Annotated in this window: 58 protein-coding genes, 1 tRNA gene and 1 pseudogene (1 of these 60 running past the window's edge); 32 read left to right on the plus strand and 28 right to left on the minus strand. The window is 63.3% G+C overall.

Annotated elements, in window-relative coordinates:
• Positions 1–248: 248 nt before the first annotated feature.
• A complete protein-coding gene (locus ACO6VM_RS17775; RefSeq protein ID WP_401060049.1) occupies positions 249–833 on the minus strand; it encodes a TetR/AcrR family transcriptional regulator in 585 nt (194 codons plus the stop codon).
• Between the two features lie 109 nt (positions 834–942).
• Between ACO6VM_RS17775 and ACO6VM_RS17780 the strand changes: the two genes are divergently transcribed.
• Positions 943–2,028 (plus strand): sugar phosphate isomerase/epimerase family protein, encoded by a 1,086-nt coding sequence (locus ACO6VM_RS17780; RefSeq protein WP_401060051.1) that lies wholly within the window; start codon positions 943–945, stop codon positions 2,026–2,028.
• Positions 2,025–2,909 (plus strand): alpha/beta fold hydrolase, encoded by an 885-nt coding sequence (locus ACO6VM_RS17785; RefSeq protein WP_401060052.1) that lies wholly within the window; start codon positions 2,025–2,027, stop codon positions 2,907–2,909. Before ACO6VM_RS17780 ends, ACO6VM_RS17785 begins: the two co-directional genes overlap by 4 nt.
• A 21-nt stretch (positions 2,910–2,930) precedes the next feature.
• On the opposite strand, the gene ACO6VM_RS17790 is transcribed toward ACO6VM_RS17785, so the two are convergent.
• Positions 2,931–3,551 carry a TetR/AcrR family transcriptional regulator gene (locus ACO6VM_RS17790; RefSeq protein WP_401060053.1) on the minus strand — a complete coding sequence of 207 codons (621 nt, stop codon included), beginning with the start codon at positions 3,549–3,551 and terminating at the stop codon, positions 2,931–2,933.
• A 113-nt stretch (positions 3,552–3,664) separates the two neighbouring features.
• Here ACO6VM_RS17790 and ACO6VM_RS17795 point away from each other — a divergent pair, with 113 nt between their 5' ends.
• Entirely contained in the window at positions 3,665–4,285 is a 621-nt protein-coding gene (locus ACO6VM_RS17795; RefSeq protein ID WP_401060054.1) for a LysE family translocator, read from the plus strand.
• Between the two features lie 30 nt (positions 4,286–4,315).
• Here the strand turns inward: ACO6VM_RS17795 and ACO6VM_RS17800 are convergent, their stop codons facing one another.
• Both ACO6VM_RS17800 and ACO6VM_RS17805 read right to left on the minus strand, forming a co-directional pair.
• Positions 4,316–4,975, minus strand: a complete 660-nt coding sequence (locus ACO6VM_RS17800) for an RraA family protein (protein WP_401060056.1) — start codon at positions 4,973–4,975, stop codon at positions 4,316–4,318.
• Positions 4,972–5,640 carry an RraA family protein gene (locus ACO6VM_RS17805; RefSeq protein ID WP_401060058.1) on the minus strand — a complete coding sequence of 223 codons (669 nt, stop codon included), beginning with the start codon at positions 5,638–5,640 and terminating at the stop codon, positions 4,972–4,974. The genes ACO6VM_RS17800 and ACO6VM_RS17805 overlap by 4 nt, the downstream gene beginning before the upstream one ends.
• 104 nt (positions 5,641–5,744) lie before the next feature.
• Here ACO6VM_RS17805 and ACO6VM_RS17810 point away from each other — a divergent pair, with 104 nt between their 5' ends.
• From ACO6VM_RS17810 to ACO6VM_RS17830, 5 genes are all read left to right on the plus strand, one after another.
• Entirely contained in the window at positions 5,745–6,641 is an 897-nt protein-coding gene (locus ACO6VM_RS17810) for a LysR family transcriptional regulator (protein ID WP_401060060.1), read from the plus strand.
• A gap of 91 nt (positions 6,642–6,732) precedes the next feature.
• On the plus strand, positions 6,733–7,548 hold the full coding sequence (locus ACO6VM_RS17815; protein WP_401060062.1) for an alpha/beta fold hydrolase: 816 nt from the start codon (positions 6,733–6,735) through the stop codon (positions 7,546–7,548).
• Between the two features lie 103 nt (positions 7,549–7,651).
• Positions 7,652–9,007, plus strand: coding sequence for a DUF3300 domain-containing protein (locus tag ACO6VM_RS17820; RefSeq protein ID WP_401060064.1), 1,356 nt, complete (start codon positions 7,652–7,654; stop codon positions 9,005–9,007).
• A complete protein-coding gene (locus ACO6VM_RS17825) occupies positions 9,004–9,894 on the plus strand; it encodes a DUF2950 domain-containing protein (RefSeq protein WP_401060065.1) in 891 nt (296 codons plus the stop codon). The genes ACO6VM_RS17820 and ACO6VM_RS17825 overlap by 4 nt, the downstream gene beginning before the upstream one ends.
• A 145-nt stretch (positions 9,895–10,039) precedes the next feature.
• Positions 10,040–10,666, plus strand: a complete 627-nt coding sequence (locus tag ACO6VM_RS17830) for a glutathione S-transferase family protein (RefSeq protein WP_401060067.1) — start codon at positions 10,040–10,042, stop codon at positions 10,664–10,666.
• Between the two features lie 141 nt (positions 10,667–10,807).
• On the opposite strand, the gene ACO6VM_RS17835 is transcribed toward ACO6VM_RS17830, so the two are convergent.
• The 3 genes from ACO6VM_RS17835 to ACO6VM_RS17845 form a co-directional block, all read right to left on the minus strand.
• A complete protein-coding gene (locus ACO6VM_RS17835) occupies positions 10,808–11,047 on the minus strand; it encodes a hypothetical protein (protein ID WP_401060069.1) in 240 nt (79 codons plus the stop codon).
• A gap of 107 nt (positions 11,048–11,154) precedes the next feature.
• A complete protein-coding gene (locus ACO6VM_RS17840) occupies positions 11,155–13,275 on the minus strand; it encodes a TonB-dependent receptor (protein ID WP_422403579.1) in 2,121 nt (706 codons plus the stop codon).
• 585 nt (positions 13,276–13,860) lie between these two features.
• Positions 13,861–14,562 (minus strand): YoaK family protein, encoded by a 702-nt coding sequence (locus ACO6VM_RS17845; RefSeq protein WP_401060073.1) that lies wholly within the window; start codon positions 14,560–14,562, stop codon positions 13,861–13,863.
• Positions 14,563–15,253: 691 nt separating this feature from the next.
• On the opposite strand from ACO6VM_RS17845, the gene ACO6VM_RS17850 reads away from it, so the two are divergent.
• A complete protein-coding gene (locus ACO6VM_RS17850; RefSeq protein ID WP_401060074.1) occupies positions 15,254–15,991 on the plus strand; it encodes an alpha/beta fold hydrolase in 738 nt (245 codons plus the stop codon).
• Positions 15,992–16,000: 9 nt separating this feature from the next.
• Here the strand turns inward: ACO6VM_RS17850 and ACO6VM_RS17855 are convergent, their stop codons facing one another.
• Together ACO6VM_RS17855 and nhaB are read right to left on the minus strand one after the other, a co-directional pair.
• Positions 16,001–16,615: a dihydrofolate reductase family protein gene (locus tag ACO6VM_RS17855; protein ID WP_401060076.1), complete on the minus strand. Its 615-nt coding sequence runs from the start codon at positions 16,613–16,615 to the stop codon at positions 16,001–16,003.
• Positions 16,616–16,758: 143 nt separating this feature from the next.
• Positions 16,759–18,261 (minus strand): sodium/proton antiporter NhaB, encoded by a 1,503-nt coding sequence (gene nhaB / locus ACO6VM_RS17860; RefSeq protein ID WP_401060078.1) that lies wholly within the window; start codon positions 18,259–18,261, stop codon positions 16,759–16,761.
• A 150-nt stretch (positions 18,262–18,411) separates the two neighbouring features.
• On the opposite strand from nhaB, the gene ACO6VM_RS17865 reads away from it, so the two are divergent.
• Both ACO6VM_RS17865 and nudC read left to right on the plus strand, forming a co-directional pair.
• Positions 18,412–19,224 carry a crotonase/enoyl-CoA hydratase family protein gene (locus ACO6VM_RS17865; protein ID WP_110994728.1) on the plus strand — a complete coding sequence of 271 codons (813 nt, stop codon included), beginning with the start codon at positions 18,412–18,414 and terminating at the stop codon, positions 19,222–19,224.
• A gap of 34 nt (positions 19,225–19,258) precedes the next feature.
• The gene (gene nudC / locus ACO6VM_RS17870) at positions 19,259–20,089 is read left to right on the plus strand and encodes an NAD(+) diphosphatase (protein WP_401060080.1); all 831 of its coding nucleotides are present in this window, start codon (positions 19,259–19,261) and stop codon (positions 20,087–20,089) included.
• Here nudC and ACO6VM_RS17875 read toward each other — a convergent pair.
• The 4 genes from ACO6VM_RS17875 to ACO6VM_RS17890 all read right to left on the minus strand — a co-directional run bounded on the left by ACO6VM_RS17875 (position 20,057) and on the right by ACO6VM_RS17890 (position 24,346).
• Positions 20,057–20,836, minus strand: a complete 780-nt coding sequence (locus ACO6VM_RS17875) for a TSUP family transporter (RefSeq protein WP_401060082.1) — start codon at positions 20,834–20,836, stop codon at positions 20,057–20,059. The genes nudC and ACO6VM_RS17875 overlap by 33 nt on opposite strands.
• A 304-nt stretch (positions 20,837–21,140) precedes the next feature.
• Positions 21,141–22,493: a glutamine synthetase family protein gene (locus ACO6VM_RS17880; protein ID WP_401060084.1), complete on the minus strand. Its 1,353-nt coding sequence runs from the start codon at positions 22,491–22,493 to the stop codon at positions 21,141–21,143.
• 10 nt (positions 22,494–22,503) lie between these two features.
• On the minus strand, positions 22,504–23,064 hold the full coding sequence (locus ACO6VM_RS17885; RefSeq protein WP_401060086.1) for a helix-turn-helix domain-containing protein: 561 nt from the start codon (positions 23,062–23,064) through the stop codon (positions 22,504–22,506).
• A complete protein-coding gene (locus ACO6VM_RS17890) occupies positions 23,057–24,346 on the minus strand; it encodes an NAD(P)/FAD-dependent oxidoreductase (protein WP_401060088.1) in 1,290 nt (429 codons plus the stop codon). Before ACO6VM_RS17890 ends, ACO6VM_RS17885 begins: the two co-directional genes overlap by 8 nt.
• A 207-nt stretch (positions 24,347–24,553) precedes the next feature.
• Between ACO6VM_RS17890 and ACO6VM_RS17895 the strand changes: the two genes are divergently transcribed.
• The 3 genes from ACO6VM_RS17895 to ACO6VM_RS17905 all read left to right on the plus strand — a co-directional run bounded on the left by ACO6VM_RS17895 (position 24,554) and on the right by ACO6VM_RS17905 (position 27,736).
• Positions 24,554–25,441 carry a LysR substrate-binding domain-containing protein gene (locus tag ACO6VM_RS17895; protein WP_110994733.1) on the plus strand — a complete coding sequence of 296 codons (888 nt, stop codon included), beginning with the start codon at positions 24,554–24,556 and terminating at the stop codon, positions 25,439–25,441.
• Between the two features lie 94 nt (positions 25,442–25,535).
• Positions 25,536–26,645, plus strand: coding sequence for an agmatine deiminase (aguA, locus tag ACO6VM_RS17900; protein ID WP_401060090.1), 1,110 nt, complete (start codon positions 25,536–25,538; stop codon positions 26,643–26,645).
• Complete coding sequence (locus tag ACO6VM_RS17905; protein WP_125464490.1) at positions 26,645–27,736, plus strand: extracellular solute-binding protein; 1,092 nt, start codon at positions 26,645–26,647, stop codon at positions 27,734–27,736. Before aguA ends, ACO6VM_RS17905 begins: the two co-directional genes overlap by 1 nt.
• A 3-nt stretch (positions 27,737–27,739) precedes the next feature.
• On the opposite strand, the gene ACO6VM_RS17910 is transcribed toward ACO6VM_RS17905, so the two are convergent.
• Positions 27,740–27,919 (minus strand): hypothetical protein, encoded by a 180-nt coding sequence (locus ACO6VM_RS17910; protein WP_258642165.1) that lies wholly within the window; start codon positions 27,917–27,919, stop codon positions 27,740–27,742.
• Between the two features lie 154 nt (positions 27,920–28,073).
• Between ACO6VM_RS17910 and ACO6VM_RS17915 the strand changes: the two genes are divergently transcribed.
• A complete protein-coding gene (locus tag ACO6VM_RS17915) occupies positions 28,074–28,817 on the plus strand; it encodes a peptidase C39 family protein (RefSeq protein ID WP_401060092.1) in 744 nt (247 codons plus the stop codon).
• Between the two features lie 93 nt (positions 28,818–28,910).
• On the opposite strand, the gene ACO6VM_RS17920 is transcribed toward ACO6VM_RS17915, so the two are convergent.
• Positions 28,911–30,194 (minus strand): NAD(P)/FAD-dependent oxidoreductase, encoded by a 1,284-nt coding sequence (locus tag ACO6VM_RS17920; RefSeq protein WP_110994738.1) that lies wholly within the window; start codon positions 30,192–30,194, stop codon positions 28,911–28,913.
• A 202-nt stretch (positions 30,195–30,396) separates the two neighbouring features.
• On the opposite strand from ACO6VM_RS17920, the gene ACO6VM_RS17925 reads away from it, so the two are divergent.
• Positions 30,397–30,473: transfer RNA gene (locus ACO6VM_RS17925), tRNA-Val, on the plus strand.
• Between the two features lie 131 nt (positions 30,474–30,604).
• Here ACO6VM_RS17925 and ACO6VM_RS17930 read toward each other — a convergent pair.
• From ACO6VM_RS17930 to ACO6VM_RS17965, 8 genes are all read right to left on the minus strand, one after another.
• Positions 30,605–31,741, minus strand: a complete 1,137-nt coding sequence (locus ACO6VM_RS17930; protein WP_422403580.1) for a tyrosine-type recombinase/integrase — start codon at positions 31,739–31,741, stop codon at positions 30,605–30,607.
• Position 31,742: 1 nt separating this feature from the next.
• Positions 31,743–31,973: a hypothetical protein gene (locus ACO6VM_RS17935; protein ID WP_125859073.1), complete on the minus strand. Its 231-nt coding sequence runs from the start codon at positions 31,971–31,973 to the stop codon at positions 31,743–31,745.
• Positions 31,974–31,982: 9 nt separating this feature from the next.
• On the minus strand, positions 31,983–32,777 hold the full coding sequence (locus tag ACO6VM_RS17940) for a hypothetical protein (RefSeq protein WP_422403581.1): 795 nt from the start codon (positions 32,775–32,777) through the stop codon (positions 31,983–31,985).
• Complete coding sequence (locus ACO6VM_RS17945) at positions 32,774–33,103, minus strand: hypothetical protein (RefSeq protein ID WP_422403582.1); 330 nt, start codon at positions 33,101–33,103, stop codon at positions 32,774–32,776. The genes ACO6VM_RS17940 and ACO6VM_RS17945 overlap by 4 nt, the downstream gene beginning before the upstream one ends.
• The gene (locus tag ACO6VM_RS17950) at positions 33,087–33,281 is read right to left on the minus strand and encodes a hypothetical protein (RefSeq protein ID WP_422403583.1); all 195 of its coding nucleotides are present in this window, start codon (positions 33,279–33,281) and stop codon (positions 33,087–33,089) included. The genes ACO6VM_RS17945 and ACO6VM_RS17950 overlap by 17 nt, the downstream gene beginning before the upstream one ends.
• Entirely contained in the window at positions 33,278–33,631 is a 354-nt protein-coding gene (gene csrA, locus ACO6VM_RS17955; protein WP_422403584.1) for a carbon storage regulator CsrA, read from the minus strand. Before csrA ends, ACO6VM_RS17950 begins: the two co-directional genes overlap by 4 nt.
• 90 nt (positions 33,632–33,721) lie before the next feature.
• Positions 33,722–34,105 (minus strand): response regulator transcription factor, encoded by a 384-nt coding sequence (locus tag ACO6VM_RS17960; protein ID WP_422403585.1) that lies wholly within the window; start codon positions 34,103–34,105, stop codon positions 33,722–33,724.
• Positions 34,106–34,241: 136 nt separating this feature from the next.
• Positions 34,242–34,976, minus strand: coding sequence for a LexA family protein (locus ACO6VM_RS17965; RefSeq protein ID WP_422403586.1), 735 nt, complete (start codon positions 34,974–34,976; stop codon positions 34,242–34,244).
• A gap of 106 nt (positions 34,977–35,082) precedes the next feature.
• On the opposite strand from ACO6VM_RS17965, the gene ACO6VM_RS17970 reads away from it, so the two are divergent.
• From ACO6VM_RS17970 to ACO6VM_RS18040, 15 genes and pseudogenes are all read left to right on the plus strand, one after another.
• Positions 35,083–35,379 carry a Cro/CI family transcriptional regulator gene (locus ACO6VM_RS17970; RefSeq protein WP_422403587.1) on the plus strand — a complete coding sequence of 99 codons (297 nt, stop codon included), beginning with the start codon at positions 35,083–35,085 and terminating at the stop codon, positions 35,377–35,379.
• A gap of 544 nt (positions 35,380–35,923) precedes the next feature.
• A complete protein-coding gene (locus ACO6VM_RS17975) occupies positions 35,924–36,322 on the plus strand; it encodes a hypothetical protein (protein ID WP_422403588.1) in 399 nt (132 codons plus the stop codon).
• Positions 36,319–36,591: a hypothetical protein gene (locus ACO6VM_RS17980; RefSeq protein WP_422403589.1), complete on the plus strand. Its 273-nt coding sequence runs from the start codon at positions 36,319–36,321 to the stop codon at positions 36,589–36,591. Before ACO6VM_RS17975 ends, ACO6VM_RS17980 begins: the two co-directional genes overlap by 4 nt.
• Entirely contained in the window at positions 36,588–37,358 is a 771-nt protein-coding gene (locus ACO6VM_RS17985; RefSeq protein ID WP_422403590.1) for a Bro-N domain-containing protein, read from the plus strand. The genes ACO6VM_RS17980 and ACO6VM_RS17985 overlap by 4 nt, the downstream gene beginning before the upstream one ends.
• Positions 37,355–37,633 (plus strand): hypothetical protein, encoded by a 279-nt coding sequence (locus tag ACO6VM_RS17990; RefSeq protein ID WP_422403591.1) that lies wholly within the window; start codon positions 37,355–37,357, stop codon positions 37,631–37,633. Before ACO6VM_RS17985 ends, ACO6VM_RS17990 begins: the two co-directional genes overlap by 4 nt.
• Before the next feature lie 4 nt (positions 37,634–37,637).
• A complete protein-coding gene (locus ACO6VM_RS17995; protein ID WP_422403592.1) occupies positions 37,638–38,369 on the plus strand; it encodes a helix-turn-helix domain-containing protein in 732 nt (243 codons plus the stop codon).
• Complete coding sequence (locus ACO6VM_RS18000; RefSeq protein ID WP_422403593.1) at positions 38,350–39,150, plus strand: ATP-binding protein; 801 nt, start codon at positions 38,350–38,352, stop codon at positions 39,148–39,150. The genes ACO6VM_RS17995 and ACO6VM_RS18000 overlap by 20 nt, the downstream gene beginning before the upstream one ends.
• A complete protein-coding gene (locus tag ACO6VM_RS18005; protein WP_422403594.1) occupies positions 39,147–40,538 on the plus strand; it encodes a replicative DNA helicase in 1,392 nt (463 codons plus the stop codon). Before ACO6VM_RS18000 ends, ACO6VM_RS18005 begins: the two co-directional genes overlap by 4 nt.
• Positions 40,525–41,733 carry a tyrosine-type recombinase/integrase gene (locus tag ACO6VM_RS18010; protein ID WP_422403595.1) on the plus strand — a complete coding sequence of 403 codons (1,209 nt, stop codon included), beginning with the start codon at positions 40,525–40,527 and terminating at the stop codon, positions 41,731–41,733. Before ACO6VM_RS18005 ends, ACO6VM_RS18010 begins: the two co-directional genes overlap by 14 nt.
• Positions 41,734–41,851: 118 nt before the next feature.
• Positions 41,852–42,145: a hypothetical protein gene (locus tag ACO6VM_RS18015; protein WP_422403596.1), complete on the plus strand. Its 294-nt coding sequence runs from the start codon at positions 41,852–41,854 to the stop codon at positions 42,143–42,145.
• Between the two features lie 121 nt (positions 42,146–42,266).
• Entirely contained in the window at positions 42,267–42,404 is a 138-nt protein-coding gene (locus ACO6VM_RS18020; protein WP_422403597.1) for a hypothetical protein, read from the plus strand.
• Between the two features lie 139 nt (positions 42,405–42,543).
• Complete coding sequence (locus ACO6VM_RS18025) at positions 42,544–42,777, plus strand: hypothetical protein (RefSeq protein ID WP_346647877.1); 234 nt, start codon at positions 42,544–42,546, stop codon at positions 42,775–42,777.
• Positions 42,778–42,917: 140 nt separating this feature from the next.
• Positions 42,918–43,244 (plus strand): HNH endonuclease, encoded by a 327-nt coding sequence (locus ACO6VM_RS18030; protein WP_422403598.1) that lies wholly within the window; start codon positions 42,918–42,920, stop codon positions 43,242–43,244.
• Positions 43,245–43,579: 335 nt separating this feature from the next.
• Positions 43,580–43,942: pseudogene (locus ACO6VM_RS18035) on the plus strand (cytochrome b); the annotation flags it as partial.
• A gap of 205 nt (positions 43,943–44,147) precedes the next feature.
• The gene (locus ACO6VM_RS18040; protein WP_422403612.1) at positions 44,148–44,696 is read left to right on the plus strand and encodes a 3'-5' exoribonuclease domain-containing protein; all 549 of its coding nucleotides are present in this window, start codon (positions 44,148–44,150) and stop codon (positions 44,694–44,696) included.
• Here ACO6VM_RS18040 and ACO6VM_RS18045 read toward each other — a convergent pair.
• Genes ACO6VM_RS18045 through ACO6VM_RS18060 form a run of 4 tightly spaced genes read right to left on the minus strand, consistent with a single transcriptional unit; the run spans position 44,693 to position 49,371 of the window.
• On the minus strand, positions 44,693–45,184 hold the full coding sequence (locus ACO6VM_RS18045; RefSeq protein ID WP_422403599.1) for a Mov34/MPN/PAD-1 family protein: 492 nt from the start codon (positions 45,182–45,184) through the stop codon (positions 44,693–44,695). The genes ACO6VM_RS18040 and ACO6VM_RS18045 overlap by 4 nt on opposite strands.
• Complete coding sequence (locus tag ACO6VM_RS18050; RefSeq protein WP_422403600.1) at positions 45,181–46,965, minus strand: HesA/MoeB/ThiF family protein; 1,785 nt, start codon at positions 46,963–46,965, stop codon at positions 45,181–45,183. Before ACO6VM_RS18050 ends, ACO6VM_RS18045 begins: the two co-directional genes overlap by 4 nt.
• Positions 46,949–48,196: a nucleotidyltransferase domain-containing protein gene (locus ACO6VM_RS18055; RefSeq protein ID WP_422403601.1), complete on the minus strand. Its 1,248-nt coding sequence runs from the start codon at positions 48,194–48,196 to the stop codon at positions 46,949–46,951. Before ACO6VM_RS18055 ends, ACO6VM_RS18050 begins: the two co-directional genes overlap by 17 nt.
• Positions 48,196–49,371, minus strand: a complete 1,176-nt coding sequence (locus ACO6VM_RS18060) for an SAVED domain-containing protein (protein ID WP_422403602.1) — start codon at positions 49,369–49,371, stop codon at positions 48,196–48,198. The genes ACO6VM_RS18055 and ACO6VM_RS18060 overlap by 1 nt, the downstream gene beginning before the upstream one ends.
• 658 nt (positions 49,372–50,029) lie before the next feature.
• On the opposite strand from ACO6VM_RS18060, the gene ACO6VM_RS18065 reads away from it, so the two are divergent.
• Positions 50,030–51,640 (plus strand): response regulator, encoded by a 1,611-nt coding sequence (locus ACO6VM_RS18065; RefSeq protein ID WP_422403603.1) that lies wholly within the window; start codon positions 50,030–50,032, stop codon positions 51,638–51,640.
• A 90-nt stretch (positions 51,641–51,730) separates the two neighbouring features.
• On the opposite strand, the gene ACO6VM_RS18070 is transcribed toward ACO6VM_RS18065, so the two are convergent.
• Positions 51,731–54,578, minus strand: the 3' portion of a protein-coding gene (locus ACO6VM_RS18070; protein WP_422403604.1) for an autotransporter outer membrane beta-barrel domain-containing protein. 932 nt of this gene lie beyond the right edge of the window; only the last 2,848 of its 3,780 coding nucleotides appear in the window; its start codon lies beyond the right edge, outside the window; it ends in the stop codon at positions 51,731–51,733.

A 54,578-nucleotide genomic window follows, 5' to 3' on the forward strand; every position in this document is an offset into this window, starting at 1 on the left:
TTGTTGGTACGACGCGGTTTTGGCGTGGTCGCTAACGCTGCATCACATGACTCAAGACATGCGCCAAGGCGGGCAGCGGTACTTTCACAGGACTCATTGGCCCGAAACAGATGTGGGAGCGGGCTTGCCCCGCGATGCGCCGCGCGGGCGGCGCTCGATCTTGAGAGCGCTGCACCTCTATCGCCCTGCACCTGTTGGCCCACATACGATCCCAAGGCAGGCGCCGGGTGCCACTGCTCGAAGCTGGCCTATCGCGGCAACAATGCCAGGGCGCAGTGGCAGGCACTGCGCAGGGCCGCCTCGGGCACGCCATCGCGTGCCTGCACCGAGATGCCATGGAGAAAGATGGCGTAGAAATGCCCCAGGGCCTGCACATCGGTATCGGCCGGCAACTGGCCCTGCTCGCGTGCAAGGCTTAGCCGGGCAATGATCGATTCGCCGCGCTGGCGACGGTGATCCGCCAACCACTGCTGCACCGCGACGTTGTCCGGTGCAACGCCGCTGGCCGCGCTTACCACCAGGCATCCCTTGGGCTCGTCGGCACGGGTATAGGTAGCGATGGCGTCCTCGAGCATCTGCTCCAGCGCCTGGTGGATACCCGGCAGGGCCAGGGCACGGTCGGCAAAACCGCCTTCGGCCGATTCGTACAGTGCCACGGCCTCTTCGAACAGTTGCTGCTTGCTGCCGAAGGCCGCGTAGATCCGCGCCGAGGCGATCCCCAGCTCGGCGACCAGCGCCGCCATCGAGGTGCCTTCGTAACCGTGTTCCCAGAACAGCCGCAGCGCTTTGCGCAGTGCCTGTTGCTTGTCGAATTCCCGAGGTCGTCCTGCCATAGCCTGTCTGTCCGAATGCGCCAAACGGGCATTCTAGCCAATTCGCGGTTGACGGGCAGCGTCGTTCGCGCCTATTGTTTGTCGATCGACAAACAATAGGATGGAATCGATGAAGACGCTCAAAGGCCCAAGCCTGCACCTGGCGCAGTTCAGCAGTGACAACCCGCCGTTCGACTCGTTGGACAGCATCGCCGGCTGGGCCGCGCAGTTGGGTTTCAAGGCCCTGCAGGTCCCGGCCTGGGATGCTCGCCTGTTCGATGTGGCACTGGCCGCGCAGAGCACGGGTTACTGCGACGAGATCAAGGGGCAGTTGGCAGGGCACGGCCTGCAGATCAGCGAACTGACCACCCATATGTTCGGCCAGTTGGTCGCGGTACACCCGGCCTATGACCCCCTGTGCGACGCCTTCGCGCCTGCTTCGCTGGCGGGGCGGCCGGCGGCCCGCACCGACTGGGCCATCGAACGGATGAAGCTGGCAGCGCGCGCCAGCCGCAATCTGGGCCTGGGCGACATGGGTACGTTTTCCGGTGCCTTGGCCTGGCCTTATCTGTTCCCCTTCCCGCAGCGCCCGCAAGGCCTGGTGGAGGCGGCCTTCGAAGAGCTGGCGCGGCGCTGGCGGCCGATTCTCGATGTCTGCGACGAGCAGGGCGTGAACCTGTGCTTCGAGATCCACCCGGCCGAGGACCTGCACGACGGCACCAGCTTCGAGCGCTTCCATGCCTTGGTGGGCGAGCACGAGCGCTGCCGTATCCTTTTCGACCCCAGCCATTTCGTGCTCCAGCAGCTCGACTACCTGGCCTATCTGGACCTGTACCACCCGTTCATCCGCATGTTTCACGTCAAGGATGCCGAGTTCAATCCGAGCGGCCGGCAGGGTGTCTATGGCGGCTACAGCGACTGGGCCGAGCGCGCCGGGCGCTTCCGCTCGCTGGGCGATGGGCAGGTCGACTTCAAGGCGATCTTCTCCAAGCTGGCGCAGTACGACTTCGATGGCTGGGCCACCCTTGAGTGGGAGTGCTGCCTCAAGGACCAGGAGGTCGGGGCCCGGGAGGGCGTCGAGTTCATCGACCGACACATCATCCAGGTCACCGGGCAGGTCTTCGACGACTTTGCCGGTGCACCGCTCGACCCTGGGCAGATCCAGCGCATGCTGGGGCTTGCGGCGGCTGGCAACGCAGTGGGAGCACGGGCATGAACGCAGTCAGCGCAACCCGGGACGACGCGTTCGCCCATGTCTATGTGCAGGTGGAGGGGCTGCGCATCCATTGCGCCGTGGCCGGGGAGGGCGAGCCCGTGCTGCTGGTGCCTGGCTGGCCACAGACCTGGTATGCCTGGCGCCATGTACTGCCAGCGCTGGCCGCGCAAGGCTTCAAGGCCATTGCCGTCGACCCGCCCGGCCTGGGTGACTCGGACCGGCCCGAGCAGGGCTACGACACGGGCAACGTCGCTCGCCTGTTGCATGCGCTCATGGCGCAACTGGGGCATGAGCGCTATCACCTGGTCGGTCATGATGTGGGCATGTGGGTGGCCTACGCCTTGGCCAGCGATCAGCCGCAAGCGGTGCGCTCGCTGGCGGTGGCCGAGGCGGTGATACCAGGCTTGGCTGCGGCGCCGCCGATCTTCGTCGATCCGCAGGAGAACATCTTCCTCTGGCATTTCCTGTTCAACCAGGTCCGCGACCTGCCGGAGTTCCTGATTGCCGGGCGTGAGGAGGGTTACTTGAATTTCATGTTCGATCGCTGGGCGATCCAGCGCCATGCCGTGGCATCCGATGTCTACATTCGCGCCTATTCGTCACCCGGTGGCATGCGGGGCGGGTTTGCCTACTATCGGGCGATTCCTGAAACCATCCGGCAGAACCGCGAGCGTGCTGCCCGCCCGTTGCGCATGCCGGTGTTGGCGATCGGTGCCGAGCACGCCACCGGTGATGCGCCGTTGCAGACCTTGCAGGGGCATGCGCAGGCGGTGCGTGGCGTGATCCTGCCAGGCTGCGGGCATTTCGTGATGGAGGAGGCGCCAGACTTGTTCAACGAACACCTGCTGGCATTCCTGCAAGGCCCGGCGGCCAGTCGCTGAGCAAGGCCCCTGGCGCTGTGCTCAGGGCTCCAGCCCGATACCGCGCAGGATGACGCTGGTCACGGTCTGTACCGCGCTTTCGAAGGCCAGGTCAGACAGCGGCTCGCCGCGGTTGAGCAGCGTCACCTGATAGCCGAAATCCGCATAGTGCTGGGTCGCTGCCCAGATCATGTACAGCAGCGCCGAGGGCTCCACCGGCAGGATCCGTCGATCTTCCACCCACCCACGGATCTTGGCTTGCTTGAGCTGCGCCCAGGGCACCAGGGTCTCGTCCAGGGTCGGGCCGAGCACCGGCGCGCCGTGCAGGATCTCTTCGGCCCAGATCTTCGAGCCCAGTGGCCGCGAACGTGAATGGCCCATCTTGGCGCGGATGTAGCTGGTCAGCACCACGCGCGGGTCGTCGAAGCGCTCGAAACACAGCGCGTCCTGCTTCCATACATCCAGCAGGTCCTGCAGTACCGCGCGGTACAGTTCGTCCTTGGTGCTGAAGTAATAGTGCAGGTTGGAGCGCGGCAGCTGTGCCTGCTCGGCGATGTCGCCCATCGAGGTGGCGCCGTAGCCTTTGGCGGCGAACACCTGCTCGGCGGCCTGGAGGATCTTGTCGATGTTGCGCCGACGGATCTCGATCTTGTGGTTGGCCATGGGCTGTCCGTGGTGACCTGAACAGGGCAAGGCTAACAGCTTTGCAAGGCGTGTGGTGAAGGCTTCGCGGCCATCTGTTAACGTGCCCGCATTACCCCGCCGAGTCCTGCGCCATGCCCTTCGCCGACAACCTGATCGCCTTCACCCTGGCCGCCACCTTGCTGACCCTGACGCCCGGCCTGGACACCGCGCTGATCCTGCGCACTGCCGCCGTGGAAAGCCGCCAGCAGGCACTGCGCGCCGCGCTGGGCATCAATGCCGGCTGCCTGCTGTGGGGCGCGGCGGTGGCCTTCGGCCTGGGCGCGCTGATTGCGGTGTCCGAGCTGGCCTACAACCTGCTCAAGTACTGCGGCGCCGCCTACCTGGCCTGGCTGGGGGTGAACATGCTGCTGCGCCCGCGCCAGTCGATGGCCCCGGCTGGCGAGCAGGCGTCGCCCACCGGCAACTGGTTCGTCAAGGGCATGCTGGGTAACCTGCTCAACCCCAAGGTCGGCATCTTTTATGTGTCCTTCCTGCCCCAGTTCATCCCCCAGGGCCAGCCGCTGGTGGCCTGGACTTTCGGCCTGGTGGGCATCCATGTGCTGCTGGGGCTGCTGTGGGCGACCGGCCTGATCGCTGCCACCCGGCCACTGGCCGAGGTGCTGCGCCGTGAACGGGTGATCCGCTGGATGGACCGCTGCACCGGCCTGGTGTTCGTGCTGTTCGCGGCGCGGCTGGCGTTTAGCCGGCGCTGACAGCCGGCGAGGCTGCCACCGGCACGCCGCTTATCGGGCTTTCTTTTGCAAGTCGTGATAACCCAGTGCTTCGCGCGCCTGGCGCAGGCTATCGCCCTGGCTGATGCGGGTGCGGATCTGGGCCTCCACCGCTTCGATGGCACGGGCCGTTTCGGCGACCTCGCGGGCGCGTTCGCGGGGCACCACCACCACGCCATTGGCGTCGGCCACCACGATGTCCCGCGGGCACACCCGGGCGCCACCGATGCTCACCGGCTGGTTGAGTGCCTGCACCTGCACCCGGTCCTTGCCGGTGCGCATGTAGCGGCCCTTGCTGAAGATCGGGTAACCGTCACCGAGCGCTTTGCTGACGTCACGGCACACGCCGTCGATCACCGTGGCGGCGATGCCCTGCTGGCCGGCGTACTGGGTCATGATGTCGCCCCACACGGTGCAGTCGGTGCGCCCGTCGTTGGCGATCACCAGCACATCGCCGGGGGCTACGTCGTCGATGAAGTCGCCCACCGTACCCGGCGGGGTGCTGGCGCTGACGTACTGCACGGTGAAGGCCGGGCCGACCACCACCTGGCTGTAGTTGGCCAGTGGCATCACGCCCAGGCACTGGCCGGGCAGGCCGAGCTTGTCCATGGCATCGGACACGCCGGGGGTATCCAGGCCGTGGAACAGGGCAATCAGTTCGTCGTTGCTCATGGGCGGGCCTCCTGGTTGATCGCGTCGAATTGGCTGTCGTGCATCACCTCGGCGACCGAGCGGCCGGCGCGCACGGCTTCGACCATGCCGGCCTGGCGCCGGGCGATGCGCTCGGCCAGGTCGAGCACCTGGCCGATATGGACCTGGGGCACGAACACCGTGCCGCAGGTGTCGGCGAGCACGTAGTCGCCCTCGGCCACGCTGACCCCAGCCACCTGAATCGGGCAGGCGGCATCCACCTGTACCACGCGGTTGCGTGCGCTGATCATGGTCACGCCACGGCCATACACTGGGTAGCCGAGCGCGGCACTGCCGTCGATGTCGCGGCTGCAACCGTCGATCACCGTGCCGCGCACGCCTTTGGCCACGGCGGCATTGGCGAGGATATCGCCCCAGCAGGAGATGCCTTCCAGGCCGCCGGCGATGACCAGCACACGGTCTGGCGTATCGATACCCTCGACCACTTCGGTTATCAGGTGCACCGTGGGCGCACTGTCGGTCTTGGCCGCCAGCAGCACGGTGCTGGCCCGGCCGACCAGTTGCGGGCATTGCCACAGCGGGCGCAAGCCATAGGTGGCGCCAGGCAGGCCGAGAAAGTCGAGGGCGTCGGACAGGGTGTTGCTGTCCAGCGCCGCCAGGCGTTCGAGGGGGGTGGCGTGGCTCATGGAGAACCTCTCTGGTAGTGGAGGCCTCGAGTCTCGGGTAGGCTGATCGATAGGTATATTCCGTATTGCGGATGCTTAGTATCTGCCCAACCTATGGAACCGTGATGATCAATTTCCGCCTGATTCGCCACCTCTGGCTGTTCCTCGCCGTCGCCGAGGAGCAGCATTTCGGCCGCGCCGCCAAGCGCCTGGGCATGACCCAGCCACCCTTGACCGAGCAGATCCAGATCCTCGAACAGGCCTTGAAGGTGAAGCTGTTCGAGCGCGGGCGCCGGGGCGCGCGGCTGACGCCGGTGGGGGCGGCCATCCTGCCGGCGGTGCGCAAGTTCGCCGACCAGCTCGAGCGCCTGGAACTGGCGGTGGAGGAGGCGGTGGCCGGGCAGCAGGGCATGCTTACCATCGGCGCGATCTCCTCGGCGATGTTCGATGTGCTGCCCAGGGCGCTGGAGCGCTTCAAGCAAGAGCATCCGCAGGTGAGCGTGTCGGTGCGCGAAATCGACAGCGTCGAGGCGGTGCCGGCGCTGGAGGCAGGCGATATCGACGTGGCCTTCGCCCGCCTGGACGGTGACCTGGGCAAGGCCATCGAATGGCTGCCGCTGACCGAGGAGCGCCTGATGGTGGCGCTGCCGGCCGAGCACCCACTGGCGGCGCGCAGCCGCATCGGCCTGGCGAGCCTGGCCAGTGAGCCGCTGGTGATGTTTGCGCGCAAAGTCAGCCCGCTGTATTTCGACAAACTGATCGCCACCTGCCGCGCCCACGGTTTTTCGCCGCGGGTGCTGCACGAGGTGCGCTCGGTGGCCTCGCAGATTGCCTTCGTCAGTTGCGGGCAGGGCATCGCGCTGGTGCCCGCAGCCATGAAGAAGCTGGCGCCGGCCAACGTGGTGCTGCGCCCCTTGACCCAGAAACTCAGCGTGGTCACCACCACCGTGGCCTGGAACCGCGAGCGTGATAACCCGCTGGCCGAGGCGCTGGTGGCGCAGCTGCGCGCCGGCAATCCATAGCTTTGCCGTATCGAAACCATCCTCGAAGCGGAATTTACAGAACCACCGGCAGCCCCGAGAGTGGCGGCCCGAACCCACGAGGAGGCTGCCCGTGCCTGTACCGCAAACATTTCGTCAATGCCTGCTGCCGCTGCGGGTCGAGGGTGTCGAACTGCGCATCGCCACCGCCTGGCGCGAGGGTGAAGGGGCACCGATCCTGTTCCTGCATGGCTTTGGTTCAAGCAAGGAGGACTACCTCGGCCTGACCCGCCAGCCGGCGTTCGCAGGCCGGCCGTTCCTGGCCTACGACGCACCGGGTTGTGGCCAGAGCCAGTGCGCGGACCTTGGCAAGGTGTCGATCCCCTTGCTGCTGGGCACGGCCTTGCAGGTACTCGAGCATTTCGACGTCGAGCGGTTTCACCTGGTCGGCCACTCCATGGGCGGCCTGACCGCCTTGCTGCTGGCCCAGTATTGCCCGCAGCGGGTGATCAGCTTTGTCGACATCGAAGGCAATATCGCCCCGGAAGACTGCTTTCTCAGCCGGCAGATCGTCGACTACCCGGCCGATGACCCCGAGGCGTTCTTCGCTGACTTCATCGAACGCACCCGCCATGGCAGCGACCCGGCCAGTGCGCTGTATGCCGCCAGCCTGCCGTACAAGGTGCGGGCCGGGGCGGTGCGGGGGATCTTCAGCTCGATGGTCGAGTTGTCCGACCATGGCCAGTTGATGGACAGGTTCCTGGGCCTGCGCTGCCCACGGATGTTCATGTACGGCGAGCAGAACAGCCACCTGAGCTACCTGGCCGAGATCCAGCGCCAAGGCGTCGAGCTCGCCAGCATCCCAGGCTGCGGCCACTTCCCGATGTATTCCAACCCCATTGAAATGTGGCGGCGCATCGCCGACTTCCAGGCGCGCTGCTACCCTTGACCATCAGCCCCGAGGCTGAAATCAGTCGCTCGCCTTTCCAGCGTTCACCTCCCAGGCCCAGACCCATCCCGCTCGAGCGTCAAGACCCACCTGGGAGGTGTGTATGCGCACTCGATTTTGCTGTGTGCTGGCCATGATGCTGCTGGCGCAGGGCGTGCCTTCCCCCGCGCAGGCAGAAGACCCGGTGCCGCCCGCACCTGCAGCTGCCAGCAGCAAGGACGCGGTGTTCACTCAAGAGCAGTTGGACCAGATGTTGGCCCCCATTGCCCTGTACCCCGACCCGCTGCTGGCGCAGGTGCTGATGGCCAGCACCTACCCGGGCGAGGTGGCCGAAGCGGTCACCTGGTCGAAGGCTCACCCGGACGCCAAGGGCGATGACGCGGTCAAGCAGGTGGCCAGCCAGCCCTGGGACCCCAGCGTGCAGGCGCTGGTGGCCTTCCCCCAGGTGCTCGCCACGTTGGGTCAGGACCCGGTCTGGGTGCAGCGCCTGGGCGATGCGTTCCTGGCCCAGCCGGACGACCTGATGAACGGCGTACAGCGCCTGCGCCAGCAGGCCAAGGCCGCCGGCAACCTGCAGAGCAACCAGTACCAGAACGTCACCGTGCAGGCCGCGCCGGCCAGCCAGAGCGCCCCGGCCAGCAACCAGACCATCATCATCCAGCCCGCCGACCCGCAGACGGTCTACGTGCCCACCTACAACCCCACGACCACCTACGGCACCTGGGCTTACCCGGCCTCGCCGCCGGCCTACTATCCGCCGCCGCCGGCCTACTACCCGGGCCAGGCGCTGGTTGCCGGGCTGGCCTTCGGCACCGGGGTGGCGATCGTCGCCTCGCTGTGGGGCGACTGCGACTGGAACAACCATGACGTAGACATCGACGTGAATCGCTACAACAACATCAACCGCAATAACCAGATCAACAACATCAGCAACAACAAGTGGCAGCACAACCCCGTGCACCGCGACGGCGTGCCGTACCGCGATGCCCGCAACCGCGAGCAATACGGCCGCCAGCTGGACGGCGCGCGCGACCGCGCCGCCTACCGTGGCGACGATGCGCAGCGCGCCCGGGAACGGCAGAACGCGCTGAATTCGCTGGACCGCCACGGCATCGAGCGGCCCGCCACCAGTAACGTGCAGGCCCGCGACCGGGTGCGCGAAGCCCAAGCCCAGCGCAATGACAGCCGCCTTGCCGAGCGGCGCAACAACCCGGTTGCCCAGCAGCGTCAAGGGCAAGGCCAGGCCCGCCAGCAACTGGCGCAACGCCAAGGCGCCGGTGCTGCCCGCAACAATGCCTTCGACGGTGTACGTTCACCGTCGCGCAGCAGCCAGCAGGCTGATCGGGGGCGTACCAGCCAGGCTTTCGCTCAGCGTGGCGGCGGCCAGCGGGCAGCAGGCCAACAGGTATCTCGGCCCAGCGGCGGGGGCGGGCGTTTTCATGGAGGGGGCCGCCGATGAACAGGCCCAGCACAAGGTTGTTATGGCTCGCGGCCTGCCTGGCCTGGCCAAGCCTTACGACAGCGCAGGAACACTTTGCCACCCCGGAGCAGGCTGTCGAAGCCTTCGTCAGTGCACTGGGCACCCAGCCACCGGACGAAGCGCGCTTCGGCCAACTGCTGGGCGAGGACTGGCGCACCTACATACCCCGTGGCGGTGTGCAGCACCGCGATGTCGACACCTTCCTGACGCAATACGGTAAAGCGCACCGCATAGAACGGACCGCCGAGCACCGCGCGCTGCTGGCGGTGGGTGAGGCGCACTGGACCTTGCCCATCCCCCTGGTCCAAGGTGCCAACGGCTGGCATTTCGACCTCAAGGCCGGCAGTGCCGAGATCCGCGCCCGGCGTATCGGCCGCAACGAACTGGCGGTGCAGCAGTCGATGCTGGCCTACCACGACGCGCAGATGGAGTACGCAAGCCAGGACCGCAACGGCAACGGCGCGCTGGAGTACGCCCGGCACATCTTCAGCACCCCGGGCCAGCACGATGGCCTGTACTGGGCTGATGACGGTGATGGCCAGATCAGCCCGTTGGGCCCGTTGTTCGGCCAGCAGCAGGCGGGTGAGGACTGGTACGGCTATCACTTTCGCATCCTCGAAGCCCAGGGCCCCTCGGCGCCGGGCGGCGCTTATGACTACCTGATAGGCGACCGCATGAGCCGTGGTTTCGCCCTGGTCGCCTGGCCGGCCCGTTACGACGACAGCGGGGTGATGAGCTTCATGATCAGCCACGACGGCGAGGTGTTCGAAAAGGACCTGGGGCCGGAAGGCGAGCAAGTGGCCAAGGCGATGAAACGCTTTGATCCGGACAGCAGCTGGAAGCCGGTGGCGGTGGCTGGCGAGTAGCTGCTCGGCCCACGGTGCCTGAGCCATGGGGTCCAGATGGCGTGAGGTTTGAATTGACCCTGTCACAGCGGGCGTGATCTGCTCGGGGGCTTCGCGGGTAAACCCGCGAATGGCCCTCCGATCCTTCAAAGGAAGCTGAAGATCCATGTCCGACTACAAGCTCCACTGCTTCGCCGAGTCCGGCAACGCCTACAAGGCCGCACTGATGCTCGAACTCACCGGCCAGCCCTGGCAGGCGGTGTTCGTCGATTTCTTCAACGGCCAGACCCGCGACCAGGCCTGGCGCGACCAGGTCAACGAACAGGGCGAAGTCCCGGTGCTCGAGTACGCGGGTGAAACGCTCACCCAGTCGGCGCTGATCCTCGAATACCTGGCCGAACGCACCGGCCAATTCGGCCCGCGCGATGACGCCGAAAGGCGCGAGATCTGGCGCTGGATGCTGTTCGACAACCACAAGTTCACCGCTTACTACGCGGCGCTGCGGTTCATCTTCTGTCTGAAGAATTCCGGTGAAACCGATGTCACGCGGTTTCTGCGCGAGCGGGCCACGGCGGCGTACCGCATCGTCGATGCGCACTTGGCGCAGACGCCGTTCATGGTCGGTGGCCGGTTGACCATCGCCGACCTGTCGCTGGCGGGGTATGTATTCATGCCCGAGGATACCGGGATCAACCTGCAGCAGTTCGCGCATATCGAGGCGTGGAAGGCGCGGATCATGGCGATGCCGGGGTGGAAGCATCCGTATGAGCTGATGCCGCGTGCGGCGGGGTGAGGGCTGACAGGCGCTCGAGCAGAATACGGTTGATCGGGTTTTCCAGCGCCAGCGCGATCACGCGCTCGGGGGTGAGTGGCGGCATCGTCCAGTCCTTGGCAATGGCAGGGGCTGCGAGAATAACCGGTTCGGTTGGCGGTGTTAACCGCGTGCCGAGGTGGAGCGGGTGGCCGTTTCGGTCACCGCTTGCTGCTGGTCCGCACGCAGCACGGCAAGCCTGCGTTGTTCGTATTGTTCCTGACTGAGCCCTTGGCGTTGCAACGCTTCGAGCTGCAGCTGGCGCGCTTCTCCGGCGGTGTAGGGGCGCAGTTCGGGGTGGTTGGCGCAACCGCTCAATAGGGCGATGGCCAAGGCGGCGAGCAACAGGCGGGGGGTGTTCATCGGGCGCTTTCCATGATCGGCGGATCGATGGAGCGAGCATAGGGTGCACGCCCGATGAGGAGAAATTGCCGCGCTCGATAGTGACTATCGAGCGCGGCAACAGGGGGTCAGAACTTGTAGTTGACGCTGGCTTCGAGGGTACGCGGCGCGCCCCGGGTGGCCAGGTCGACAGAACCGTGGGCCGAGGCATAGTAGTCGCGGTCGAAGGCGTTCTTCAGGCGCAAGGCCGCATCCCAGTGCTGCACGCTGTACAGCAAGGCAGCGTCGAAGGTGGTGTAGGCCGGCATCACCACCTTGTTGTCCAGCGCGGTGTAGCGGTCGTCGACGTAGTTGGCGCCGGCGGCCACGCGCCACTCGGGGGTGAGGGTACGCACCAGCCAGACGTTGGCGCTGTTGCGTGGCGTCAGGGTGGGCACCTGGCCTTCGTTGGCCACGCCGTTGGTCTTGCTGTTGGACTTGGTGATCTCGGCGTCCAGGTAGGCGTAGCCGGCATACACCTGCCATTTGTCGCTGAGCTGGCCGCTGAGGGTCGCCTCGAAGCCATCGGTGCGCTGTTCGCCGGCCAGGATGGTCAGGTTGGGGTTGGCCGGGTCGGCGGTCTTCATGTTGGTGCGCTCGAGGCGGAACACCGCTGCGGTCAGCGACAGGCGGCTGTCGAGCAGGTCCCACTTGGCGCCCACTTCATAGTTGGTGGTCTCTTCCGGCTCCAGGCCCGCGTTGGTCGGCGAGACCGCGAACACTTCGCCCGAAGGCTGGTAGCTGCGGCTGACCGACACGTAATAGGACTGGATCTGGTCAGGCTGGAACACCAGGCCTGCACGTGGGCTCCAGGTCTTGTCGGTGCGGTCGAGGTCGACGTTCTGCTTGCGTGCGTCGTTGTACTCCTGGCCGAAGATGTCGTAGCGCACGCCCAGCAGGGCTTTCCACTGCGAGGTCAGCTCGATCAGGTCCTGCACGTAGAAACCGCTGGTCTGCTGGTAGTTGGTGCCGTTGGACGACAGGTTGGCGGCGTGGTCCGGCACGCCCACCAGAGCGTCGCGGTACACCGGCACGCGGGCCACGTTGTTCTGGCTGTAGACGCGCTGGTACTTATCCTGGAAGCCGACCTCCACGCCGTACAGCAGGTTGTGCTGCATGCCGGCCAGTTGCGCCTGCTGCTTGAGCTCGGTCTGGTTGAACACACCGCTTTCATCGCGCGCGACGTTGCCGCGGTTGAGCTTGACCAGCAGTTCGCCGTTGGGCGCGGTGACGAAGCGGGTCGGGCTGCTGTCGGCCAGGGTGTTGTTGCGGTCCAGGTCGTAGCGGTAGTAACGGCTGGTGTTGGTCAGGGTGAAGTCGTCGTTGATGCGGTAGTCGAGGCTGGCGGTGAACGAGAACACCTCGCTGCGGGCGTAGTCCTGGGAGGCGTTGCCCGAGCCGAAGCGCTTGTCGCGGTCGACGTTGGCCGGGCGGTTGCCCACGGCCGGGATGCCGAAGTCGATCAGGCGCTTGTCGTACAGGTAGGTGGCGCCGAGGTTCAGCTCCAGGTCGTCGGACAGTTTGAACCAGGCCGACGGGGCGATGGCCTTGCGGTCGGTGTAGCCGTCGTCGCGGAAGGTGTCGCTGTCTTCGAAGGCACCGGTGACGCGGTAGGCCTGGTTACCCTCGGGGGCGGCCCAGCCGCTGTCGAACTGGGTGCGGCGCTTGCCCTCGGTGTCGAGGGTCATGCCCACTTCCTGCTTCGGCGCCAGGCCCGGCTTTTTGCTGATGCTGTTGATCAGGCCACCGGACGAGCCACGGCCGTAGAGCACGGCGGCAGGGCCCTTGACCACTTCGACGCGCTCGACGTTGGAGAGGTCGCGAAAGTACAGGGCATCGTCGCGAATGCCGTCGATGTACATGTCGCCGATGGCGCTGAAGCCGCGAATGGTCACCTGGTCGCGCTGACCGTCGCCGTTCGACTGGCCGACGCCGGGCACGTTCTTGAGCACGTCTTCCATGGACTGGGCGCCCTGGTCCTTGATCACGCTTTCGGGCACCACGTTGACGGTCTGCGGGATGTCGCGCAGCGGTGCGTCGATCTTCAGCGCGCTCTTGCTCTCGCTGGCCTTGTAGCTCTGCTGCTCGTAGGCGCTGGTCACCGAGGTGGCCGGCAGGGCCAGCGGGTCCTGGGTCTGCGCGTGGACAGCAGGGGTGACCAGCAGGCTCAGCATCGACAGGGATACTGGAGCAACAGACTTTTTCGCCATGGTAATACGACTCGTTGTTGTTTGAGGTGGCGAATGGTAATGGTTCGCAAATGTAAAGCAAGTGTAAAGATGAAATATTCGGAAAAGTATTTGTCTTGTGGGTGGCTATCCGTTCGGGTGTTTTTCTGTGTCGCGATGGGGGGCGGGCCCTCATCGGATTTGGCTAATCAGGATTGGGTAATGGCCACCAGGTGCCTGGCAGGATAATGGGTGAGGGCCACCAGGTGCCTGCCGGTGTTTTTGCAGCGCCTATGAGATCGAGCGCCGCCCGCGCGGCGCATCGCGGGACAAGCCCGCTCCCACATTTGTTTCGGGCCAGTCTTTCCTGTGCCATTACCTGGTCCGCCTTGTTGGTACGACGCGGTTTCAGCGTGGTCGCTAACGCTGCTCCACATGACTCAAGACATGCACCAAGGCGGGCAGCGGTACTTTCACAGGACTCATTGGCCCGAAACAAATGTGGGAGCGGGCTTGTCCCGCGATGCGCCGCGCGGGCGGCGCTCGATCTGATAGGCGCTGCAGACCTATCGCCCTGCACCTAGAGGCCCACATACGATCCCAAGGCAACCTGCCCCGGCTACCCCCTCAACGCGGCATGTACCCCAACTGCCACGCCCGCGGAATAAACCGGCTCACCAAGGCCAGCACGCAGGCCAGGCCACAGCTTGCAAACAACGCCAGCAACCCCAGCCGTTGCTCCAGCCAAGCGCCAATGGCTGCGCCCAGCAGCATCCCGCTCCAGGGCACCAACTGCACCCGCCAGCCATGCCGCCGCTCGCCCAGCAACCAGCGCCCCAGCCCGCGGCCAAACCGCGAAAGCGCGCCGGTGACATAGGTCAGGCCGATCGGCAGGCCATTCACCTGTTCGACCACGGCATTGAGCATGCCCATGGCCAGGATCGCCGCGACCAGCGCCGGGAAGCTCGTTGCCAGTGGCCAGGCGGCGGCAAAGGCAAGCAGGCCGGCGACCACCAGCAACAAGGGTGAGGCTCGCCGGCGAAAGTGCCGGGCCAGCAGCACCCCAAGGGCATTGCCCAGCACGAAACTTAAGATCGCCAGGGCCAGGCGCAGCACCAACGCCAGATCGGCCTGGCTGATCGCCACCGCCAGGCGTGTGGTATTGCCGCTCATGAACGAGACGAAATCACCCAGCGCCAGCAGGCCGATGGCGTCAGTCATGCCCGCCAGCACCGACAGCCCGGCCACCAGCCCCAGGCCGACGCGGCCGCGCAGCACTTGCAGCCTGGCGCGGCGGGCACTGTGCAGGGAAGAGGCGGTGGGCAGCATGAGGGTATGTCTCCGGCAGTGGGGCCCCGATCTTATACCGGCGCCAAGGCCTTGCGCATGGGCACGCAGGGGAGTTCCAGGCCGCTCGATTTCATAGGTGCTGGAAAACACTGGCAGGCACCTGGTGGCCATTACCCAATCCTGATTACCCAGGGCCGGCGGTGTGCCGCCCAAGGGCCTGTCTTGGGATCGCACGTGGGCCACCAGGTGAAGGGCGACAGATTTGCAGCGCTCTCAAGATCGAGCGCCGCCCGCGCGGCGCATCGCGGGACAAGCCCGCTCCCACATCTGTTTCGGGCCAGTCTGTCCTGTGCCATTACCTGGTCCGCCTTGTTGGTACTACGCGGTATCAAGGTGAGCACTACTGGCGCCTCGCCTGACTTGAGGCATGCTCTAAGGCGGGCAGCGGTACGATCACAGGCATGATTGGCCCAAACAGATGTGGGAGCGGGCTTGCCCCGCGATGCGCCGCGCGGGCGGCGCTCGATCTTGAGAGCGCTGCAAATCTGTCGACATGCGCCTGGTCGCCCTCAAACGATCCCAAGGCAGGCACGGCTGTAGACGATACGCGGTAATTGCAATGGCACCCAGGCAAACCACGCAGTGGGCCGGCGCAATCAGCCGCTGCTGGCGATCCCTGGGCGGCAAGGCCCATGCTGCGGGCTCCCCAAGGCTGGCCGCGAGGCATGCGATGCAAAAGGATACGCCGGTAGTCCTGATCAACGGCCTGATTGGCTGCCTGGATCATCCCGCACTTCACGACACCCTGCCTACCCAGGTGATCGCCCCCGACCTGCTTGGCTATGGCACCTTGCAGGACACCGCGCCGAAACTGATCGATATTGCCGCCCAGGTCGAGCACCTGCACCGCCAATTGCAGGCGCGCAATGTGGCGCGGGCACACCTGGTCGGGCATTCGGTGGGCGGGGTGGTGGCGCTGATGTTCGCTCACCGCTACCCGCAGCAGGTGGCCAGCGTGACCAGTGTCGAAGGCAACTTCACCTTGAACGATGCGTTCTGGTCGGCAGCGGTGGCGCGCATGGACCGCGAAGCGGTCGAACAGCTGCTGGCAAGCTATCGAGCTGATCCCGGCACTTGGCTGGCGCGGGCCGGGGTCGGGCCCGATGCGCGACGGCTGGCCCTGGCACAGCGCTGGCTGGCCCACCAGCCGGCAGCCACGTTGCAGGCCATGGCCGCTTCGGTGGTCGCGGTCACAGGCGCGGCCCGCTACCCGCAGCAGTTGCAGGCGGTGTTTGCGGCAACGCCGGTGCACCTGCTGGCCGGCGAGCACTCACGCGCCGGCTGGGACGTGCCCCACTGGGCCGAGCGCGCGGCGGCAAGCTTTACCGAGCTTGCGGGGGTGGGCCACCTGATGATGCTCGAAGACCCGCAAGGCTTTGCCAGTGCCATCGCCCGCCTGCTCGGCTGAGCACCCCCCTCAGAACGAGCCGGTGAGGACTTCGCCACTGCGCACGTAATGGGCGAGCAGCACGCCCTTGGGGGTGGTGGTTGATTCCACCAGCTTGAAGGCGGCCGCTTGCGCGTCATCACCAAACAGCCGCTTGCCACGGCCGAGCAGCAGCGGGTGGATCAGCAGCCTCAGCTCATCCACCAGGCCTGCGGCCAGCAGCTGGCGCACCAGTTCGCCGCTGCCCTGGGTCAGGAGCACGTCGCCGTCCTGTTGCTTGAGCGCGCGCACCGCGCCGGTCACATCCGCGCCCAAGCCATGGCTGTTGTGCCAGTGGAGCGAGCCGGGATGGTGGGTGGCAACGTGCTTGGGCACGCGATTGAACAGGTCGGCCAGCGAGCGATCGTCCGCTTGATGCTCAACGTGCGGCCAATACCCGGCGAAGATATCGTAGGTGCGCCGTCCCAATAGCAGCTCGAACGGCTGGCTGAACAGCGTCTGCATGGCCTGGCCAAAGGCTTCGTCGGCCAGCGGCGGGATCCAGCCGCCGTGGGTGAAACCCCCGCTGGTATCTTCCTGCGGGCCGCCGGGTGCCTGCATGACGCCGTCGAGGGTGATGAAGGCGGCGACGATAAGCTTGCGCATGGGGTGTTCCTCTTCAGGTTGCTGTTCGAGGGGTAGTCGAACGGGGCTGGCTGAAATCGACAGGAACGAAACAACATGGGCGACGCGTTGGCAGGTTCAATCGCCGGCAAGCCGGCGATTGCGCTGGTGTGGACGGCCCTGTTCTACAACCAGTACGTCACCGCCCACCAGCCCAGCCCACCCATGACCACGGTGTAGGGCAGCGCCATCCACACCATGCGCCCGTACGACAGGCGAATCAGCGGCGCGATCGCTGAAGTCAGCAGGAACAGGAACGCCGCCTGCCCGTTGGGCGTCGCCACGCTGGGCAGGTTGGTGCCGGTGTTGATCGCCACTGCCAGGGTCTCGAAGTGCTCGCGGCTCATGGCGCCGCTGACGAACGCCTGCTTGACCTCGGTGATGTAGATGGTGGCGACGAACACGTTGTCGCTGATGGCCGAGAGCAGGCCGTTGGCCAGGTACAGCATGCCCGGCTGCTGCTCGGTCGGCAGCGCCAGCACCCAGGCGATCAGCGGGCTGAACAGCTGCTGCTGGTGGATCACCGCCACCACCGCGAAGAACACCACCAGCAGTGCGGTGAACGGCATGGCGTCCTGGAACGCGCGGCCCAGGCGGTGCTCGTCGGTGATGCCGGTGAACGCCGTGATCAGCACGATCACCAGCAGGCCGATCAGCCCCACCTCGGCGATGTGCAGGCCCAGGCAGACGATCAGGATCAGCGCCGCCAGCCCCTGCACCACCAGGGCGATGCGTTGCGCCGGGGTGCGTGCGGCGTCGTCTTCGGCGGCGTAGGCGGCCAGTACCTGGCGCACGCGCTCGGGCATCAGCGTGCCGTAGCCGAACAGGCGCAGCTTCTCCAGCAGCACGCAGGTGACCAGGCCTGCGGCCAGTACCGGCATCGACACCGGCGCGACCTTGAAGAAGAAGTCGGCGAAGTGCCAGCCCATCTCATGGCCGATCAGCAGGTTCTGCGGCTCGCCCACCAGGGTGCACACGCCGCCCAGCGCGGTGCCCACCGCGCCATGCATCAGCAGGCTGCGCAGGAAGGCGCGGAACTGGTCGAGGTCGTCGCGGTGCAGCTGTTCGACCTGGTGATCGCTGTCCAGTGCCGACTCCTCGCGGGGGTTGGTGCCGGAGGCGACCCGGTGGTAGACCGCGTAGAAACCCACGGCGGCGCTGATGATCACCGCGGTCACGGTCAGCGCATCGAGGAACGCCGAGAGGAACGCCGACAGCACGCAGAACAGCAGGGCCAGCACGGCCTTGCTGCGCACCCCCAGCAGGATCCTGGAGAACAGGTACAGCAGCAGCTCTTTCATGAAGTGGATACCGGCGACCATGAACATCAGCAGCAGGATCACCGGAAAGTTGTGCTGCAGCTCTTCATACAGCGCTTCGGGCGTGGCCATGCGCAGCAGCAGCGCTTCGACCAGCAGCAGGCCGCCGGGCATCAGCGGGTAGCACTTGAGCGCCATGCCCAGGGTGAAAATGAACTGCAGCACCAGCGCCCACCCCGTGACCACCGGGCCGAGGGTTGCCAGCAGCAGCGGGTTGAGCAGCAGGAACAGGCAGATGACCGCCTTGTACCAGCGCGGCGACTGGCCCAGGAAGCTGTGGGCGAGGGCGCTGGGCAGGGATTGCGACATGAATTTGTATCCTTTTGATTCAGCAGTGGCGCACGGTGCCGGATCGGGCCTCGCGGTGCAAGGCGTGCAGTCCCGCTTTTGGCACAAGTGCGGCCTTGCGGGTGCGCTAAGATCCGGCCCGTGAACCCTTTCCCCACAGGAGTGCCGTCCGTGACCGAATACACCGCATTCAAGGTTGAACTGACCGACAACATTGCCCATGTGCAGATCAACCGCCCGGAAAAGATCAACGCGATGAATGCCGCCTTCTGGGAGGAGATCGTCGACATCTTCCAGTGGATCGACGACACCGACGCGGTGCGCGCCGTGGTGATCAGCGGCGCCGGCAAGCATTTCTCCTCGGGCATCGACCTGATGATGTTGGCCTCGCTGGCCGGCCAACTGGGCAAGGACGTCGGCCGCAACGCCCGCCTGCTACGCCGCACCATCCTGCGCCTGCAAAGCTCGTTCAACGCCGTGGACAACTGCCGCAAGCCGGTGCTGGCGGCGATCCAGGGTTATTGCATCGGTGGCGCCATCGACCTGGTCTCGGCCTGCGACATGCGCTACTGCGCCAGCGACGCACAGTTCTCGATCAAGGAAATCGACATGGGCATGGCCGCCGATGTCGGCACCCTGCAACGTTTGCCGCGTATCATCGGCGACGGCATCATGCGCGAGCTGGCCTTTACCGGGCGGATGGTCGATGCCGAAGAGGCGCTGCGCATCGGCCTGGTCAACCGGGTTTATGCCGACCACGCGGCATTGCTCGACGGAGTCTTTGCCATCGCCCGCGAGATTGCCGCAAAATCGCCGATCGCGGTGGCCGGCACCAAGGAGCTGATCAGCTACATGCGTGACCATCGCGTCGACGATGGCCTGGAGTACATTGCCACCTGGAACGCCGCCATGTTGCAGTCCGAAGACCTGCGCGTGGCGGTGGCCGCCCACATGAGCAAACAGCAACCGACGTTCGCCGACTGACCCCGTTGGCGGGCGCCTTCAAGGGACCGCAACGATGTCAGCACGCTGGACAACCGCAGTACTCGACCCGCAGATCACCGGGGGGCTGGCCGTCGCCCGTAGCCCGGAAGGGTTCCTGGTGGACGCCAACGGCGCACTGTTCCCCCGTGAGTGGCTCAAGCGTCAGGCACTGGACGTGCTGTGCGAGCACGGCATCGGCCACTTCGACGGCCAGCCGGTGTTCCTGCTCGAACTGCGCAGCGCCGGCGAGGTGCCTGGCTGCACCTGGCAGGGCTTGCGCCGGTTCATGCTCGAAGGCGACTTCGACACCTACAAGGTGCTGGGCTACGCCGCGCAGATCGGCACCTGGGCCCGCGAACACCGTTTCTGCGGCAGTTGCGGCCAGGCGATGGCGCAGATCCACTGGGAGCGGGCGATGTACTGCCAGCCCTGCGACCTGCGCAGCTACCCGCGCATTTCACCGAGCATGATCGTGCTGGTCACCCGTGGCGACGAGGTGCTGCTGGCGCGTTCGCCGCGTTTCGTGACAGGCGTTTACAGCACCCTGGCCGGTTTTGCCGAGCCGGGCGAGTCGGCCGAGGACTGCCTGGTGCGCGAGGTGCGCGAAGAGGTGGCGGTGGAGGTGAAGAACATCCAGTACGTCGGCAGCCAGTGCTGGCCGTTCCCGCATTCGATGATGCTGGGTTTCCATGCCGAGTACGCCGGTGGCGAGATCGTCATGCAGCCGGACGAGATCGAGGATGCGCAGTGGTTCAATGTGCATGAGCTGCCGCCGTTGCCGGCGGGGCGTTCCATCGCCCGCTACCTGATCGACTTGTATGTGGCGCGGCGCTTAGGCCTGGCCGAACCAGTGCTGCCACGCTAGGCGTACGGTCAACGCCAGCACCACGGCGATGAACACCGGGCGGATGAACTTGCTGCCGCCGCTGATCGCCGTGCGTGCGCCGAAGAACGCGCCGACCATCACCGACAGGCCCATGCACAGGCCGACCACGTAGTCCACCTGCCCGGAAATGATGAACACCGTCAGCGCCGCGATGTTGCTGACGAAGTTCATGCTGCGCGCCACGCCGCTGGCGCGGACCAGGTCGATGGGGTAGAGCAGCAGCGTGCTGACGGTCCAGAACGCGCCGGTGCCGGGGCCGGCGACGCCGTCGTAGAAGCCCAGGGTGAAGCCTTGGGGGAACTGCCATTTCTTCTTGATCGGCGCATCGGCGTCCAGCGGCGCCTTGGGCGTGCCGCCGAACAGCAGGTAGACGCCGCAGGCGAAGACGATCACCGGCAGCATCTTGTTCAGCCATTCGGCCGGCATGTAATGGGCCACCACCGCACCCAGCAGCGCGCCTGCCAGGGTGCCGGCTATCGCCTGGCGCCACTGCGCCGGGTGGAACAGCTTGCGCCGGTAGTAGGTGATGCTGGCCGTGGCCGCGCCGAAGGTGGAACTGAGCTTGTTGGTGCCCAGCACCAGGTGCGGTGGCATGCCGGCGGTGAGCAGCGCGGGCGTGGTCAGCAGGCCGCCGCCGCCGGCGATGGCATCGATGAAACCGGCGACGAAGGCGACCAGGGCGAGGATCAGCAGGGTGAGCGGTTCTACGGTGAGTTCGAAAGGCATGGGGGTCGGCAGGCTGGAAGACAGGGGTGCGGCAAACGGCCGCGCTAGAGGCGGTACATGGTAAGCCGCCAAGTATGTGTTGTCAGCACTGACGCCATCGCGGGGCAAGCCCGCTCCCACGTTGTGGACTGCCCCCAGGCGTTGGATTTATTTCCTACTTATGGGGGCAGTCCATTTTCCTGGATCCCTGGATCCCTGGATCTCTGGATCTCTGGATCCCTGGATCTCTGGATCTCTGGATTTCTGGATCTCTGGATCTCTGGATCTATGGCAGCGTGGGAGCGGGCTTGCCCCGCGATTGTCTTTAAAGGAACCAGCGATACTCCCGCGCACTCACCTCTTGCATGAACGCCAGATGGTCCTGGCGCTTGTTCTCGCAATACACCATCACGAACTCCGCCCCCAACCCTTCATTCACCGCCGGATGCCCGCGCATGGCTGCCACCGCGCCGAGCATGTCCTTGGGGAAATCGATGCCGCTGCTGCGGTCGTCGTTCAGTGGCGCAATCGGCTCCTGCCCGGCATCGAGCCCGTGCTCCATACCGCACAGGATCGCCGCCAGCACCAGGTACGGGTTGGCATCCGCCCCCGCCAGGCGATGCTCGATACGCAGGTTGCGGGGGTCCGACTCGGGGATGCGGATGCACGCGTCGCGGTCTTCGAAGCCCCAGCTGGCGCGGCTGGCGGCATTGACCATGGCGCCGTAACGGCGGAACGCGTTGTGGTTGGCGGCAAAGATCGGCATGCAGTGCGGCAGCAGTTCCAGGCAGCCGGCCACGGCGTGGCGCAACGGGCGTTGCTCGTTGGCCGCGAGCAGGTTGTTGCCTTGCGGGTCGTACAGGCTGACGTGCACATGCATGCCGCTGCCCGGCGCCTGCAGGTACGGCTTGCTCATGAACGAGGCGCGCAGCCCGTGCTTGAGCGCCACGCCGCGGGTGCTGCGGCAGAACAGCGCCGCCCAGTCGGCGGCGCGCAGGCCGTCGTCGCAGTGGCCGAAGTTGATCTCGAACTGGCCCGGGCCCAGCTCGGCGGTGATGACGTTGGCGTCCACCCCTTGTGCGTTGGCGGTCTCGACCATGTCGCGCAGCACGTCGGAGAAGCGTGACAGGCGCTCGATATGCATGTTCGGCTGGTCGTCGGCGTCGGCACTGAACGGGTCGTGGGGGAACTGCGGCAGGCCTTCCTTGAGCGCCCGGTCGAACAGGTAGAACTCCAGCTCGAACGCCACCACCGGGCGGATGCCGCGACGCTCCAGGCGCTGCAGCACGCGGGCGAGCACTTCGCGCGGTTCGAATTCGATGGGTGCGGCGGTGCCGTCGGAGGTGATCAGCATCTGCCCCAGCGGCTCGCGCTCCCAGCTCACCGGCTTGAGGGTGCCGGGCACCAGGCGCCTTGGGGCGTCAGGGTCGCCGTCGTTGAAGCAGTAGTCGCCAATCGGGAACAGCCCGCCTTGCACGCCCAGCAGTACGCAGTTCTGCGGCAGCTTCAGGGGGCTGCCGGCGGCGACCTTTTCCAGCATGTCGATGGGGTAGCGCTTGCCGTAGAAGTGCCCGGGGATGTCCAGGCTGATCAGGTCGACGTAGCGCACCTGCGGGTGTTGGGCGCGGAAGGCGCGGACTTCGCTGAGCAGGTCGGGCATTGTTTTTGTAGTTGTCATGGTCATGCTCTTAACGGAAGACCCAGAGGACCCGGGTCGGCTCGGTGGTGAGGTTGGCGTAGCGGAACTGGCTGTGTGGTGGCAGCTGGAAGCTGTCGTTGGGGTACAGGGTGACGGCCTCGGCAACGCCTTCGAGCCACAGCGTCAGCTCGCCTTCGAGGACGAAGCCGCCCTGTTCCGAGCTGTCGTCCAGGTGCCCATCGCCACTGCTGGCACCGGGTGCCAGGTGGCTTTCGAGCATGGCGAAGCGGCCTTTGAGGGTGGGCGAGACCAGCACGTCGGTGACGCCGGCGGCGTAGTACAGGGTGCGCCGCTCGCCGGGGCGGGTGACCCAGTCGATCTCCCGTGGCGGCACGGCCTGGTAGAAGTAGGTGGTCGGCACCTGCAGGGCTTCGCTGATGGCGGTGAGGTCGGCCACGGTCGGGCGCGACAGGCCGCGTTCGACCTGCGAGAGGAAGCCCAGCGAGCGGTTGACCCGCCCGGCCAGCTCGTCCAGCGTCAGGCCACGGTGCTTGCGCAGGTCGCGCACCAGCCGCGCCAGGGCTTGGCTGTCGTCGGTCAACTCAGACATGGTCGCGCATCCTGTACCAGGCCTTGGCCGCAGCCTCCAGTGGCGCAGCCAGGAGGTCGCCGCCGGGGAAGCGGCCGTTATCGATGCCCTGGTACAGCGCCAGCAGATCGTCGTCGCCGAGGATCGCGTCGCTGACCGCCCGCGCCCCGGCCAGGGTCGGCAGCACGCCGTGCCCGGAGAAGCCTTGCAGCCAGTAGCGCTGGCCTTGGCGGCCGATGTCCGGGGTGCGCTGGATGCTGCAGTCGATATGGCCGCCCCAGGCATGTTCGATGGCCACCCCGCGCAGTTGCGGGAACACCCGCTCGAGATAGGGGCGGGTGGCGGCGGCGACATCCTTGGGGATGCCGCCCAGGTAGGTGCAGCCACCGCCGAACAGCAGGCGGTGGTCTGGGGTGAGGCGGAAGTAGTCGGGGACGAACTGGTTGTCGATCACGCAGCTGTTGCGCGGCAGCAGCGAGGCGGCGAAGTCGGCGTCCAGCGGCGCGGTGGCCACCTGGTAGGAGCCCACCGGCAGCAGGCGCCGCGCCAGGTTGCGGTCGAGGCGGTCGATGTAGGCGTTGCAGGCCAGCACCAGCACACTGCTGCGCACTTGGCCCTTGTCGGTGCGAGCGACGAAGCCTTCGGCCGTTTCCTGATAGTCGAGCACCTGGCTCTGTTCGAAGATGTGCCCGCCGGCCTGTTCGATGGTGGCGGCCAGGCCCTGGGCCAGTTTCAGCGGGTTGAGGTGGCCGCCGTTGGGGTCCAGCAGGGCGGCCTGGTAGCGTGGGCTGTCGATCCACTCGGGCAGCTCGTCGCGGCCGATCAGGCGCAGGCAGTCGTAGCCGAATTTCTGTGCCGCGTCGCGTTGCGCTTCCTCCAGCAGCTTTACCCGCCTCGGCAGCACTGCAGTCCACAGGCTGCCGAGGCGGTAGTCGATGTCGAAGCCGTGGCGCGCCGGCAACTCGCTCATCTCGCGGGCGGCCCAGCACATGCTGTCCCACAGGCGCCGGCTGCGCTCCAGGCCCAGGGCCTTTTCCAGCGGTGGCATGTCGCAGGACCAGCCCGGCAGGGCCTGGCCGCCATTGCGCCCGGAGGCGGCCCAGGCGACGCGGCTGGCTTCGAGCAGGGTTACGCGTTTACCGGCCAGGGCCAGGCGCAGGGCAGTGTGCAGGCCGCTGAAACCGGCGCCGATGATGAGGATATCGGTGTCGTGCTGGCCTTGCAGGGTAGGGCGCAGGGGGATGGCGCTGGGGTAGGTCTGGGCGTAGTAGCTGGCGACGTGCTGGGCGGATTGCTTGAACATGCCGGTGCCTCGTGAAATTTATTTTGATTATTTTCATGAAAAAATAGCAGATAAATTTCATTGCGCCAGTGAGTCGAGGTTGGCGATATGATCCGGGGACCGCGTTGCGGTCCTTTCGTGGTACAGAGGAATGCGTATTCCTGTAGCGGCCTTGTGCCGCGAAAGGGCTGCGCAGCAGCCCCAATAACAAATACAAGGCTTACGCCCATGCGCCGCCTGCCATCCCTCACCGCCCTGCGCACCTTCGAATGCGCCGCCCGCCATGGCCACTTCGGCCGCGCCGCCGCCGAGCTGTGCGTCACCGACAGCGCCGTCAGCCACCAGATCCGCCAACTGGAAGAACAACTCGGCGTCGCCCTGTTCGAGCGGGTTGGCCGTCAGGTGCGCCCGAGCGCCGAGGCCGAGCGCCTGCTGCACCACCTGCAGCAGGCCTTCGAACTGATCGGCAAGGCCTGCGACGAGCTGCGCGACCCGGCGTCCCAGGCCGTGCTGCGGGTGGCGGTAACCGCGGAGCTGGCGCAGAAATGGCTGGTGGCGCGGCTGGCCGATTTCAGCAGCCGCTACCCGCACATCACCCTGCACCTGCACGACCAGCCGATCGACGCCGGCGCCCCGGCGCTGGACGTCGACCTGGCCATCACCTACGGCACCAGCACCCTGGATGCCAGCACCCACTTCGTGCGGCCCTTGCCGCTGCTGCAGTTCTTCCCGGTGTGCAGCCCGGGCCTGTTCAACCAGGGCGGGCTCAAGCGCCCGCGCGATCTGGTGCGCCATTGCCTGTTGCACGACGACCAGGATGGCCGCACCTGGACCACCTGGCTGGCCACCCACGCCGAAGACGCCTTGCCCACCCGGCAGCTGTATTTCCCCCACGCCGCCCTGGCGCTGGAGGCGGCGTTACTGGGGCAGGGCGTGGCCATGGGCGATAACCTCACCTGCCAGGCCGACCTGCAAAGTGGCCGCCTGGTGCGCCCGTTCAGCGCCAGCGTCACCGCCCAGGGGCAGTACGCGCTGGTGTGCGAGCGCCTGCGCCTGGAGCGCGGCGCAGTGGCACAATTCATCGAATGGTTCATCGAACAGCTGGGCGATAGTTGAATTCAATTCAGCTATCGCTGAGTTTTCATCGTTGGAAGGCAAAAGCGCCGCGGCGTAGCGTGCAGTCATCACTCACCGATACCGAGGTTGACCCATGGCACGTTCGCTCACCACCACCCCCAAGGCCGATGGTTTCCGCTTGCCTGGCGAATTCGAAGCCAAGGCCGGCTGCTGGCTCGGTTGGCCGGAGCGCCCGGATGTGTGGCGCAATGGCGGCAAACCGGCGCAGAAGGTCTGGGTCGAGATCGTCACCGCCATCGCCAGCAGCGAGCCGGTGACGGTCTGTGCCTCCGCCGCCCAGTACGCCAACGCCCGCAACCTGCTGCCGGCCCATGTGCGGGTGGTGGAGATGACGTGCAACGACACCTGGTTCCGCGACAGCGGGCCGTGCTTCGTGGTCAACGATCAAAGCGGCGAGGTGCGCGGCGTGGACTTCGAGTTCAATGCCTACGGCGGCCTGGACGGCGGCCTCTATTACCCCTGGGACAAGGATGACCAGATCGCCCGCAAGATCCTCGAGATCGAAAACCTCGACCGCTACCGCGCGCCTTTGATCGCCGAGCTGGGCGGTATCCAGAGCGACGGTGAAGGCAGCCTGCTGACCACCGAGCAGTGCCTGCTCAACCGCAACCGTAACGCCTACCTGGGCAAGGGCGAGGTGACCCGCCGGCTGCAGGACTACCTCGGCGCCGAGCAGGTGATCTGGCTGCCGCGCGGGTGCAAGTTCGACGAAACCGACGGCCATGTCGACGACCTGGCCTGCTTCGTGCGCCCAGGCGAAGTGGTGCTGCAATGGACCGACAACCGCGACGACCCGCAGTGGGAGATCTACCAGGAGGCCTATGACATCCTGCGCAGCACCCGCGACAGCCGTGGCCGCGCGCTCAAGGTGCACAAACTGCCGCAGCCCGAAGTGCTGCGCTGGACGGCTGAAGAGGCGGCGGGCCTGGACCATGTCGAGGGCACCCATGTGCGCCAGGCGGGCACGCAGATCTGCGCTTCCTACATCAACTACTACGCCGGCAACTCGGCGATCGTCGTACCGCTGTTCGGCGACCGCAACGACAACATCGCCCAGGCCACCCTGGCCGAGCTGTTCCCCGGCCACCGCATCATCGGCATCGACAACAGCCGCGAGATCCTGCTCGGTGGCGGCAACGTCGCTTGCATCACCATGCCGCAATACGCCGGGGGGCGCCGCTGATGAACCGCCTGGCCCTCGCACTCGCCTTGGGCTGCATGGTGTCGGCGGCCACGGCCGCCGATGCCGACAAGCCCACGGTCAACTTGTACATCTGGGGCGAGTACCTGGCCCCGGACACCTTGGCCAACTTCGAGAAGGAAACCGGCATCCGCGTGGTGGCCGACCATTTCGATTCGCTGGAAACCGCCGAGACGAAGCTGCTCACCGGCGGCAGCGGCTACGACCTGGTGCTCAGCGCCGGCCAGCACCTGAGCCGGGCCATCGCCAGCGGCGCGTTGCAGCCGCTGGACAAGTCGCGCTTGCCGCACCTGCAAGGGGTAGGGGAGGCGTTTCTCGAGCACATGGCGGTGTTCGACCCAGGCAACCGCTACGCCGGCACCTACGCCTGGGGCACCACCGGCGTGGGCTTCCAGCAGCAGGCGGTGGCCGCGCGACTGGCCGACGCGCCCAAGGACAGCTGGGCGATGCTGTTCGACCCGCAGGTGGTGGCGAAATTCGCCGATTGCGGGGTCAGCCTGCTCAACGACCCCAACGAAGTGTTCGCCGCAGTGATGCGCTACATGGGCCTGGACATCAACCAGCAGCGGCTGGAGGACCTCAGGGCCGCCGAGGCGCAGCTGCGCAAGGTGCGCCCGTACATCCGCTATTTCGACAACGACCGCAACATTAATGACCTGGCCAATGGCGAGACCTGCGTGGCGATGTCGTGGAACGGCAACGTGGCCATTGCCCAGGCCCAGGCGCAGCAGGCCGGCAAGCCGTTCGGCCTGGACTACAGCATCCCCCGCGAGGGCACGTTGATCTGGCTCGATGCATTGGTGGTGCCCAAGGACGCACCGCATCCGCAAGCGGCCTGGGCCTTGATGGATTACCTGATGCGCCCGGAGGTGATTGCGCCGATCACCGATACCATCCACTACGCCAACGCCATCACGGCGGCCGACAACCTGGTGGATGCGCAGATCCGCAATGCCCCGGGTACCTACCCGCCGGCTGCGGTTCGGGCGCGGCTGTACAGCAAGAACGACAACGACAAGGCGTTCAACCGCGAGCTGACCCGGGCGTTCAGTCGTTTGAAGAGCGGCACCTGAACCTCAGTGCGCCCCCGCATGCCGCCGTGCACGGCGTGTTTGCTGGGGTTTGGCCAGGGGCGGCGTGGGCAGGTGGTGGGGATGGGAGTGCCGCCGCACGATGCGCAGCACGCCCCAGAGCATGGCAGCCGCAACGCTGAGCCACATGCCGACCAACATGAGGATTGCCATGGACAGGGTCATGAATGCCTCCTTCTTGGTGACGGGCAGCGCGTCATCCCGGACACAGTTGATAGTCTAGCCCGGCGCCTGTGACGTTCCATTGACCGAAGGTCGAGTGCTTGGGCCGTTTGGTTCCAAGCACGGCCCGGGCTATACCCGGGCGCGGTGGCGGCCTATGATCGGTGGCCATGGCCGGGCGGCATCCGCCTGGCGTCGGAACAAGCGAGTGCCCATGTTGCAAGACCTTCCCACGTCCCGAGGTTCGAGCCCCCGTCGTCTGCTTGCCGCTTGCCTGGTGGCCGCTGCCCTGGCCGGCTGCGCCAGCACACCCCCGGCGGCGCTCAAGAGCCTGCCGCAGCGGGTCGAGATCAGCAGCGTGCCGTTCTACCGCGGCAATGCCAACCACAGCGGATCGATGGCCTTGGCGGCGGTGCTGTCGGCCAAGGGCGCGCCGATCACCCCGGGCTTGCTGGACAAGCCACTGGGCCTGCCTGGGGCCGCCGAGTCGCTGGACAGCACGATCCCCAAGGTAGCGCGTGAATACGGCATGGTCGTGTACCCGCTGGACAAGCGGCTTGACGCCTTGCTGGCGCAAGTGGCCGCCGGTTACCCGGTGCTGCTGCGTTTTCAGGAGGGTTCGGTCTGGTGGAGCGAGCCACGCTACGCCGTGCTGATCGGTTATGACCGCTACAAGCAGCGGGTACTGCTGCGCGCAGGCATGCACCGGCGGCAGTTGATGAGCTTCGACAGTTTCGAGTCGGCGTGGGCCAAGGAGGGCAGTTGGGCGGTGCTGGTGCAGTCGCCTCGGCAGTTGCCGGCCCAGGTGGATCGCCAGCGCTGGTTGCAGGCGGCGGATGAGCTTGCGCGCTCGGGCCAGGAGATTGCGGCGAAGCAGGCGGTCAATAGCCTGGGGCATTGAGGGGAAAAATCGCGGGGCAAGCCCGCTCCCACGCAGATTAGATACCGGCGTGGGAGCGGGCTTGCCCCGCGATGGTTTGTTGCGATTGGTCTGTCAGAAGCCCAGACGGTCACGCAGGCTGTAGTACCAGGCGCCGAGGGCGCTGAACGGCACGCGCAGCATCTGGCCACCCGGGAACGGGTAGTGCGGCAGGCCGGCGAACGCGTCGAAGCGCTCGGCCTGGCCGCGCAGGGCCTCGGCCAGCACCTTGCCCGCCAGGTGGGTGTAGGTCACGCCGTGGCCCGAGCAGCCTTGCGAGTAGTAGATGTTGTCGCCAATGCGACCCACCTGCGGCAGGCGCGACAGGGTCAGCAGGAAGTTGCCGGTCCAGGCGAAGTCGATCTTCACGTCCTTGAGCTGCGGGAAGGCCTTGAGCATTTTCGGGCGGATGATCGCCTCGATGTTGGCCGGGTCACGCGCGCCGTAGACCACGCCGCCGCCGAAGATCAGGCGCTTGTCGCCGGTCAGGCGATAGTAGTCGAGCAGGTAGTTGCAGTCCTCGACGCAGTAGTCCTGCGGCAGCAGGGTGCGGGCCAGTTCCTCGCCCAGCGGCTCGGTGGTGATCACCTGGGTGCCGCACGGCATGGACTTGGCGGCCAGTTCCGGCACCAGGTTGCCCAGGTAGGCGTTGCCGGCGACGATGATGAACTTGGCGCGGACCTTGCCCTGCGGGGTGTGCACCACCGGGTTGGCGCCACGCTCGATGCGGATGGCCGGGGTTTGCTCATAGATGATGCCGCCCAGCGACTCGACCGCCGCGGCTTCGCCCAGGGCCAGGTTGAGCGGGTGGATATGGCCGCCGCTCATGTCGAGCATGCCGCCGACATAGCTGTCGCAGGCGACCACTTCACGGATGCGCTTCTGGTCCATCAGTTCCAGCTGGGTGTGGCCGAAGCGTTCCCACAGGCGTTTTTGCGATTCCAGGTGCCCCATCTGCTTGCTGGTCAGCGCGGCGAACACGCCGCCGTCCTTCAGGTCGCACTGGATGTTGTACTTGGCCACGCGCTCACGGATGATGCGCCCGCCCTCGAAGGCCATCTTGCCCAGCAGTTGTGCTTCTTTAGGGCCGACGGTGCGTTCGATCACGTCGATGTCGCGGCTGTAGCTGTTGACGATCTGGCCGCCGTTACGGCCCGAAGCGCCGAAACCGACCTTGGCGGCCTCGACGATGCTCACCTTGAAGCCGTTCTCCAGCAGGAACAGGGCGCTGGACAGGCCGGTGTAGCCGGCACCGATGATGCACACATCGGTTTCCACCTCACCCTGCAGCGCCGGACGTGGCGGCACCGGGTTAGCCGAGGCGGCGTAGTAGGACTGGGGGTAGGGGGTAGTGGCCATGCTCGAGGAACCTCGTGTTTTATATTTTTAACGAATGTACCGATGCTATCAATAATAATAAACACCCGCTAGTCGTCCGGTGAAAATCCTTTACGCCGACCCTGCCGCTATCCTTTTTCAAATATTTTTAAGATTCAGTAGCTTAGCGTGAAAAAAAGCGTTGACAGCGATTTTGTAACGCGTAGAATGCGCCCCACACGACAGGCACATAGCTCAGTTGGTTAGAGCACCACCTTGACATGGTGGGGGTCGTTGGTTCGAGTCCAATTGTGCCTACCAAACAAAAGCCCCGGTTTCCGGGCACTTGAAGGGCGATCCGAGAGGGTCGCCCTTTTTGTTTTTGCAAAACTTTTGCAAAACTTTTGCAAAACCACCCACCTCAATCTGGTCTATGCCGGCCCCGCCGTTCATCAGATGGCCAGATCAGCCTTCACTTCGACGTACTGAATTTCTTTCGGTGCGTGCCCGTCTTGGTACCGCTCGGTCATCTCAGCAGTGGCGTGCCCCATCAGCAACTGCACATATTCGGTCGAGAACTTCTGCTGCTCGTACAGCCAGGCGCCCAGGGCTCGGATCTCATGGAAGGTTGGGCGCTCCTCGAGATCGAGGTGTTCGTATGCCTTCGCGGCGTCCCTGGCCTTCCTGAAGCTCTTGGACAGGTAATCAGGGGTGACCGCCGTCCAATGTTCTTTCGCCTCGATCTGGTCCTGTCGGCGCGCCTTCGGGCGGTAATGGATCAGGAGGGGCGAAATGATTGGCGACCGAAAGCACTCGTTCACCGTCTCGCGCAGTGCCTTACCCATGATGATCTGCAAGTGGATCGGCGTGTCGTAGTTGTCGGTCTTCCCAGGGGATACCTTGATGGTGTTCTTGATCAGGTCAACCGCCGACTTCTTCCATGTCACGATATCTTCGCGCCGCTGCAGGCTGGTCAGGCCCAACCGGATAGCGCGCTTGAGCCACCCCGGTGTGGTGTCTGCGTCCAGGATCTTCTGCACACCTTCAATAGTGTGGCGCTGGCGTTTCTTCTTTGCCGCTTTCTTGAGCAGAGTCATGTCAGCGGCGTTGCGCTCGGTCATGCCTTTGGCGATCGCGAAGGTCAGCAGGCTGACTAGCAGGCTGCGGTGCTTCGTGTAGGCGTTGTTGCTGAACTGGTCCAGATACTCGGCGGCGGCAAGAACGTCGAACTGGCCCACCAGCAGGTGCCCGATATCCGCCCGGTAGCGCTTGAGCTTGTAGCCTATCTCGTCCAGCGACGACCGCGCATAGCCGCGCTCGGGCAGCCACTCGGTTTCGAAGCGATCGATCAGGTTGCCGATAGTCGGCAGGCGGTCGCCGGTGATGGTGGCCAGCATCTCGCCGTTGTCGGTCATAAGGAAAGCCAGCTTGGCGTTGGCGGCCTTTGCCAGGCGCACCGCCTCGTCATACGGCTTGTTGATGCTGGTCATCTTCCCGGTGATCGGGTTCTTGTATCGCCAGTATTTCCCGTTTGGGTACAAGTTGGGCGGAAGCGTCTTGTTCTTCGGGCTACGCGGTCGTGGTGCCATTTCAAATATCCAGCATTTGAGCCAAGAGCGGGTCGTTCGAACCGATCACGGCGGATTGAAGGTCGACGAAGTACATTCCGCCGCGGACTTCGCCTGCTAACTCTCCTTCATCAATCCATTTCTTAAGTTGCTGCAAGCTCGGCTTGCCGCCGGCGTAGCGCAGCTTCCGATACTCGCCCACCTCCATGAGCCTGGGTAGGCTGGCGGTGATATGAGCTATGACTTTAGCCATGGTTGAGCCTCAATCGACACTGTGGTTCGACGCCTGATGCGTCAGGTTCTGGTTGTTACGCTGGTCTGTCACGACAGTGCCAGCAGCCAGAGCCGCGAGCTCCGCTATCAGGGCCTCAGTCCGGCCGTAGAGCTTGCCAGTATCCTCGTTCACGAACCGCTCGAGCACGGTGGCCACCGCCACCTGGTTGGCCAGGCCGCGTAGGACCGCCTCGGTGACCGGTGCATCGGTCGACAGTGCATGCACGAAAGTTTCCTGGCTGATCAGCAGCGTGCGCACCGGGCGGATGCCCTTGCACTTGCTAGACCAGTTGGTGTCAGGCACGCACCAGGGCAGCATGTGCAGGCACCGGGAGCTCCCAGCGGTGGGTTTCTGTGTGCTGTCCCAGTACTCCTGTGGCGCAAAGGCCTGCGCAGGCCCGCCAGCACCATCCGCCGGCCAATGCTTACCCCAGTCCGTTAGCTGCAGGAGATTGGCCCTCATCACCTGCAGCTGCTCGATGCTCGGAAGGTGCCAGTCGCTGGGGGCGCGGATTGTCATGCCCAGGATCTTCTTGGCAATCGAGCTTCCGGCCTCGGCCATTCCCTGAGTGTTCACCCGGCCATCGAAGTAAGACTTTGCAACACGGACATTCAGGCGTGGGCCAGGCAGGTTCCACCACTGAGCCTCAGCCTCGAACTCGCGCCCTGCATCGATGACGGCATGCTCGGCGCCGTCGAAGAAGATACGCCCCGCGAAGAGCCGGCCCGCCAGTGGCTGGCCGACAGCGGTTAGGGCGGCAGGGCTGATTGCTCGACGTTTCATTGCAAGGCCTCCTTCAGCTCCTTGATCACCGACTGGATGCCAGCCGCATAGCTGCCGGGCCGATCCACTGCAGCACCGGCCAAGCGCCCTGTCACCACGGCAACTGGGGAGGCGCGGAGCGATGCGACCATGTCGACTGCCCAGTTTCGCCCCTCCAGGAACATGAAGTGGTTGATGGGGCCGGTGACGACCACCTCCAGGCTGCGCGGCCTGGCGTCCGGCGCCGGCGCGCTAATTTTCGGTGCCTTCGATGTAGGCGCTTTCGCTGGCTTCCCGCTGATCCGCTGGCGGGCTTGTTCCAGCGCCATTTCAGCGAGACTGCCCATGGGTGGCGCCCTCCATTTCGGCAACGGCGCGCAGGCGCAGTGTGATGCCGCACTCCCGGGCCAGCTGATTAAGTCGACCCACGCTGGTGGTGCTGTCCTGCAGAGCCTTGCCGAAGCGCACCAGGCGCTCGCCCAGGTCCTCGAACTCGTTCAGGGTTGGCTTGGGATGGTTGTTCATTGCAGGCCACCTTGCGCCGCGGTGTACCCGGCCAGGAAGACTGCATAGTGGGCGCGCGTGCAGGCGTCGACGAAGCTTTCCCTGCCTTTGACCAGGTGCTCCTCAGCCAGCCCGGAAGGGTTGAGCTGGATGAACAGGTCAACCGGATCGGTGCTGCTGCTGATCAGGGTTGCCGGCAGGGTGCCGCCCTGGTCCACGATCTTGTCGAAGATCTCCTCTCGATGGACCGGCACCCCGGCCGGAGCTTGAATCCCCAGCCTGACCTGGGAGCCCTTCACGCCGAGGATGGTGACGGCAATGTCGGAGTTGATACGGGTGGATTCGCTGATGCGTCGGGTCAAGATCAACAAGGTGAATCTCCTTTTTTCAGGCAAGCCGGGGGCCTACCGCGATTGTTGGCTTTCGCAAAATCAGGGGTGGATCAGGTCAGGCTGCGGGTATCAGGCCGCCGCCATGGCGCACTCGGCGCGCCGGGTCGCTACACGGGTTTCAATCTTTCGCTCGCCGCCGTTACCGCCACGGCGAACTCGCATCACCTGGTTGTCATCGATCATCCCGTGGATGGCCATGATCAGTGCCAGGGTGGTTGCGGCGGGGCTGATTATCTGGCGTCGAAATGCCTCGCCGACCAAGGCGCGAAGGTTGGCCACCTTGAGTTTCAATCTGGCTGAATCAAGGCGCTTTTTCAGCGTTTCCGGGCTAATGCCCATTCTTTTCGCGGCTTCCTTGATAGTGCACCCGCTTGCACAATGAAGAAGACCTTCCAGCTCTCGTGGCGCAAGCAATCCTCCGCTCTCGCCTTGCCATCCTCCGATCACTTGCATTTACGTATCCCTGGTCGTTCGTGTCGAATGAACAATACTGGCGGTTATAAATAAATGTCAATACCAATGGTTGTATTTTTATTGGAGGCACAAAAAAGCCCGCAGATGCGGGCCTCAAGGTTCGAGTGGGTTAGCGTTACAGCTTCATCATTGCGCGGACTACCACACCGATTATCTTGCAGTTTCCGTTAACCTGAATCATCGGATACTCGGGATTTAGCGGCTTCAGGAATTTCCGGCCGGCGTCTTCGATGAACTTCTTGAATGTCGCTTCGTTGCTGTCGGTTAGCTTGGCTACCACCAGCTTGCCGGAGTGAGCCTCTGCCTCGGTATCTACCAGTATCATCATTCCTTCGGTGATGCTGGGCCCGGATGGGGCAGTCATTGAGTCGCCTTTAACCTCAAGCCAAAACGCTACCCCCTTGGACTCATAGTCGGAGATTTCATACCTGTCAGAGTACCCTGGGGGAAAGGGTTCGACAGCTTCAGCCCAATCACCCGCCGCTACCCAGCTGATCACCGGGTAGCGAAATGATATGGCTGGTTGAAGCGCAAGCTTTACGTTGCTGGCTTCAGCTCCGGACCTGGCTTTGGCCCCGATGCGAGCAGCCTCGCTCGTCCAATCGATCTCTTGGGCGAGGCGAGGACTGAACGTTGAAACCGGCACCTCAAGTAGCTTCGCGAACGCCGCAGCGACTCGAGCATTCAGTGGGTTTACTCCGTTCAGGTAGTGACTTACGCCTGCCTGGCTGATCTCGAGCTCATTTGCAATACGCTCCTGAGTGATCTTGCGGTTGGCCCTTGAGGTGAACGCCTGCTTCAACTTGGCGCATTCTTCGGCCTGCTGTGGAGTAAGGGGTCGTTTTTTCATGGGCTTATCCTAGAACCGATGGTAGTAAATTACCAAAACCGAAGGTATAGACATATTTACTACTAGCGGTTATTTTATGTGTCATAAGCCGTTTTCAGGTGACGCTATGACACCCATTCAATTGGCAGATTTCGTTGGTCAGTATGGCCAGGAAGAGGCCGCCAAAAGGCTTGGCACCAGCCAGGCCGCAATCAGCAAAGCCGTCAGAAGTGGCAGGCACATTATCGTGCGTAGCTCTCCAGATGGGCGGTTTGAAGCCTTTGAATTGAAAGCATTTCCAAGCAGCGGCTACCAGGTCGCTCCACGCCCCGACCTTGAGCTGATTATGTCTGCCTTCACCGGTTTTGCAGAGCACCTTAATGGGTCTGTTCATCCATCCAGTGCTGTAGGTGGGACTGTATGAATTCACAGGTGGTTTCCCCCCCTTATGGAAATTCGCCGAAGTGGAGACCATTAGCCGGCGGCCGCAAGCTTCGATTCGAAAGGTTCTGCATGCGGAATCTTTTTGAGGGTGAAGGCCAATCTTTAAGCCCGATTAAAAGGTTTCTCGAGAGAACGGTAGGACAATTTTCTCAGCCTCTCACCGGCCTGCTCGAAATTGGAGATTCCCTGGACACTGTTAGGGAAATGGCTTTCGAAAGACCCGCGCATGCGCGGAAAAAACTCCTGAGGCTTGGCGAAATCAGTGCCCTATGCACCTGCACTAAGAGAGGCAGGGCTTTCACTTTTGAGGGGGTGTGATATGCGCGCACGAAAGTCAATTTCGCTGCCCCGTCCGGGGTAGGTCAGAGCAGCTCTCTGACCGGGGGTTGCACTTTTGGGCTTTGTGCGATGGTGGATTGAAAAACGCCTGACACAAAAAAGCCCAGCCGAAGCTGAGCCTTTAAGCCGCAACCTGTTGGCGCAGGTTGCAAATACCAATCGTCTTTGAGAAAGGAGACGACGAAATGCTGCACCCGAAAAATAACACTCCACCACCGGACCCGCAAGATAGTCAGCCGGAAATCAGGGGTTTCATTTACCACTCGGTCTGCGTCGAATTTGAAGAAATGGAATTCATCAGCTCCTGGGCGCCCTGCATGAATCTTGGTCTCGCCACGGAGCTTTTCGAAATGCTTCAGCCATTGTTCCCAGGCGCTCGGGTTTTCATTCAGGGCTGCGCTGGCCGAGCTGATGAGTTCGAGCGTGTTCAGCTATCGGCCTCTATGCACAAAGACCTGATTCTCTCTTGTCGCGATGCCGAGTATCCGGGCAGGACCTATCTGGAGAGGGTATCAATGTGCCGCGATGGTTGCGCGCCACGACAATCAAACCCATCGAAACGTGATGCGGGAGGTGAGGCATGAGCACTGCTAGCCCATCGGAAGCGCCAGAGCTCAAGGGCAACTCGTTTTTCTTCGATACTGTCTACAAGCTTGTTTGCGGCCAAGCGGCTGCAGATTGCCAGCCACCTGAGGTAGTGCTGGCGCAGGTCATCTACCACGCCAGCTACGAACTGCTCTACAGCGACGACTTCACGCTTGCACATGTCCGGGGACTGGTAGATGCCGCAGCCCTGACGGTAGCCCGAGAGTACGAGGAGGCTGAAAGCTTGGGCGCGGGAGGTGCGGCATGAACCTGGTTCCGTTCAGTTTCAAGGGCGCCCCGATTCGTGTGGTGACCGATGACCTTGGCGAGCCGTGGTTCGTGGCGAAGGACATTGCCGAGCAGTTGGAGTATGTCTGGAATGGCACCAGCCGCATTGAGCATGTTCCTGATCAGTGGCGGGGGGTCACATCCGTTGTGACCCCTTCAGGTAGTCAGCAAATGGCTGTGCTCAGCGAGCAGGGCCTGTATTTCTTCCTGGGCAGATCCGACAAGCCTGGCGCACTTCCTCTGCAAATGTGGGTTGCAGGGGAGGTCATCCCATCGATTCGCAAGACAGGCAGCTATCAGCGGCCGATGACACCTGCTGAGCAGTTGCTGGTGCAGGCGCAGACGATGGTCACGCTTGAGCGTCAGCAGGCCGAGCAGCAAGTGGCGCTGGAGCGTGTCGAGGATCGCACAGCCAGGCTTGAGCAGGTCCGCTATCTCGACTCCGTGCCCAGCGGCTTTGAGACCATCACCTCGATCCGCGACCGCATCAACCACCGTCACGGCCTACCTGTGTGGGTGGTCAATGCGGTGATGCGCGAGGTGTCCGGCGCGCCGCTGCCATTCGCTATGGTGCGCAGCCGGCACGCAGGCGAAGGCGGACAGCCCTTCGCTATCTGGCCCAGAGCAGCAATCACGCGCCGCTTCGATCAGTTCGTTGCGCAGTGCGTGTACGTCACGGCCGAGCGTGCCACTCACCCGGAAATTCCGCAGGACCGTTTCAAGATCAAGTCGAGGTCTACGCGATGATCGACAACACCATCCCGTTTCTCGGTCCTCACCCGACTGACTCGGTTGGGATCAGCGAGGTGGATTTCGAGCTGCTGGCGGAACCCCACCGCGCAACCGCAGCCGGCGGGCACACCTCAGTGGAGGCCAGGGCAAGCCGTCTTCCTGAGTATGATCGCCGGCTGATCTACGAGGCCGCGAAACGTCGACGCGCCGACCTGGAAGACGAGGGCATCGCCCTGGCAGAACCGTACGACCTGTTTGTTCAGCGGATCACCGCTGTGTTGGAGATTTGAGCCCGTGAGCATGGATTTAATGGTCAAGGCCATGAATACCGCAGTTGGCAATCCGCTGCGCAAGCTGGTGCTGATCAAGCTGGCGGACAACGCCAGCGATCAGGGCGAGTGCTGGCCGTCGTATCAACATATCGCTGATCAATGCGAGATCGACCGCAGTACCGTGCGCAAGCACATCAAGCAGTTGGAGGCCCAAGGTCTGCTTCGAATTGAGAATCGGGATGGTCCGAAAGGGAACTCCACCAACCTGTATACCCTGACACTTTCAGGTGTAGGCCGAAACAGCCCCCCTGTAGGCCCAGAAAGCACAGGTGTAGGCCCAGAGCCTAGAGGGGGTGTAGGCCCAGAAAGCACCAGAACCAGTCACTCTTTTGAACCAGTCAAAGAACCTATACCTGTGTGCATTTTCGATGCCGCTGGGTTCGATCAATTCTGGAAGCTGTACCCGAAAAAGAGGAGTCGCAAGGAGGCGCTGAAGGCCTGGAACAAACTCAACCCGACTGTCGACCTGCAGACACTCATGATCGCCGCGCTCGCCAAGCACTGTGCCTCTCGGGACTGGACCAAGGCTGGCGGCCAGTACATCCCGTTGGCCTCGACCTGGCTCAACGGCGAGCGCTGGCACGACGTTGTTCAGCCCGCCGGCCACGCCGCGCACTTTGGGTCATTCAACGACCTGCCGCAACACACCCCTGACATGTACCTGGAGAGCACCGATGGCCGTGCAAATTTCTGATCTGTTCCACCGCGCCCCGGCCAAGCGAGCGTTCACTGGTCAGTGCCCCGCGCATGGCGAGGTCGACATGAGCGAAGTCGAGCAACTGGACGGCTCGCTGCTGGTGCGCGGCTGCAAGCGCTGCCAGTGGGAGGCGCTGCACTTGGCTGCGCGCGATTCCGAGACCTACGCGCTGGCCCAGCGTCAGGCCCGCGCTGAGCGCACCACCGCGGCGCTGATCGGGGCGGGCATCACGCCGCGTTTCGCTGACGCAACGTTCGACGGCTATGTCGCTGACACCGATCAGCAGCGCAAGGCCTTGAGCAAGTGTCGCGATTACGCCGAACACTTCCCGGTGCACTTCCGTGCCGGCCGCTCGCTGCTGCTGACCGGCAACGTCGGTTGCGGCAAGACCCATCTGGCCAGCGCAATTGTGCGCACCGTCGTGGCCGACCAGTGCCGGGCGTTGATCATTCCGGCCAGCGACATCATCAGCCTTGCCCGCGCCTCGATGGTCGCCACCTCGGGCTACACCGACCGGGACGTGGTGCTGCACCTAGGCGGCCTGGACCTGCTGGTGATCGACGAGGTCGGTTGTCAGAAGGGCAGCGAGTACGAGCTGGCGCTGCTGCACGCCATCGTCGACCGCCGGTATCAGGCGGTCCTGCCGACGGTGCTGATCAGCAACCTGGGTGTCGACGGACTGAAGGCCTACATCGGTGACCGCGCCTTGGACCGCCTTCGCCAGAACGGTGGCATGGCGGTTGGCTTCACTTGGTCCTCGATGAGGGCGGTGGCATGAGGGCGTTGTTCAGCGACGAAGCCGAACATGGTGTGCTCGGCGCGGTGCTGCAGGCGGGCCTGCACCAGGATACCGGCCTGGTCGAGGACATCCTCGGCCAGGTGCGAGCCAGTGACTTCTACCGTGACGATAACGCGGCGTTGTTCGAGGCGATGCAGGAATGCCGCGAGCGCAACCTGCCCATCGACCCCGTGACCGTGAGCATGGTGCGCCGCCACCTGCCCAGCAGCGACTCGGTCATGGCCTACGCCGCCGAGCTGGCCCGCAACGTACCCTCGATGGCTAACTGGAAGGCCTACGCCAAGCACGTGAAGGAGTGGGGCGTTATCCGCCACATTCTCGACATTGCCGGCCAGGCCGAGACCATGGTGGAGGCGGGCGCCCCCACCGCCGAGGTGATCGCCACGGCGCAACAGGCCATGGCCGAACTGCGTGACCTGGACGGCGAGACCAAGGGTTTCAAGCGCCTGGACGCGTGGATGGGGGCGGCGGCGCAACTGGTCGATGACAAGTTGAACGGCAACGCACCGGCCTGGCCCGGCACAGGCCTCGACACCTTGGATGAGCTAGTGCAGGGCATCCGCCCGAAGAAGGTGACGGTGATCGCCGGCCTACCCGGCAGCGGCAAGACCACCTTGGCCCTGCAGATCGCCCAGCACAACGCCGTCAAAGAAAAGCAGCCGTGGCTGGTGTTCTCCATCGAAATGCCGGGCGAAGAACTGGGCCTGCGCGCCATTGCTTCGCTGGGCGGCGTGTCCCTCCAGCGGCTGGACAACCCAGACCGGATGCAGGACGACGACTGGGCGCGGATGGTTAGCGCAGTGGCCCAGGCCCAGCAGGCGCCGTTGTTCGTTTGTGATGACCCGGTGCAGACCCCGGCCAGCATCCGCGCCACGGCGCGGCAGTGTCAGCGCGAGCACGGCCTGGCCGGGATCGTGGTCGATTACCTGACGCTGGTGCGCGGCGACCGCGCCGGCCGCAGCCGCAACGAGGAGGTGGGGCAGATCAGCAAGGCGCTGCTGCAAGTGGCCAAGGAACTGGCCATCCCGGTGATCGAGCTGGCGCAGCTGAACCGCGAATCCACCAAGCGGGTGGGCAAGAAACCGCAGTCCAGCGACCTGCGCGACTCCGGCGAGATCGAGGCTGACGCCAGCTGCATCCTGATGGTCCATCGCGACATGGACAGCGAGGAAGGCCAGAACGGCTTGACCGAGATTCTCATGACCAAGTGCCGGCACGCCCGTGTCGGCAGCTGCATCGTCCAGCAGGAGGGGCAATACGGGCGCTTTGCCGACTTTATGGGCTCGCTGCCCTGCGACGACGAGATCGAGGCGGGGCGGGGCAGCTATGCCCAGCGCTACAAGGGAGGGGGCCATGAGCGGTTCTAAAACCCTGACCGTCACCCTCAGCGATGCCGAGATCCGCCGGCACGCCGCCGGCGATGCAAGTCAATTGCGCGATACTCGCCACCGCGAACTGCGCTTCCGTTACTCGACCACCGACCGCACCCGAGGCGCCTGGCACGTGGTGTTTCGCCAGCGCTGGGGCAAGGCCGGGGATTACCCGGGCATCAACACCAAGACCATGCTGGCCACGCTGCCGGCGATCCTGGCGCGCCGGGCGGCCGATGCCAGCGCCAAGTCCACCACCACCAGCTGGACGACCGTGGGCGAGGTGCTGGCGTGGTACCGCGCCCGGATGAACCGGGATCGGGGGCTGTCGGCCAAGCGCAAGGCCAGCGTCAGGTCGGCCTTGGATCGTCACCTGCTGCCGCGCCTGGGGGACCAGCGCCTGGATGCGATCAACAAACAGCTGATAGACCAGCAGCTGATGTGGCCGCTGCAGGAGCGCTACGCCCTGTCCTTCGTGCGTTCGGTCTATGGGGTGCTCGCGGTGGCGTTCCGTCAGGCCCTGCGCCTGGAGCTGCTGGCGGCCAACCCGCTGGCGGCGCTCAAGTTCACCGACTTCGTGCGGACGCGGATCCGGCCCAAGCCGGCGCGGCTGCGCGGAGATGATGTGCCGGGCCTGCTGGCGCGGCTGAACCAACGCTTCGAGGTCGAGCCGGCGGGCAGCATGCTGGCGTTGATGATGCTATGCCACGGCTCGCGCTTGGGGGAGACCCGGCTGGCGCGCTGGCGTCATCTCAATCTCGACGCGGGGCGCTGGTTCATCCCGGCGGGCGACACCAAGACCAAGGCCGAGCACACGCTGCCACTGACCGCCCAGGCCTGTGCGCTGCTACGCCGCTACCAGCATTTGCAGACCGCCCAGGGCTACGCGGGTCCGTTGCTGTTCCCCGGCAGCCACGGTGCGCCGTTGAGCCCGAGCAAGGCCAGCACCCTGTTCACCGACCTGGCCCAGGGCGCGTGGTCGAGCCACGATCTGCGCAAGTTAGCCCGCACGGCCTGGACCGACCTGGGGGTGGACTACATGGTCGGTGAGCTGCTGCTCAACCACGCCATGAAGGATCTGGACGCCACCTATATCCACACCACCGCCGAGGCCCTAAAACGCCGCGCCCTGGAGGCCTGGCATCAGCAGCTCGACCAGCACGGCTTTACTGTGCTGCACACCGAGACATAGCCGAGACAGGAAACTCCGTCATTGCCCGCCGACGCCAGTGCCGACGCGGGCTGTGGCGTTTTTCAGGATCCATCCCAAGGGAGGATGCGCAATCAAGATTCAGAGCCAGGAGGTGGCCATGAATAACGTCGCAGCGGCTCTACCGCGCAAGAGCTTGACCCCAGTCGAGCGGGAGTTCCTGAAGCAGGGCAATCGCATGCTGCTCAATCAATCCAATGGCCGGATCGGCGGCTACTTCGGTGCCGCTGAGCTGATGGGCCGGGCATGGACGCAAACAGCGGGTTTCTCGGCCTTTGTCTGCGGCGTTCTGTGTGTGGTCACGTTCTCCGGCTTGCTGGAGTGGATGCAGACCGGCCAGATGCCGCGCTGGCTGCAATGGGTCTTCCGCCTGCCAGCCAGGAAGGAGGGTTGAATGGTTGCCGTTATCCAGGCTGCCTTGTGCGCCGTCATCTTCGTGATGATTGGTCTACGCTACCGGCCGTATCCCGGTGCCCGTTACAAGTTAGGGCTGGGCCGCGTGCGCGATGCAGTTCGTGAGCCTGATCGGCCGCATGATGCTGCACGACGACTTCGCCGACGCGTCCTGGTTCAACACCGCGTTCTACTTGCTCGCTGCCATTCTGGTTTGTAGAGCTAAAGGAAACGTCGCCAAAATCGTGAGAGTCGATTGATCGCGCCACCGTTCACGCCCGTCTCGTTTCAAGGCGCGCGAGGCAACATGTCTATCATTCAATTGAGGCCTAAGGGCGCGGTCGAAAAGCACCCGGTTGGGTTTCCGCTACGTTGACAGTTCACGTAAGGAATTCAGACATGGCAGACAAATATGTTGGGAAGGTCGTTGGAGTTGGCACGGATAATTTGGAGTACGTGATCAACATCTACCAGGATGAGGTCGTTGAGCGATCATCAAGCGGGATGATTCGACATGAAGGGCTGAAGCATTTCGAAATACGCACGGGTGGCGCTGTGAGGAGGATCTCCGAAGCTGAGTACGAGATCGTGGCTACGGGAGTGAAGGTCACTATTCGTGATGGTGAAGGCTAAGAGCGTCGGCCTTTATGCGAGCATTTGGCATGGAGTGTCGCATGGCAACGCACTATCCCTGACTTGGTGGTTTAGATGGCGTGGTAAAGCCTAGCGGCCACTCCGGACCACTCTTGTCGCGCAATGCGCAGGAGTGACAGATGTCCGTGTCATTGAGTGATAGAGAGAAACAGCCCAGACCTTACGATTACCAGTGGCAGCAAGCTCGCGAGGGCTGGTTGCGCAAGAACCCGCTCTGCGTGCGCTGTAAGCAGTCAGGCATCAACAAGTCGGCCACCGTCGTCGACCACATCCAGCCACACCGCGGTGACATGGCCCTCTTCCGGGATCGGACCAACTGGCAGTCGCTCTGCACCAACAGCCACAGCTCTTACAAGCAGCGCCTGGAGAAGTCAGGCCGTGAGGTTGTGTGCGACGTCAGCGGCAGGCCGCTGAACCCACGGCACCACTGGAACCGGCCATCCTGAGGACTTCCAGGCGCTGCGGGACCCATGACAGGGGTAGGGGGGGTGAAAATGTTTTCCGCAAAACCTTTCTTGACCGATCGCCCTTCTCCGTGCGCATACCCGCGAAATGAAATGATTTTTTTTGAGACCAAAAATGGCCGGGAGAAGACCCACCCCGACAGAGCTGAAGCTTGTCAGAGGGAACCCCGGCAAGCGTGCTATCAGCAAGAAAGAACTCCAACCAGCCAGACGCATCCCCAGCGCCCCGACACATTTGACTTGTGAAGGACAGGTGGCCTGTAGTTGCCTGACGGTGCTGCTTGACCATATGGGGGGGCTCACCGAGGCAGATGGGTTTCGCGTTGGTATGGGTACGCCTGATTGGTCTGCTGAGCTCACGTCCTCCCATCCTGCCCACGCCACCTGCCTTGCAGGTGGTGATGGCCAGCATCACGCACCTGGCCTTGTACGGTTTGATGATCGTTACTCCGCTGTTAGCCTGGCTGATGCTGAGCGCTGCGGGTAAGCCGTTACCGTACTGGGGCATCACTCTGCCTTCGCCTGTTCCTGTCGATCCTGCTTTGGCCAGAACACTGAAGGACTGGCATGAGCTGGTATGTAACGCTGGTTACGCACTGATTGGTTTTCATGCTTGCGCAGGCCTGGCACACCACTACTTGATCAAGGACAACACCCTCAGGCGCATGCTGCCACGGTGATACGGGCTACCTCACTGCAGACAGGTCAGGCGCTGGCTCTAGAAAGGGATGCTGCTGTTCATCAGTGACAGCTGTGGGTCGACAGGGGCCACTCTCGACAGACTGCTATCGACCCGAAGCGGACTCTCACGGCTACTTCTCCATCGAGTTGGAGGTGTTAGCCTTGTTCAACTCCCAACATACTTTTCGAAATATAAGGTGCAAGATAATGAGCGATGAGCTTTATGTTTCCGTCGATGTCGAGACTTCGGGGCCTGTACCAGGCATCTATAGCTTGCTTTCCATCGGCGCTTGCGTTGTCTCTGAGCCAGCTCAGTCAATCTATCTCGAGCTCCAGCCGGACGGCCTACAACACGACCCGGAGGCTGTCGCCGTAACTGGCCTTGACCTCACCAGGCTCGAAACCGAAGGGCTAGCCCCACAGACGGCGATGCTCAAGCTGGAGCAGTGGTTGAACCAGGTATGTTCGACAGATCAGAAAGTCGTTTTCGTGGGGCTGAATGCCCCGTTTGACTGGTCGTTCATCAACTACTACTTCCACAAGTATTCTGGGACGAACCCCTTTGGGTTCTCCGCACTCGACATGAAGGCGTATTACATGGGGGTTACCGGGTGCCGCTGGAGGGAAACTAAATCCTCCCAAATGACCGCTCGTTTCACCCCCAAAAGCGCACCCAACCATAATGCGTTGGACGATGCACGATTCCAGGGCGAGCTTTTCGCTCTCATGCTGGCAGAGGCACGTAACCACTAACCTGGCCAACTGCCCCAGACGGCTTCAACATAACGCCCATCCCTGAAAGACCAAGCCTTTATGCCTTCGTGGCTGCTGCAGTTTCCCACGATGATGGCCAGCGGGTGCGGCAGCTGTTGGGTGTAGTACGTGGCGAACCTGGAAAAGCTCCCGATATCAGTGGGCGAGATCATGGGGATGCTTTGTGGGTGCGTATGCCAGTACCCCACCAGGCGGAGACCTGCGGCGTTAGCGTGCTCAATTTCCTTTCGACAGCGATGAGCATTCAAATCCAGCCAGGTCCTACCAGCCCGATCCTCTTTATGAGGAGGAGTCGCCAAGGCCAGTACCAATCCGGCAGCACCTGAGGGATCGACGAATAGCTGTCCTCCACGCTCTACATCAAAGTGCTTCTGTCTGTAGCTCTCCAGCAGGCTCGCCACCTCCTGCGATACCAACAGAGGAGTGTTTAGCCCAGGCCAGGTCCATCTCCAAGCGATCGCCGTCATTTACTTCTCTCCGATGCATCCGGCCAATCGCGCTCCAGCTGGGCCTGCTGCATTCCGGCAGGTAGCGCAGGCCCGAGGTAGTTACCTCCCAGCGTAACCACGTCATCAGGTCTATTGATGCTGCTGACCCAGCTCGGGGTTCCGATATTGCCACTCAACACTCGCAATGCAGCTTGAGAAACCATCGAAGCAACGTTCACCATCCCAAGTGAGCCTCCTGGGATGAAACTCTCCCCGCAGGCGGGAAGGGCGACGACCCCACCTTCCGGCCACTCGGTGAACTTGTGCTTAAAATCACCGCTATCTGTAAACAGACCCCGAGCATCAAATGCACCAGATGGTGCAAGGAGCACATGCCCCACCTGTGTATGAGGCTCACTCCAAGCCTGGAGTAAACCCCAGGAGGTGCCATTCGACTTGGTCCCCCACAGCGCCACCTCCGACTGCCAGTCCGCAGTAGTAACCACTACCAGATCTGCTTTATCAAAAACCTCGGGATTCTTATACATCACCACTTCAGCGAAGGTGGCGAACGCCGCGACTTCCGTAGAGGGCAGGTCTTTGCGAATTTTTACCTGAAGCGCTTCGGCCTTGGGGAGACCGAGATCATCGGCACCGAGCACATGTCTGCCAAGATTTGCCGAGACCAAGTGGTCCGGGTCAATAAGTGTCAGATGACCAACACCCGAACGCGCCAACTGTAGGGCAACGGTGCTACCCAAGGAACCTACCCCAACGCAAACGACGCGAGCCCCTTCTAGTTTCTGCGCCACGCCACTGAGGTCACGGGACAAAATTTCTGTCCGATCCAGCACATCTAGCGTCGTTGCTCGGATCAGAACTGGGGGATGATTGACTGCAATTGCAGGCCGACGCCGCGCTGATCGCAGGTAAAACTTCGATCCTCGATCCAGCTGTGGGCCATATGCGCGAACGTTCAGGCAGTAGATTGGGGCGCTGGCATCCCCGGGTAGCTCCAAAGCGATCCAGCGGTTGGGCAGTGAGCCACGCTCATTGAACCAAGCCACCAGCTGCGTTCTGTCATTAGGAGCAAGATGCGGTAAAAGCCAAGTGAGCAGTAGCTCAGGGGCGGGAAGACGCAGGTCCGGATAGCTCCGAAGCTTTGCGTAGAAACCTGGGGCCTCCGGTGCTCGCATCCTTGGCGATCGGCCAATCGTCCGCAGGCAGTGTCTTTTCAGAGATGCCAGATCCGTGGCGAGCCAGACTGTTTCTTGGCCAGATGGTAATGTTTGTCGAGGATCGCTAAGGGCATACAGCTTCGAGGCAGCTTGAGGGCGATCCAAAAGAATAAGGTTCTGTAGAGATAGCCCTTGCTGCCTAGACCAGTACGATGTGATTTCGCGGCGAAATTCGGCATCCCGGATAGCCGCACATGAACCCATCCGTGACAAATTTACGATCTTGCCTAACCGCGCCAGGCTATCCGACACCACATATTCAGGGGTGCCCATCACTGGGCGCTCTTGGAAACCATGCAGGCAGAGCCCGACTTCCATAGCGTGAGGCCATACAAGCCATGGCGAGGGCTCGACTGTTAGCCTCAACCCACCGCGGGGGAAATTCTTGGGAAAGCTGATGCGTAGCCGCCGCTCCGTGCCCGTATAGTCAACTGGCAGAGGAAAGCAGTAGCTCGCAGCTTCGCCGGTCCGAGCGACTGCGGGCTGAAGCAGTGCGTGTGCGGCATCTCCGCCAAGAGCGCCTCGCAGCGCGGCTATACCACGCTGCAGAGACGTATCCGTTTGATCAACCAAGACGTCCAACTGGCTTCACATCCTCTTGAGAGCTCGCGGTCCCGCTCACACCGCCAAACATGGTGCCCATTAACGTGGCGTTTCGGGTGGTGCCATCAGGCCGGCCAGGCATCGTCCAGTGAGGGGGAATTTCATTATTCACTGCTGCGATGAACGCTGGTCCCATGCCAAATTTAGTTTTAACTTCCTCAGCAAAGGACTCTGCGGACATGCTCTCAAGTCCCATAGATACGGATGCGCCGGCACTCTCATGCCACTCCTGGAATGCACGGCGATAGACATGTCCCTCGCTTGGTCTGTTCCACTTCTCCGCGAAGTTTTCACCGCTGTCGGCGGGGTTGCAGACAAAGCACTCATTACCCAGGCGTTTGATGTGATTTGGCATCCTTCGAACGATCTCAAGAATCGCATCCAGCGGGCGAATCGGTGTCGATTGAGACTCTTTTGCCACATCAAGATAGGCGTGAGTAGCTAGGGTTGTGATGACTGCTGAAATGGGGCGGTGGCTCGCATTTTTTGTGCGGATGGCCCATTCATCACGGTGCCGTTTTAGCAGTTTGATCGTCGCCCGCAGCGGATCCTGATCGAGATACTCGTCGTACTTCGGTAACGGGGCCTGAGTTGCCGCATCATAGGCGCGCTCGTTTTTCGCGACGACCAGATTCTCCAGCGAAATCGTCTGCTTCGAAGCCACTTGTAGCCAGTTGGAGTAGGGAATCGGGCTGCTCGCCTTCCACCCAGTCTCCCGATCCGGTACTTCCAGTTTACCTTCGCCATTGCCTTGAGAATTTCCACTGATGGCACGTGCTGGCGTGACATCGATGTGGAATCCGGGGTTTTCGTCCGCATAGATGATCCGGATGCCCCGGCGTAGTTGCCTGATTTCCTCCTGGACGCGGCTGCCAGCCTTGAAGCGTTCCTCAATGGCATCCAGAACCTCTCGAGCTCCAGCACCCTGGGCATGAGGTAGCCAAATAATGGCGTCCGCGTCGATGGTGTCCAGATTCTCTGGGGCGCCAGAAACGGGCTTGATCGTAGTCTTCAGGCGCATGGAGCCTTGGACAAAAATGTGTGCCTCCGCCAGTAGCGGATTGTCGGAAGCGTTGAGGATCTTCTCAAGCTGGGAGTATCGGTCGTTGATCTTCTCGTACTGTGCCCCCGACAGTGAGATCTCCTTTGCGGCGCGGAGCAGAAAGTGTTCCCAGCTTCCGCGCTTGGTCTGTTCATTGCTCATGGACATCAACGAACCTCCTGGACTTGGTGGCCCAACTGTAGTGTTGGCGTGAACCTATTTTGGTTGTCTTTATCTCGATCAAAAATCAGGTAAGTGTGTTGGTGTTGCGTAGTAAGCAACGCCCCGAACTCAATTGCCAAAGCAGCGGGAATCGCCGCAAACACATGGATTGTGTCTGCAGTCATGGCCTCAAGCCGGCTCAAGTGTGTTTGTAGAGCGTCGCGAAACGCGTGTATCACTCGACGGTTCTGAACCATCGCATAGCTAGGCATTGGGATGCTCAGCTCAGCGATACGCGCACCAGGTAGTGCCTCTTCGACATCGCGAGCTGGGACTTGCGCGGAGATAGACAACACCAGAGCCAGCGGGCCTCCCCCATCCAATGGCGGGGTGAACACAAACTCGGGAGGTTCGGCTGACTGGTCAGGCCAACGTAGTTGGTGTTCGCGATTGAACGAGAAAAGCAGGCGCTTGGATCGATCACCTAAGGACTGTCCCAGCATGATCAGCGCAGGGATGTCTGCCACACCCACTACGGCGAGCGCAGGAGCATCACCGTAGGCTCCTCCGCGGCGCTTTAGCTGCCGATCTAATTCGTGTTGAATGCTGTCCTTGATGCTCTGCCAATAGTGAGTATCCCTGCCACGATGGCTCGGGGCCGGAAACGTGATCTTGATGGGATGATCGAATGCAGTCAGTCCCTCTGAGGACATTGCCACCAACAGATCACGAACGGGGATGTCGTTGTTCGTTGCAAAATGCTGGCTTAGGACAACTACTGGAATCGCTCTTCCACCATCAGGAGTGGTTGCCGCCAGTCGAACTCGCTCCAGGTACGCTTGGTGCAGGCCGCTAAGATCGCTTTCTGGGTATCCATCAGCATCCCGATCAATTTTGTCATGGCAGCCAGGGCAGAGAAGCATGAGATTGGCTGGGTCGTTGGTAAGCGACGCGGCCTTGGTTTCGTCATAGTCAGATCGACCCCGCGGGCCCTTTGGGCTAGCTGGCAGGATATGTGCTACCTCGCCCCATTTCATTGGCTGACCTGCACGGTAGTCGTACATGAGATCGGTGCCGCACAGCTCACAATGGCCTGCAGCCTGAGTCCAAACGACACGCTTTGTCATATCGTCGGTGTCATAGCGACGGGTCGCAACACTGGTTTTTTCTTGTTTTCCCATGAAGCCTCCTTGAAGCATCAGAACTACTGATGCGTACTGGCCATTTGAGGTCAGATAAGGTCGCTAAGTCGGAATTCAAGCCCGGAGAAGCGAAGCTGAAAAAATAAAATTCCGACACCCCCTGCCGTCGGTTGCGGGTAGCTACCGCACGCATGACTAGCCACCTCCAGGATTTCGCTCCGTTCAGCAACTAGCGTCTAGACAGGCTCCGTGATGCCCGAGACCGAGAGAGTGACGGTCTCGAGGCGAGTCGCCCTTTATTCGTAGATACCTAAAACCTTTGGCCGCAAGCTGCCCCCATGAAGGGCAGCAATGGGTCGAAGGCAGCCCGTGACGAGTGTCTACCTCCGACCCAAAGCGGACGGTCGCAATTGGCTTTTCTACTATCAATGAGGACCACATCCCACGATCGCTCTGCATGAGCTGTCATTCCAACGCCCTTCGAAACAGTGATGGGAGACATCTTTTCAGAACGCGGAGCTTATTTCTAACCAAAGCCATGCCGAGCACAAGCACGCCTGGCAGTGCTGAACGCAACCTGCAACATAGGTTCGCTCGTTGCAGTGGCTTAGCGATCTCCGTCGATAACGGTCACCACGTAGCTCTGAGCTACGCTGGGTTGAACGAGCGAGGGAGCGGCGCGGTGAGCAGAATTTTGGTGGTAGAGGAGCAGACGGTTACCCGTCATGCCCTTCGCTTGCTGCTGGAGGCAGCGGGGCATGAGGTGGTAGCCGAGGCTGACAACGGTGTGGAAGCCTTGCAGTTGGTGCGCCAGCTGCAACCAGCGCTGATGATAATCGGGCTTAACCTGCCACGCCTGAGCGGTCTGGAGTTGCTGCAGCGCCTGCAAGCTCGGGGTGATGCAGTGAAGGTGCTGGTATTTACGGCGCAGCGCTCGGAATATTTCGCCGCTCGTTGCCTGGAAGCCGGCGCCCATGGCTTTGTCAGCAAGCATGAAGACATGGCCGAACTGACCAGGGCGCTGGATGCGGTGTTGCATGGCCACGGTTATTTTCCTAGCCATGTGCTGGGCACCACCCATGCAACCCAGGGCGATGCCCATGTTCTGGCGTTAAAGGCCTTATCGGCGCGCGAACTGGCGGTCTTGCAGGGTGTATGCAAAGGCCTGAGCAATGTGGCCATAGGCGCGCAGTTGGCCCTGAGCGACAAGACCGTCAGCACCTACAAGATCCGCCTCAAGCAGAAACTGCAAGCCACCTCGCAACTTGAGCTGATCGATATCGCCCGCCGCCATGGCCTGGTGGAAAACCACGGCGAGTTGAGCGCAGAGTCGAACGACGAAGACGGCGACACGCAGCGTCTGTTGCGCAAGATGATCGAGGCCCTGCCTTACGCCGTCAGTGTGCGCGACAACGACGCTCGTTTGCTCACCTGCAATGCCGCATACCTGGCGCAGCGCAATGTCACCCTTGATGCCATCCAGGGGCGGCGCGTTGACGAGACGGGCGAGTTGCGCGACGAAGATCCGCAGCTGGTGCAGGCGTGGTTGCTGCAACAGATCCGCGCCGGCGTCGCGTTTTCCCGCGACATTGTCATGACTGTAGCCGGCCAGCCCCATGTGCTGCGCCACTGGGGGCAGCCCTATCACGATCGCGCCGGCAAACAGCTGGGAATGATCCTCGGCAATATGGACATCACCGACCGCGACGAGCAATTGCGTTTGCTGCGCCAGGATGCCGAACAGATGCGCAGCGACTTGCATGAGCGCGATGAACTGTTGGCGTATGTCACTGCCGAGTTGGATGGCCCAATGCGGCGCCTAGTGGCGCAGGTACCTTCGGCCGATAGCGAGCGCATGCTGAGTCTGCTGCAGCATTTGCAGCAGACCAGCGAATTGAATAGCGGCCGCTACCACAGGGTGGCGGCGCCGGTGGATATGCGCGAACTCCTAGGGATGGTGGTTGATCAGGTGCGCGGTTCATGCGTGGGCATTGATCTCGACATTCAAGGGGCGCGTCATCCGCAGGTATGGGTGGATACCCAGGCGGTGAAACAGGTGATTGCGTCCATGCTGGGGCGGGCGATGCCGGGGCCGATTGCTGTGCGCTTGATCGCCAATGGACGCGGCCAGGGGTTGGTAGAGGTGCAGTGCGAGGTGACGGCGGATGTGCGGGTTGCGCAAGCGCCGGAGGGTTTTGAGCTGGTGTTGGCGAGGAAATTGGTCAATCAGATGGCGGGTGAGCTGAGCATCCACAGCCACAACGGCATTACCACGCAGACCGTAAAACTGATGCTGACTCAAGCTTAGGGCGTATATCGCCACAGGCGACATACGCCGATATTCCGAACCTCGTTGCTACGCCAATTTCGCTCACTCCCCTACGTGTGCGTCGTCGCTTCAAAACTTCACCTTGATCCCGAACATGCCTTCATAGCTGCGGCTGTCGCCATTGAATGCTTTCTGATAACCCAGCGAGCCGGTCACGCTGGTGCGTTCGTTGAGTTGGTAGTCCACGCCAACGTTTACCTCGCCCCAGGTGCCGCCCATGTCGACGGTAAAGGGCACGTAGCCATCGGAGGAGGAAAACTCGGCCTTCGGAGCGCCTTTGAATTCATGCCAGACGCTGGGCCGCAGCCAGCCGTTGGTGCGATGGATGTCGCCGGCGTCGTCGGTGTGGAACCAGTCACGGGCCACGCGCACACCGAGACGGCCAGTGATTGAGTCGACATCATCGAAGCGCACATCGGCAGCGCTGTCGCCGGCATCCTGGAGTTTGATCTTACTGACGATCACCTGGGCCTGCGGCTCGATGTAGATCTCTTTGTCCAGGTGCACCAGGAAGGGGTAACCCGCTTCCAGCGAAGCGGTTATGCCATGGCCACGGGTGTGCAGTTTTTCCACGGTGTCGGGTTTGGCGGTGGCGCTGAAGCGGCTCAGTTGCAGCACGCCGTCGAGGTACCAGCCAGCCGGGCCGAAGTGCGTCCAGTAGCCACCCACGCTATAGGCGCGCAGGGCGTCGTCACCGGCATAGCGGCCATCGGTGTGTTGCAGCGCGCCGGTCATGCGCCCCAGCGCCAGTGAAAGGCCGGCCCGGTTGGTGCTGCCGTCACTGTCTTCGCTGCGATACAGGTCGGTGCCAACCTGCACCGCGCGCAGGTCGTAGTCGTAGTCCACGGCGCCGCGATTATCCACACCACGGCGGTAGATCATCCGCCCCCAGCCCATGGACGGACCGTAGCTGCTGTCGTCTTCGTCCAGCAGAGGATCTACCGAGGCCAGGCGCCGCTCTTCTCCTACCCGTTCATGCAGGGTGTCGACCATAGCGCGGCTGTACAGCAGGGCCTGCACCGGAATGCCGGCGTACAGCGATGTTTCCGGGCGGTAGTTGGGGATTTCGTTGCCCGCCTCGCCGGTGGTGGAGCGCAGGTACCAGGCCTCTTGGTTGCTGTCGTCCAGGCTGGCGCGGTGCAGGGTGTACTGGTAGGGGCCGGCCTTCACCTCGCTGAGCAGGCGGAAGGCGCCGCTGTCGGTGCTGGCGTTGTTGATGGCATCGACCACCTTGATGCCGTTGCCGGTGGTCAGTGCACCGGCGCCGCCGACATTCTTGATTTGCAGATTGGTATGCCCTGTCGCGCTCCCCCCGTCGATAACCAAGAGATCCGAGGGCGAGGCATCGCCGGCCAAGTAGGTGTTCAGTGCGATCGTGCCGTTGGCGCCGTGGTAGCGATTGACGCTGAGGGTTTTGAAGCTGTCGCCGACCGGGGCGCTGAAGTTGATCAGGCTGGTGTCATTGCTCAGTCTGGTAAGGTTGGAGTTGTCGGTCAATTGCCAAATGCTGGTGTCGCGCAGGTTGAGGTTGGCGGTGCTGCCGCTGGCAGTTCTGGCCGAGCCGTTGACCAGCGAGGCGCTCAGGTCAAGGTTGGCCAGCCCGGCGGCAGAGGCCGAGCGGTCGACGTTCAGCCACTGGCCGCTGCCACCGGCCAGCACATGGTCGAGGGCAATGGCGGCGGCACCGGTGACATCCACAGTGGCACCACTGTGGTTATCGAGCACGGCGTAGTTGAGCCGTACCTGGCTCTCACTGCCAATGTCGGCCTGCGCAGCCAGTGCAGCGGAATGGACACCGCGGGCATTCAGTTGCACCTGGCTGCCGTTGAGTTGCGCGCCGTTTTTAACCACCGCGCCGTGGGCGTTGTCGCCACTGGAGCTAATCGCCACCTGGTCCAGCACCAACTGCGTGCCTTGGCTATTGGCGAGGGCACCGTGGGCACCGTTACCTGCGCTGCTGACCACGCTGTGGTTGGCGCTGAGGGTGGCGCCGGACTCGGCCTGCAAGCCGTGGGACAGTGCTCCATGGGTCACCACGCTGCTGTTGTTCAGGGTCAGTTCGGCACGTTCATCCTTGAACTTGCGGCTGACAAAAGCGCCAGCGGCATTGCTGCCCAGGGTTTGCACGCTGATGTTGTTGCCGATCAGGCTCACCGCACCGGGCTTGGCCGCGCCAATCCCGGCGTACAGACCACGTGAACCAGCGCCCTCGGTGTTTATCGCCAGGTCGTTGAGGATCATGCTGCCGCCATCGTCCACTGCCGCGCCGTAGGACTGGCTGCCGGTGGTGTGCACGCTGGTACCGTTGGCCACCAGCAGCGCGCCGGCATTGCGCGACACCAGGCCGTGGGCGTAGGTGAGGTTGGAGGCGATGGGCGAACCATTGCCCGTGGTGGTGACCGAGCCGCGATTGAGGGTGACAGTGGCGCCCAGATCCGCGACCACCCCCATGGCGTTTTCATTGCCGCTGGTGTGCACCGTCAGGTCGCTGGCGGTGACGCTGGATTGCGCCGCGCTGACGCCGGCGGAGTAGTCGCCAGCGGTGTCTATTCTGCCGCCGCGAATGTCCACCACCGCGCCGTCGAGAACGCGTACGCCATAGCTGGATTTCTGCGTGGTGATGACCTCGCTGTTGCTCATGCTCAGGGTCGAACCAGCGTTCTCCACCAACACACCGGGGCCTGCAGGGCCGACGCTGCCGTCGACCAGCACCTTGCTGTTGCGCACATCGGCGGCACCGCCAGCGGTGATATTCACGCCGGTGGAACGGGCGCCCAGGGTGGTCACGCTGGACTGATTGATCAGCGCCGACGAACCCGAGCCCTCCACCGAAACGCCATGGCCGTAGACGCCTTTGGCCAGCAGGTCACTCTGCTCGACCACCACCCTGGCGCCGGCCATGGCCCGTGCGGCAGCG

It is taken from the genome of Pseudomonas sp. GZD-209, from assembly GCF_049310485.1.
GTDB lineage: Bacteria > Pseudomonadota > Gammaproteobacteria > Pseudomonadales > Pseudomonadaceae > Aquipseudomonas > Aquipseudomonas sichuanensis.

Excerpts from the sequence above, each read along its gene's own strand:
- ACO6VM_RS17775 (WP_401060049.1), bottom strand. The coding sequence starts at position 833 with ATGGCAGGACGACCTCGGGAATTCGACAAGCAACAGGCACTGCGCAAA.
- ACO6VM_RS17780 (WP_401060051.1), top strand. The coding sequence starts at position 943 with ATGAAGACGCTCAAAGGCCCAAGCCTGCACCTGGCGCAGTTCAGCAGT.
- ACO6VM_RS17785 (WP_401060052.1), top strand. The coding sequence starts at position 2,025 with ATGAACGCAGTCAGCGCAACCCGGGACGACGCGTTCGCCCATGTCTAT.
- ACO6VM_RS17790 (WP_401060053.1), bottom strand. The coding sequence starts at position 3,551 with ATGGCCAACCACAAGATCGAGATCCGTCGGCGCAACATCGACAAGATC.
- ACO6VM_RS17795 (WP_401060054.1), top strand. The coding sequence starts at position 3,665 with ATGCCCTTCGCCGACAACCTGATCGCCTTCACCCTGGCCGCCACCTTG.
- ACO6VM_RS17800 (WP_401060056.1), bottom strand. The coding sequence starts at position 4,975 with ATGAGCAACGACGAACTGATTGCCCTGTTCCACGGCCTGGATACCCCC.
- ACO6VM_RS17805 (WP_401060058.1), bottom strand. The coding sequence starts at position 5,640 with ATGAGCCACGCCACCCCCCTCGAACGCCTGGCGGCGCTGGACAGCAAC.
- ACO6VM_RS17810 (WP_401060060.1), top strand. The coding sequence starts at position 5,745 with ATGATCAATTTCCGCCTGATTCGCCACCTCTGGCTGTTCCTCGCCGTC.
- ACO6VM_RS17820 (WP_401060064.1), top strand. The coding sequence starts at position 7,652 with ATGCGCACTCGATTTTGCTGTGTGCTGGCCATGATGCTGCTGGCGCAG.
- ACO6VM_RS17825 (WP_401060065.1), top strand. The coding sequence starts at position 9,004 with ATGAACAGGCCCAGCACAAGGTTGTTATGGCTCGCGGCCTGCCTGGCC.
- ACO6VM_RS17830 (WP_401060067.1), top strand. The coding sequence starts at position 10,040 with ATGTCCGACTACAAGCTCCACTGCTTCGCCGAGTCCGGCAACGCCTAC.
- ACO6VM_RS17835 (WP_401060069.1), bottom strand. The coding sequence starts at position 11,047 with ATGAACACCCCCCGCCTGTTGCTCGCCGCCTTGGCCATCGCCCTATTG.
- ACO6VM_RS17840 (WP_422403579.1), bottom strand. The coding sequence starts at position 13,275 with ATGGCGAAAAAGTCTGTTGCTCCAGTATCCCTGTCGATGCTGAGCCTG.
- ACO6VM_RS17845 (WP_401060073.1), bottom strand. The coding sequence starts at position 14,562 with ATGCTGCCCACCGCCTCTTCCCTGCACAGTGCCCGCCGCGCCAGGCTG.
- ACO6VM_RS17850 (WP_401060074.1), top strand. The coding sequence starts at position 15,254 with ATGCAAAAGGATACGCCGGTAGTCCTGATCAACGGCCTGATTGGCTGC.
- ACO6VM_RS17855 (WP_401060076.1), bottom strand. The coding sequence starts at position 16,615 with ATGCGCAAGCTTATCGTCGCCGCCTTCATCACCCTCGACGGCGTCATG.
- nhaB (WP_401060078.1), bottom strand. The coding sequence starts at position 18,261 with ATGTCGCAATCCCTGCCCAGCGCCCTCGCCCACAGCTTCCTGGGCCAG.
- nudC (WP_401060080.1), top strand. The coding sequence starts at position 19,259 with ATGTCAGCACGCTGGACAACCGCAGTACTCGACCCGCAGATCACCGGG.
- ACO6VM_RS17875 (WP_401060082.1), bottom strand. The coding sequence starts at position 20,836 with ATGCCTTTCGAACTCACCGTAGAACCGCTCACCCTGCTGATCCTCGCC.
- ACO6VM_RS17880 (WP_401060084.1), bottom strand. The coding sequence starts at position 22,493 with ATGACAACTACAAAAACAATGCCCGACCTGCTCAGCGAAGTCCGCGCC.
- ACO6VM_RS17885 (WP_401060086.1), bottom strand. The coding sequence starts at position 23,064 with ATGTCTGAGTTGACCGACGACAGCCAAGCCCTGGCGCGGCTGGTGCGC.
- ACO6VM_RS17890 (WP_401060088.1), bottom strand. The coding sequence starts at position 24,346 with ATGTTCAAGCAATCCGCCCAGCACGTCGCCAGCTACTACGCCCAGACC.
- ACO6VM_RS17895 (WP_110994733.1), top strand. The coding sequence starts at position 24,554 with ATGCGCCGCCTGCCATCCCTCACCGCCCTGCGCACCTTCGAATGCGCC.
- aguA (WP_401060090.1), top strand. The coding sequence starts at position 25,536 with ATGGCACGTTCGCTCACCACCACCCCCAAGGCCGATGGTTTCCGCTTG.
- ACO6VM_RS17905 (WP_125464490.1), top strand. The coding sequence starts at position 26,645 with ATGAACCGCCTGGCCCTCGCACTCGCCTTGGGCTGCATGGTGTCGGCG.
- ACO6VM_RS17910 (WP_258642165.1), bottom strand. The coding sequence starts at position 27,919 with ATGACCCTGTCCATGGCAATCCTCATGTTGGTCGGCATGTGGCTCAGC.
- ACO6VM_RS17915 (WP_401060092.1), top strand. The coding sequence starts at position 28,074 with ATGATCGGTGGCCATGGCCGGGCGGCATCCGCCTGGCGTCGGAACAAG.
- ACO6VM_RS17920 (WP_110994738.1), bottom strand. The coding sequence starts at position 30,194 with ATGGCCACTACCCCCTACCCCCAGTCCTACTACGCCGCCTCGGCTAAC.
- ACO6VM_RS17930 (WP_422403580.1), bottom strand. The coding sequence starts at position 31,741 with ATGGCACCACGACCGCGTAGCCCGAAGAACAAGACGCTTCCGCCCAAC.
- ACO6VM_RS17935 (WP_125859073.1), bottom strand. The coding sequence starts at position 31,973 with ATGGCTAAAGTCATAGCTCATATCACCGCCAGCCTACCCAGGCTCATG.
- ACO6VM_RS17940 (WP_422403581.1), bottom strand. The coding sequence starts at position 32,777 with ATGAAACGTCGAGCAATCAGCCCTGCCGCCCTAACCGCTGTCGGCCAG.
- ACO6VM_RS17945 (WP_422403582.1), bottom strand. The coding sequence starts at position 33,103 with ATGGGCAGTCTCGCTGAAATGGCGCTGGAACAAGCCCGCCAGCGGATC.
- ACO6VM_RS17950 (WP_422403583.1), bottom strand. The coding sequence starts at position 33,281 with ATGAACAACCATCCCAAGCCAACCCTGAACGAGTTCGAGGACCTGGGC.
- ACO6VM_RS17960 (WP_422403585.1), bottom strand. The coding sequence starts at position 34,105 with ATGCAAGTGATCGGAGGATGGCAAGGCGAGAGCGGAGGATTGCTTGCG.
- ACO6VM_RS17965 (WP_422403586.1), bottom strand. The coding sequence starts at position 34,976 with ATGAAAAAACGACCCCTTACTCCACAGCAGGCCGAAGAATGCGCCAAG.
- ACO6VM_RS17970 (WP_422403587.1), top strand. The coding sequence starts at position 35,083 with ATGACACCCATTCAATTGGCAGATTTCGTTGGTCAGTATGGCCAGGAA.
- ACO6VM_RS17975 (WP_422403588.1), top strand. The coding sequence starts at position 35,924 with ATGCTGCACCCGAAAAATAACACTCCACCACCGGACCCGCAAGATAGT.
- ACO6VM_RS17980 (WP_422403589.1), top strand. The coding sequence starts at position 36,319 with ATGAGCACTGCTAGCCCATCGGAAGCGCCAGAGCTCAAGGGCAACTCG.
- ACO6VM_RS17985 (WP_422403590.1), top strand. The coding sequence starts at position 36,588 with ATGAACCTGGTTCCGTTCAGTTTCAAGGGCGCCCCGATTCGTGTGGTG.
- ACO6VM_RS17990 (WP_422403591.1), top strand. The coding sequence starts at position 37,355 with ATGATCGACAACACCATCCCGTTTCTCGGTCCTCACCCGACTGACTCG.
- ACO6VM_RS18000 (WP_422403593.1), top strand. The coding sequence starts at position 38,350 with ATGGCCGTGCAAATTTCTGATCTGTTCCACCGCGCCCCGGCCAAGCGA.
- ACO6VM_RS18005 (WP_422403594.1), top strand. The coding sequence starts at position 39,147 with ATGAGGGCGTTGTTCAGCGACGAAGCCGAACATGGTGTGCTCGGCGCG.
- ACO6VM_RS18010 (WP_422403595.1), top strand. The coding sequence starts at position 40,525 with ATGAGCGGTTCTAAAACCCTGACCGTCACCCTCAGCGATGCCGAGATC.
- ACO6VM_RS18015 (WP_422403596.1), top strand. The coding sequence starts at position 41,852 with ATGAATAACGTCGCAGCGGCTCTACCGCGCAAGAGCTTGACCCCAGTC.
- ACO6VM_RS18025 (WP_346647877.1), top strand. The coding sequence starts at position 42,544 with ATGGCAGACAAATATGTTGGGAAGGTCGTTGGAGTTGGCACGGATAAT.
- ACO6VM_RS18030 (WP_422403598.1), top strand. The coding sequence starts at position 42,918 with ATGTCCGTGTCATTGAGTGATAGAGAGAAACAGCCCAGACCTTACGAT.
- ACO6VM_RS18045 (WP_422403599.1), bottom strand. The coding sequence starts at position 45,184 with ATGACGGCGATCGCTTGGAGATGGACCTGGCCTGGGCTAAACACTCCT.
- ACO6VM_RS18055 (WP_422403601.1), bottom strand. The coding sequence starts at position 48,196 with ATGTCCATGAGCAATGAACAGACCAAGCGCGGAAGCTGGGAACACTTT.
- ACO6VM_RS18060 (WP_422403602.1), bottom strand. The coding sequence starts at position 49,371 with ATGGGAAAACAAGAAAAAACCAGTGTTGCGACCCGTCGCTATGACACC.